This window comes from Empedobacter brevis (genome assembly GCF_965118635.1).
GTDB classification, from domain to species: domain Bacteria; phylum Bacteroidota; class Bacteroidia; order Flavobacteriales; family Weeksellaceae; genus Empedobacter; species Empedobacter brevis_A.
The window spans coordinates 1-57671 of sequence record NZ_CBCPHV010000006.1 but is presented as its reverse complement, the minus strand read 5'-3'; the positions used below and the strand labels follow the sequence as shown (position 1 = coordinate 57671).

58 protein-coding genes and 1 pseudogene (1 of these 59 running past the window's edge) are annotated in these 57671 nt (G+C 30.6%); 17 read left to right on the top strand and 42 right to left on the bottom strand.

Features of this window, described 5'->3' with window-relative positions:
- Positions 1-537, top strand: the end of a protein-coding gene (locus tag ACMHJW_RS09495; protein WP_413533176.1) for a TonB-dependent receptor domain-containing protein. 1845 nt of this gene lie to the left of the window's left edge; only the last 537 of its 2382 coding nucleotides appear in the window; the start codon falls outside the window, past its left edge; the stop codon is at positions 535-537.
- A gap of 71 nt (positions 538-608) precedes the next feature.
- Here the strand turns inward: ACMHJW_RS09495 and ACMHJW_RS09490 are convergent, their stop codons facing one another.
- The 7 genes from ACMHJW_RS09490 to ACMHJW_RS09460 form a co-directional block, all read right to left on the bottom strand.
- Entirely contained in the window at positions 609-1268 is a 660-nt protein-coding gene (locus tag ACMHJW_RS09490) for a YggS family pyridoxal phosphate-dependent enzyme (RefSeq protein ID WP_413533175.1), read from the bottom strand.
- Between the two features lie 5 nt (positions 1269-1273).
- Positions 1274-2521 carry a DUF1015 domain-containing protein gene (locus ACMHJW_RS09485; protein WP_413533174.1) on the bottom strand — a complete coding sequence of 416 codons (1248 nt, stop codon included), beginning with the start codon at positions 2519-2521 and terminating at the stop codon, positions 1274-1276.
- A gap of 34 nt (positions 2522-2555) precedes the next feature.
- Positions 2556-3506 carry a D-2-hydroxyacid dehydrogenase gene (locus ACMHJW_RS09480; RefSeq protein ID WP_413533173.1) on the bottom strand — a complete coding sequence of 317 codons (951 nt, stop codon included), beginning with the start codon at positions 3504-3506 and terminating at the stop codon, positions 2556-2558.
- An 84-nt stretch (positions 3507-3590) separates the two neighbouring features.
- Positions 3591-4661 carry a 3-phosphoserine/phosphohydroxythreonine transaminase gene (serC, locus tag ACMHJW_RS09475; protein WP_413533172.1) on the bottom strand — a complete coding sequence of 357 codons (1071 nt, stop codon included), beginning with the start codon at positions 4659-4661 and terminating at the stop codon, positions 3591-3593.
- 158 nt (positions 4662-4819) lie between these two features.
- Positions 4820-6079, bottom strand: a complete 1260-nt coding sequence (locus tag ACMHJW_RS09470) for an aminotransferase class I/II-fold pyridoxal phosphate-dependent enzyme (RefSeq protein ID WP_413533171.1) — start codon at positions 6077-6079, stop codon at positions 4820-4822.
- Between the two features lie 92 nt (positions 6080-6171).
- Complete coding sequence (locus tag ACMHJW_RS09465) at positions 6172-7209, bottom strand: PLP-dependent cysteine synthase family protein (protein ID WP_413533170.1); 1038 nt, start codon at positions 7207-7209, stop codon at positions 6172-6174.
- A gap of 132 nt (positions 7210-7341) precedes the next feature.
- Positions 7342-8493, bottom strand: coding sequence for a GlmU family protein (locus ACMHJW_RS09460; RefSeq protein ID WP_413533169.1), 1152 nt, complete (start codon positions 8491-8493; stop codon positions 7342-7344).
- A gap of 161 nt (positions 8494-8654) precedes the next feature.
- Between ACMHJW_RS09460 and aroB the strand changes: the two genes are divergently transcribed.
- From aroB to ACMHJW_RS09440, 4 genes are read left to right on the top strand one after another with little or no spacing between them, the layout of a single operon-like run.
- Positions 8655-9707, top strand: a complete 1053-nt coding sequence (gene aroB, locus ACMHJW_RS09455; protein ID WP_413533168.1) for a 3-dehydroquinate synthase — start codon at positions 8655-8657, stop codon at positions 9705-9707.
- Positions 9695-10225 (top strand): peptide-methionine (R)-S-oxide reductase MsrB, encoded by a 531-nt coding sequence (gene msrB, locus ACMHJW_RS09450; protein ID WP_413533167.1) that lies wholly within the window; start codon positions 9695-9697, stop codon positions 10223-10225. The genes aroB and msrB overlap by 13 nt, the downstream gene beginning before the upstream one ends.
- A 47-nt stretch (positions 10226-10272) precedes the next feature.
- Positions 10273-10659, top strand: coding sequence for a hypothetical protein (locus tag ACMHJW_RS09445; RefSeq protein ID WP_413533166.1), 387 nt, complete (start codon positions 10273-10275; stop codon positions 10657-10659).
- Positions 10660-10668: 9 nt separating this feature from the next.
- Positions 10669-12009: an MATE family efflux transporter gene (locus tag ACMHJW_RS09440; protein ID WP_413533165.1), complete on the top strand. Its 1341-nt coding sequence runs from the start codon at positions 10669-10671 to the stop codon at positions 12007-12009.
- Positions 12010-12118: 109 nt separating this feature from the next.
- Here ACMHJW_RS09440 and ACMHJW_RS09435 read toward each other — a convergent pair whose 3' ends face one another.
- Genes ACMHJW_RS09435 through ACMHJW_RS09425 form a run of 3 tightly spaced genes read right to left on the bottom strand, consistent with a single transcriptional unit; the run spans position 12119 to position 14767 of the window.
- On the bottom strand, positions 12119-12808 hold the full coding sequence (locus ACMHJW_RS09435; protein ID WP_413533164.1) for an SDR family NAD(P)-dependent oxidoreductase: 690 nt from the start codon (positions 12806-12808) through the stop codon (positions 12119-12121).
- Positions 12780-13766 (bottom strand): ABC transporter ATP-binding protein, encoded by a 987-nt coding sequence (locus ACMHJW_RS09430; RefSeq protein ID WP_413533163.1) that lies wholly within the window; start codon positions 13764-13766, stop codon positions 12780-12782. The genes ACMHJW_RS09435 and ACMHJW_RS09430 overlap by 29 nt, the downstream gene beginning before the upstream one ends.
- Positions 13763-14767, bottom strand: coding sequence for a FecCD family ABC transporter permease (locus ACMHJW_RS09425; protein WP_413533162.1), 1005 nt, complete (start codon positions 14765-14767; stop codon positions 13763-13765). The genes ACMHJW_RS09430 and ACMHJW_RS09425 overlap by 4 nt, the downstream gene beginning before the upstream one ends.
- A gap of 84 nt (positions 14768-14851) precedes the next feature.
- On the opposite strand from ACMHJW_RS09425, the gene ACMHJW_RS09420 reads away from it, so the two are divergent.
- The 3 genes from ACMHJW_RS09420 to ACMHJW_RS09410 are packed head-to-tail and all read left to right on the top strand — an operon-like array spanning position 14852 to position 16821.
- Positions 14852-15214, top strand: coding sequence for a hypothetical protein (locus ACMHJW_RS09420; protein WP_413533161.1), 363 nt, complete (start codon positions 14852-14854; stop codon positions 15212-15214).
- 51 nt (positions 15215-15265) lie between these two features.
- On the top strand, positions 15266-16240 hold the full coding sequence (locus ACMHJW_RS09415) for a TQO small subunit DoxD (protein ID WP_413533160.1): 975 nt from the start codon (positions 15266-15268) through the stop codon (positions 16238-16240).
- Between the two features lie 2 nt (positions 16241-16242).
- On the top strand, positions 16243-16821 hold the full coding sequence (locus ACMHJW_RS09410) for a TlpA family protein disulfide reductase (protein ID WP_413533159.1): 579 nt from the start codon (positions 16243-16245) through the stop codon (positions 16819-16821).
- A gap of 91 nt (positions 16822-16912) precedes the next feature.
- Here ACMHJW_RS09410 and ACMHJW_RS09405 read toward each other — a convergent pair whose 3' ends face one another.
- The 3 genes and pseudogenes from ACMHJW_RS09405 to ACMHJW_RS09395 form a co-directional block, all read right to left on the bottom strand.
- Positions 16913-19177 (bottom strand): multicopper oxidase domain-containing protein, encoded by a 2265-nt coding sequence (locus ACMHJW_RS09405; protein WP_413533158.1) that lies wholly within the window; start codon positions 19175-19177, stop codon positions 16913-16915.
- 4 nt (positions 19178-19181) lie between these two features.
- Positions 19182-20006 carry a DUF3347 domain-containing protein gene (locus tag ACMHJW_RS09400; RefSeq protein ID WP_413533157.1) on the bottom strand — a complete coding sequence of 275 codons (825 nt, stop codon included), beginning with the start codon at positions 20004-20006 and terminating at the stop codon, positions 19182-19184.
- A gap of 10 nt (positions 20007-20016) precedes the next feature.
- Positions 20017-20590, bottom strand: a pseudogene (locus ACMHJW_RS09395) (helix-turn-helix domain-containing protein).
- A 252-nt stretch (positions 20591-20842) separates the two neighbouring features.
- Here ACMHJW_RS09395 and ACMHJW_RS09390 point away from each other — a divergent pair.
- From ACMHJW_RS09390 to ACMHJW_RS09375, 4 genes are read left to right on the top strand one after another with little or no spacing between them, the layout of a single operon-like run.
- Entirely contained in the window at positions 20843-21712 is an 870-nt protein-coding gene (locus ACMHJW_RS09390; protein WP_413533156.1) for a heme/hemin ABC transporter substrate-binding protein, read from the top strand.
- A gap of 18 nt (positions 21713-21730) precedes the next feature.
- Positions 21731-22762: a FecCD family ABC transporter permease gene (locus ACMHJW_RS09385; RefSeq protein ID WP_413533155.1), complete on the top strand. Its 1032-nt coding sequence runs from the start codon at positions 21731-21733 to the stop codon at positions 22760-22762.
- Positions 22762-23550, top strand: a complete 789-nt coding sequence (locus ACMHJW_RS09380) for a heme ABC transporter ATP-binding protein (RefSeq protein WP_413533154.1) — start codon at positions 22762-22764, stop codon at positions 23548-23550. Before ACMHJW_RS09385 ends, ACMHJW_RS09380 begins: the two co-directional genes overlap by 1 nt.
- Positions 23547-24584, top strand: a complete 1038-nt coding sequence (locus ACMHJW_RS09375; RefSeq protein ID WP_413533153.1) for a hemin-degrading factor — start codon at positions 23547-23549, stop codon at positions 24582-24584. Before ACMHJW_RS09380 ends, ACMHJW_RS09375 begins: the two co-directional genes overlap by 4 nt.
- 218 nt (positions 24585-24802) lie before the next feature.
- Here ACMHJW_RS09375 and ACMHJW_RS09370 read toward each other — a convergent pair whose 3' ends face one another.
- The 4 genes from ACMHJW_RS09370 to ACMHJW_RS09355 form a co-directional block, all read right to left on the bottom strand.
- Positions 24803-26056 (bottom strand): T9SS type A sorting domain-containing protein, encoded by a 1254-nt coding sequence (locus tag ACMHJW_RS09370; protein WP_413533152.1) that lies wholly within the window; start codon positions 26054-26056, stop codon positions 24803-24805.
- A gap of 111 nt (positions 26057-26167) precedes the next feature.
- Positions 26168-27562, bottom strand: coding sequence for an HmuY family protein (locus ACMHJW_RS09365; RefSeq protein WP_413533151.1), 1395 nt, complete (start codon positions 27560-27562; stop codon positions 26168-26170).
- 10 nt (positions 27563-27572) lie between these two features.
- Entirely contained in the window at positions 27573-29711 is a 2139-nt protein-coding gene (locus ACMHJW_RS09360) for a TonB-dependent receptor plug domain-containing protein (RefSeq protein WP_413533150.1), read from the bottom strand.
- 169 nt (positions 29712-29880) lie between these two features.
- Entirely contained in the window at positions 29881-30657 is a 777-nt protein-coding gene (locus tag ACMHJW_RS09355; RefSeq protein ID WP_413533149.1) for a helix-turn-helix domain-containing protein, read from the bottom strand.
- A 96-nt stretch (positions 30658-30753) separates the two neighbouring features.
- Here ACMHJW_RS09355 and ACMHJW_RS09350 point away from each other — a divergent pair, with 96 nt between their 5' ends.
- Together ACMHJW_RS09350 and murI are read left to right on the top strand one after the other, a co-directional pair.
- Positions 30754-31935, top strand: a complete 1182-nt coding sequence (locus tag ACMHJW_RS09350) for a CynX/NimT family MFS transporter (RefSeq protein ID WP_413533148.1) — start codon at positions 30754-30756, stop codon at positions 31933-31935.
- Positions 31936-32077: 142 nt separating this feature from the next.
- Positions 32078-32887, top strand: a complete 810-nt coding sequence (murI, locus tag ACMHJW_RS09345; protein WP_413533147.1) for a glutamate racemase — start codon at positions 32078-32080, stop codon at positions 32885-32887.
- A 23-nt stretch (positions 32888-32910) separates the two neighbouring features.
- Here murI and ACMHJW_RS09340 read toward each other — a convergent pair whose 3' ends face one another.
- The 23 genes from ACMHJW_RS09340 to ACMHJW_RS09230 form a co-directional block, all read right to left on the bottom strand.
- Positions 32911-33810, bottom strand: coding sequence for a helix-turn-helix domain-containing protein (locus ACMHJW_RS09340; RefSeq protein ID WP_413533146.1), 900 nt, complete (start codon positions 33808-33810; stop codon positions 32911-32913).
- Positions 33811-33866: 56 nt separating this feature from the next.
- A complete protein-coding gene (locus ACMHJW_RS09335; RefSeq protein WP_413533145.1) occupies positions 33867-34754 on the bottom strand; it encodes an urea transporter in 888 nt (295 codons plus the stop codon).
- A 16-nt stretch (positions 34755-34770) separates the two neighbouring features.
- Complete coding sequence (locus ACMHJW_RS09330; protein ID WP_413533144.1) at positions 34771-35553, bottom strand: urease accessory protein UreD; 783 nt, start codon at positions 35551-35553, stop codon at positions 34771-34773.
- Positions 35553-36191, bottom strand: coding sequence for an urease accessory protein UreG (gene ureG, locus ACMHJW_RS09325; RefSeq protein ID WP_413533143.1), 639 nt, complete (start codon positions 36189-36191; stop codon positions 35553-35555). Before ureG ends, ACMHJW_RS09330 begins: the two co-directional genes overlap by 1 nt.
- Positions 36192-36212: 21 nt before the next feature.
- Positions 36213-36902: an urease accessory protein UreF gene (locus tag ACMHJW_RS09320; RefSeq protein WP_413533142.1), complete on the bottom strand. Its 690-nt coding sequence runs from the start codon at positions 36900-36902 to the stop codon at positions 36213-36215.
- 8 nt (positions 36903-36910) lie between these two features.
- On the bottom strand, positions 36911-37414 hold the full coding sequence (locus ACMHJW_RS09315; RefSeq protein ID WP_413533141.1) for an urease accessory protein UreE: 504 nt from the start codon (positions 37412-37414) through the stop codon (positions 36911-36913).
- On the bottom strand, positions 37404-38051 hold the full coding sequence (locus tag ACMHJW_RS09310; RefSeq protein WP_413533140.1) for a hypothetical protein: 648 nt from the start codon (positions 38049-38051) through the stop codon (positions 37404-37406). Before ACMHJW_RS09310 ends, ACMHJW_RS09315 begins: the two co-directional genes overlap by 11 nt.
- Positions 38052-38139: 88 nt before the next feature.
- Positions 38140-39861 (bottom strand): urease subunit alpha, encoded by a 1722-nt coding sequence (ureC, locus tag ACMHJW_RS09305; protein ID WP_413533139.1) that lies wholly within the window; start codon positions 39859-39861, stop codon positions 38140-38142.
- Position 39862: 1 nt separating this feature from the next.
- Complete coding sequence (ureB, locus tag ACMHJW_RS09300) at positions 39863-40231, bottom strand: urease subunit beta (RefSeq protein ID WP_413533138.1); 369 nt, start codon at positions 40229-40231, stop codon at positions 39863-39865.
- A gap of 18 nt (positions 40232-40249) precedes the next feature.
- On the bottom strand, positions 40250-40552 hold the full coding sequence (ureA, locus tag ACMHJW_RS09295; RefSeq protein WP_413533137.1) for an urease subunit gamma: 303 nt from the start codon (positions 40550-40552) through the stop codon (positions 40250-40252).
- 713 nt (positions 40553-41265) lie between these two features.
- Entirely contained in the window at positions 41266-42048 is a 783-nt protein-coding gene (locus tag ACMHJW_RS09290; protein ID WP_413533136.1) for a DUF2490 domain-containing protein, read from the bottom strand.
- Positions 42049-42061: 13 nt separating this feature from the next.
- Positions 42062-44491, bottom strand: coding sequence for a TonB-dependent siderophore receptor (locus ACMHJW_RS09285; protein WP_413533135.1), 2430 nt, complete (start codon positions 44489-44491; stop codon positions 42062-42064).
- Between the two features lie 23 nt (positions 44492-44514).
- Positions 44515-45027, bottom strand: a complete 513-nt coding sequence (locus ACMHJW_RS09280; RefSeq protein ID WP_413533134.1) for a GNAT family N-acetyltransferase — start codon at positions 45025-45027, stop codon at positions 44515-44517.
- A gap of 7 nt (positions 45028-45034) precedes the next feature.
- A complete protein-coding gene (locus ACMHJW_RS09275) occupies positions 45035-45802 on the bottom strand; it encodes an ABC transporter ATP-binding protein (RefSeq protein ID WP_413533133.1) in 768 nt (255 codons plus the stop codon).
- Positions 45802-46815, bottom strand: a complete 1014-nt coding sequence (locus tag ACMHJW_RS09270) for a FecCD family ABC transporter permease (protein ID WP_413533132.1) — start codon at positions 46813-46815, stop codon at positions 45802-45804. The genes ACMHJW_RS09275 and ACMHJW_RS09270 overlap by 1 nt, the downstream gene beginning before the upstream one ends.
- Positions 46805-47827: an ABC transporter substrate-binding protein gene (locus ACMHJW_RS09265; RefSeq protein WP_413533131.1), complete on the bottom strand. Its 1023-nt coding sequence runs from the start codon at positions 47825-47827 to the stop codon at positions 46805-46807. The genes ACMHJW_RS09270 and ACMHJW_RS09265 overlap by 11 nt, the downstream gene beginning before the upstream one ends.
- A 4-nt stretch (positions 47828-47831) precedes the next feature.
- Entirely contained in the window at positions 47832-48296 is a 465-nt protein-coding gene (locus ACMHJW_RS09260; RefSeq protein WP_413533130.1) for an urease accessory protein UreE, read from the bottom strand.
- Positions 48297-48308: 12 nt separating this feature from the next.
- Positions 48309-49028 (bottom strand): hydrogenase nickel incorporation protein HypB, encoded by a 720-nt coding sequence (hypB, locus tag ACMHJW_RS09255; protein WP_413533129.1) that lies wholly within the window; start codon positions 49026-49028, stop codon positions 48309-48311.
- Between the two features lie 20 nt (positions 49029-49048).
- Positions 49049-49396: a hydrogenase maturation nickel metallochaperone HypA gene (locus tag ACMHJW_RS09250; RefSeq protein WP_413533128.1), complete on the bottom strand. Its 348-nt coding sequence runs from the start codon at positions 49394-49396 to the stop codon at positions 49049-49051.
- A 562-nt stretch (positions 49397-49958) separates the two neighbouring features.
- Positions 49959-50942 (bottom strand): hypothetical protein, encoded by a 984-nt coding sequence (locus ACMHJW_RS09245; RefSeq protein WP_413533127.1) that lies wholly within the window; start codon positions 50940-50942, stop codon positions 49959-49961.
- Between the two features lie 100 nt (positions 50943-51042).
- Positions 51043-51672: a Crp/Fnr family transcriptional regulator gene (locus tag ACMHJW_RS09240; protein WP_413533126.1), complete on the bottom strand. Its 630-nt coding sequence runs from the start codon at positions 51670-51672 to the stop codon at positions 51043-51045.
- A gap of 2 nt (positions 51673-51674) precedes the next feature.
- Positions 51675-52088 (bottom strand): DUF6691 family protein, encoded by a 414-nt coding sequence (locus tag ACMHJW_RS09235; RefSeq protein WP_413533125.1) that lies wholly within the window; start codon positions 52086-52088, stop codon positions 51675-51677.
- A gap of 4 nt (positions 52089-52092) precedes the next feature.
- Positions 52093-52641, bottom strand: coding sequence for a YeeE/YedE family protein (locus tag ACMHJW_RS09230; protein ID WP_413533124.1), 549 nt, complete (start codon positions 52639-52641; stop codon positions 52093-52095).
- 137 nt (positions 52642-52778) lie between these two features.
- Between ACMHJW_RS09230 and ACMHJW_RS09225 the strand changes: the two genes are divergently transcribed.
- The 3 genes from ACMHJW_RS09225 to ACMHJW_RS09215 all read left to right on the top strand — a co-directional run bounded on the left by ACMHJW_RS09225 (position 52779) and on the right by ACMHJW_RS09215 (position 55939).
- Positions 52779-53912, top strand: coding sequence for an MBL fold metallo-hydrolase (locus tag ACMHJW_RS09225; protein WP_413533123.1), 1134 nt, complete (start codon positions 52779-52781; stop codon positions 53910-53912).
- A gap of 161 nt (positions 53913-54073) precedes the next feature.
- A complete protein-coding gene (gene lysA, locus ACMHJW_RS09220) occupies positions 54074-55285 on the top strand; it encodes a diaminopimelate decarboxylase (protein ID WP_413533122.1) in 1212 nt (403 codons plus the stop codon).
- Between the two features lie 267 nt (positions 55286-55552).
- Positions 55553-55939, top strand: a complete 387-nt coding sequence (locus ACMHJW_RS09215) for a hypothetical protein (protein ID WP_413533121.1) — start codon at positions 55553-55555, stop codon at positions 55937-55939.
- On the opposite strand, the gene ACMHJW_RS09210 is transcribed toward ACMHJW_RS09215, so the two are convergent.
- On the bottom strand, positions 55926-57095 hold the full coding sequence (locus ACMHJW_RS09210; RefSeq protein WP_413533120.1) for an MFS transporter: 1170 nt from the start codon (positions 57093-57095) through the stop codon (positions 55926-55928). The genes ACMHJW_RS09215 and ACMHJW_RS09210 overlap by 14 nt on opposite strands.
- 40 nt (positions 57096-57135) lie before the next feature.
- Positions 57136-57558 (bottom strand): GNAT family N-acetyltransferase, encoded by a 423-nt coding sequence (locus ACMHJW_RS09205; RefSeq protein ID WP_413533119.1) that lies wholly within the window; start codon positions 57556-57558, stop codon positions 57136-57138.
- Positions 57559-57671 lie beyond the last annotated feature (113 nt).

The following is a 57671-nucleotide window of genomic DNA, read 5'->3' as shown; positions in this document are numbered from 1 at the left end:
GAAACCAAAATAAACACAGAAAAACCATTTAATATTGGAAAATCGTATAGTTTCGGATTAAGTGAAAACTTAAACATAAAACCAAAAAAATGGTGGAAATTGAACGCTTCGGCTGATGTTTTTTATAGTAAAACGAAAAGTTCGATTCCTGAAATGAAAGATGTTGATGGTTTGAATGGAGAATTTAGAATAACGAATAATTTAGATTTGAATAAAAAGAAAACATTATTCGCTAATTATTCTTTCAATTATTACGCGAAAAGTTACGATAACTTACAAACAACAGGAGATTTTATGCGCCATAACATAGGATTTCGTGCTATGATTTTTGATAAAAAATTACAATTATCATTAAATATCAGTAATCTATTTGCAAATAAAAATCCATATTATTCAACCATTTCCAATGATGTAAAAAATATAAATGAGTATTCTGCTTATAGAATGTTTCGTGTTGGAATCACTTATAATTTTGGAAAACAATTTAATATAGAAACTTCAAAATCTAACCAAGAACAAGGAGGTGGAAAAGGTTAGAATTTATTCCTGAATAAAAAACCCTTGAATTTTTATATTCAAGGGTTTTATTATTTTATGAGTTATTCTTTTTAGATCGAATAATTGCGATGTCCAAAGATTGAACTTCCAATGCGAACCATTGTACTTCCCTCTTCTATTGCAATTTTGTAATCGCCCGACATTCCCATTGATAAAATTGAAATGTTGTCATAAATCGATTGCAAAGCATCGAAATTTGATTTTAATAAACGAAACTCTTCACGAATTTGATTTTCATCTTCTGTAAATGTCGCCATTCCCATCAAGCCTACAACACGAACATTTGGTAAATGCTGAATTTCTTCTTGCATTATTTGTTGAATTTCTTCTTTATCCAAGCCAAATTTTGTTTCTTCATCTGCTATAAACTGTTGTAACAAAACATCAATTACACGATTATTTTTTTCAGCTTGTTTATTGATTTCTTTCAACAATTTCAAACTATCAACGCCATGAATTAGATGAACAAAATCTGCCATATATTTCACTTTATTGGTTTGTACATGTCCAATCATATGCCAACGAATATCTTTTGGAAGAACTTCGTATTTATCGCACATTTCTTGAATTTTATTTTCACCAAAATCACGAATTCCAGCTTCGTATGCTTCTTGCAAATCTTCAACAGGTTTTGTTTTAGAAACCGCAACAAGTGTTACATGTTCAGGAATTGTTTTTTCTATTCTTTTTAAATTTTCTTGAATACTCATTTTATTTATTCTTTCAAATCAAATACTGCAAAACCGCTCAAAGGTTTTGGTTCGATATATGTGCTTTTAGGCGGCATTTTAAGTCCTAAATCAGCTATTAATTGTAAATCTTTAACATCAACAGGATAAAAAGCAAATGCAGCAATATAATCGTGGTGATCTACTTTATTTTTCAAAGCTTCTATTCCAACCTTATCACGCGTTCCGCATTCATAGTGAACTCGTTTATCTTTTTTTGTATCCTGAATATTAAGAATTGGTTTCAGAACAGTTTCTTCAAAAATATAAGTATCCAATTCGTTTAAACCTTCTTCAAGCAAAATATGATTTCTTAAATAAAGACTATAAAATTGTTGATCTAGATACATGACCAAATGATGTTTCTTTGTCGGAATTGTTAATTCTTCTTGCTTCGGAATAATTTCGAAATATTCTTCTAAACGTTGAATAAACTCTTCTGATGATAATCCATTTAAGTCCTTGATTAATCGATTATAATCATTGATAATCAAATCTTCATTTGAAACCAAAAGTGCCAACGTAAAATTAAACGATTCGTTTCCATATACTTCATCTTCAGAAATTTCTCTTGTATGTTTTGTATAACGTTCCGAACTTTCCATACGATGATGTCCATCTGCGATGTACAAATCATCTAGCTTTTCAATAGAATCTTTTAATTGTTTTAAATTTAATCGATTATCAACTCTCCACAGCAAATGTTGAATTCCATTAGATTCTTCAATTTTCAGAATTGGTTTTCTTTTCATTTCTGTATTGATTAACAAATCTACTTTTTGCGAAGGCTTATAAGTTAATAAAACAGGTTCGGCATGAAAATGAGATCCTTTCAGATATTCTGCAAACAATTCAACGCGACGCTCCAATGTTTCTTCGTGTTTTTTAATCTTATTGTTTCGATAATCTTCGATATTCACAAGTCCTAAAAGTCCTTTTGTTTCGCGGCCATTTGGTTGTATCACTTGATAAATATAATATGAAGATTTATCTTGAACTAAGATCTTCTTTTCAATAAACTCTTCTAAATTCTTTCTGACTTTTCTGAATTTTTCTTTTGGAGTTTCAATAGATTCATCCCAAGTTGGTAAAATTATATGTAAAAAAGAGTTTTCTCTTGTATTGATATAATAGTCAACTTCTTCTTTAGAATATTGATTAACAGCAAGTGTCACAAAATCTTGAGAAGTTTCATCTGTAGGGCGAATTCCTTTGAATGGTTTAAATTGAGGCATTATGAATAATTTTTAGATAGAACGAAACTCAAAATTATTTTCCGTAAATCTCAACGATTTGCGAAGCTAATTCAGTTCCAATTCTGTCTTGTGCTTCATTTGTAGAACCTGCAATATGTGGAGATAACGATAATGATTCGTTCATCAATAATCCCATTTCTGGAGTTGGTTCATTCTCGAAAACGTCTAAAGCTGCACCTGCAACTTTTCCTTCTTCAATTGCATCAACCAATGCTTTTTCATCAATCACACCACCGCGAGCAGTATTAATTACAATTACGCCATCTTTCATTTTAGCAAATTCTTTTTCACCCAAAATATATCCATCTTGCGCTGGAACATGCAATGAAATGAAATCTGCTTTTGTAATCACTTCATCAAAATCAACAGAAGTAATGGTAAAGTTTAATTTTTGACCATCAAAAAATTCTAATTCAATGTCGCGTGTAGCTGGGAATTTATCATATACTAATATATTCATTCCTAAACCAATTGCTTCACGAATTACTTCTACTCCAATTCTTCCAAAACCAATTACACCCATTGTTTTCCCTCTCAATTCGATTGCTTTTGCATATGCTTTTTTCAATCCATTGAAGTTAGAATCACCTTCTAAAGGCATTGTACGATTGGCTTGGTGCAAATTACGAACAATAGAAAACAAATGAGCCATTACAAATTCTGCAACAGATTGAGAAGAAGATGCTGGTGTATTAATCACTTGAATCCCTTTTTCTCTTGCGTAAGCCACATCAATATTATCCATACCAACACCACCACGACCAATAATTTTAAGGTTTGTTGCATCAATTAATGGTTGACGAACTTTGGTTGCAGAACGAACTAAAAGTACTTCGATTCCGTTTTCGTTGATATAATTTTCTAATTGTTCTTGTGCTACGTGAGCTGTTATTACTTCGAAACCTTTTGCCTCCAAAGCATCTTGTCCTGCTTTAGAAATTCCGTCGTTTGCTAATATTTTCATGTTATTATTATAAAATTAAGATGTGAAATTTTAGATGTTAGATAAACTATATTTATACAATATCTAACATCTAATGTTTGATAATTAACCGAATTTTTGTTCGAACTGTTTCATTACTTCTACCAAAACTTGAACTGATTCTAATGGTAAAGCGTTGTACATAGAAGCGCGATATCCACCAACATCACGATGTCCTGCTAAAGAAACAACACCAGCTTCTTTTAACATTACGTCAAAATCAGCTTTAAAGTTTTCGTTATTTAAGACAAATGTTGCATTCATTTGAGAACGGTCTTCTTTTACAGCAGTTCCTGTAAATAATCCGTTTCGGTCGATTTCTGCATACATTGCATCAGCTTTCGCTGTATTTATTTTTGAAATAGCTTCTACTCCACCTTGTTCTTTTAACCATTGTAAATTCAACATAACGCCATAAATCGCAATTACTGGCCAAGTGTTGAATGATGATTCTTTTTTGATATGTGTTTCGTAATTCAAATAATCAGGAATATTACGTCCTGTTTTACCTAATAAATCTTTTTGAACAATTGCAACAGCAGAACCTGCTGGTCCCATATTTTTCTGAGCTCCGGCGTAGATAACTCCAAATTTAGAAACATCAATTTTACGAGATAAAATATCTGAAGACATATCACAAACCATTGGTACAGGAGAATCTGGAAACTCTTTTATTTGTGTACCAAAGATTGTATTGTTTGATGTGCAGTGAAAATAATCTACATCTGAAGGAATTGTATATCCTTTTGGAATATAATTATAATTTTGATCTTTAGAAGAAGCTATCACTTCTATTTCTCCGAAGCGTTTAGCTTCTTTAATCGCATTTTCTGCCCATTTTCCTGTTTGTGTATATGCAGCTTTTCCTCCTTCTTTCAATAAATTGTAAGCTACTGTTGGAAATTGCAATGAAGCTCCCCCTTGCATAAAAACAACGTCGTGTGTTTCAGGAATATTCATCAATTCTTTTACCAACGCTCTTGCTGTATCAATGACTTCTACGGCATCTTTTCTACGGTGAGAAATTTCTAGGATTGATGTTCCTGAATTATTGAAATCTAAGCAAGCTTGTGCCATTTTTTCGAAAACTACTTGTGGTAAAATGCATGGTCCTGCACTAAAATTGTGAATTTTCATAATTAAAATTGTTGTGTGTTTGAGTGTATAAATTATAACAAATATACTAAATCAATTGTCTAAATAAACTATAATAGCTTTTACTTTTGAACAGAAAACAAACAAAAAACCCTAAACTGAATTAGTTTAGGGTTCTTTCATTTGATTTTGAATATTATTTAGTATTGAACGAAATCTACATTCAATTCTTCTGCTTTACGTTTGTAATATCCGTCTGCTAATTTATCTTTAATCTCAGCGAATGAGTTTAAAGTATATTCGATATGCTCATCTTCGTGGGCAGCTGTTGGAATAATACGGAAAATAATCATTCCTTTTGGAATAACAGGATATACGACTACAGAAACGAAAATACCATATTCTTCGCGCATTTCTTTTGCTAATACAGTTGCTTCGATAGGAGAACCATTTAATACAATTGGTGTAACACAAGTGTTAGATCCACCAATATCAAATCCTCTTTCTTGTAATCCTTTTTGAATTTTCTCTACATTGTGCCATAACTTATCTTTAAGTTCTGGTTGAGAGCGTAATAATTCAAGACGTTTTAATCCTCCAATAACCATTGGCATTGTCAATGATTTTGCGAAGATTTGAGAACGTAAGTTATATTTTAAAATACGGATGATATCTTTGTTACCTGCGATAAAAGCTCCAAAACCTGCCATAGATTTTGCAAAAGTAGAGAAGTAAATATCAATTTTATCTTGACAACCTTGCTCTTCTCCAGCTCCAGCCCCTGTTTTACCTAAAGTACCGAAACCATGTGCATCATCTACTAATAAACGGAATTTATATTCGTCTTTTAAAGCTGCGATTTCTTTCAAAATACCTTGTTTACCAGTCATTCCAAAAACACCTTCTGTGATTACTAAAATTCCACCCCCTTGTTTGTCGGCTAATTTGCGTGCACGAGCGATTGTTTTTTCGAAACTTTCGATATTGTTGTGTTGATAAATAAAACGTTTACCAAAGTGTAAACGAACACCATCAACAATACAAGCATGACATTCAGCATCATAAACGATTACGTCATTTTTAGATACTAATGCATCAATTGTAGATAACATTCCTTGGTATCCAAAGTTCATTAAATAAGCAGATTCTTTTTGAACAAAATCAGCTAATTCTTGCTCTAATTGAGCGTGATAATCTGTTTGACCAGACATTGCACGAGCTCCCATTGGATAAGCCATTCCATATTCTGCGGCAGCATCAGCGTCTGCTTTACGAACTTCTGGGTGATTAGCTAAACCTAAGTAGTTATTGATTGACCAAGTAATTACTTTTTTACCTTGGAATTCCATTACTGGTCCAATTTCTCCTTTTAACTGAGGAAAAACATAATAACCTTCACCGTAATCAGCAAATTGTCCTAATGGTCCAGGGTTTTGTTTTAAACGCTCAAAAATATCCATTTTATTCTAGTTTAGTTTTTATTATTATTGAAAAAAGTAGAAAGTGAATTAACACTACCTACTTTATTATGAATTTTTTACAAATATACATATTATTTTATTCGCTCTACAGTTGCACGGGCTTCTAAACCGTTGAGTCTACTATTTGTGAAGCCTTCTTCTGCCATCCAATCATCACTAAAGACTTTTGTTATGTAGCGAGAACCGTGATCTGGGTATAAAATAATTACTAAAGAATTTTCGTCAAATTCTCCAGCTTCTGCCAATTGTTTGTAAGCTTGTGTTGCAGCACCTGAAGTGTAACCTGCCATAATTCCTTCTTTCAAAGCAATTTCTCTTGTACGATAAGCAGCTTCTTCGTCTGTAACTTTTACAAATTTATCGACCATGCTAAAATCTAATGCTCCAGGTACTAGATTTTTACCCATACCTTCTATTCTATAAGGATAAATTTCATTTGGATCTACTTTTCCAGTTTCATGATAACCTTTTAAGATCGAACCATATGCATCTACTCCTATAATTTTTACATTTGGATTTTGTTCTTTTATATAACGTGCACTACCTGTCAAAGTTCCTCCTGTTCCTGTACAACCAATTAGGTGTGTTATTTTACCTTCGGTTTGATTCCAGATTTCAGGACCTGTTGTTAAATAGTGAGCTTCTGTATTCCCTTGATTAAAATATTGATTAATATAAAGAGAATTTGGCGTTTCTGCAGCAATACGTTTTGCTACTTCATAATAAGATCTAGGATCATCAGCAGGGACATTCGCAGGGCACAAAAACACTTTTGCTCCCATTGCTTTTAAGAATGAAATTTTTTCTGCTTTTGTTTTATCCGATACCGCTAAGATACATTTATATCCTTTTACGATAGCAACCATAGCTACAGCAAATCCAGTATTACCTGAAGTCGTTTCTACAATAGTAGCACCAGGTTTTAATAGACCTTTATTTTCAGCCTCTTCTATAATATGTAAAGCTATTCTGTCTTTTGTTGAATGTCCAGGATTGTAACATTCTAACTTTGCATAAACTTCGCCTGGAATGTCTTGGTTAATTCTGTTTAATTGAACTAATGGAGTATTTCCAATTAACTCTAAAACGTTTTTATATTTACCAGTCATTTCACAAATATTCTTTTCTAACAAAAAGCAAAATTAAGGATTTTTTAATTAATTGTTAAAAGATTAACACGTAAAATTAATCATATAGCAATTTTTCCCTTTAATTCTTAATAGTTCTCTTTATTAAATTAGTTAGTTATTTAAATTAAAAATATGTTCTAAAATTCTTTTATCACTAGGTGTAAAAGCAATTTTTCTTCTTTTCATCATACGTTCTGCAGCTTCGCATGCACGTTCAAAATTATAAACAGGCGCATCCGAATTTCCTCCCCAACTGAAATGTTTTACAATATTTGGTGGAAAACCTGATTGAAAAATATTGGCGCAAACACCAATAACCGTACCAGTATTTATTTGGGTATTTATAGCTGCTTTCGCATGATCTCCCATAATTACGCCACAAAACTGTAAACCTGTTTTCACAAATCGTTGTTCTTTATAGCTCCAAATTTTTACAATGTCGTAATTATTTTTTAGGTTAGAATTATTTGTTCCAGCGCCTATATTACACCATTCTCCAATTACAGCATTTCCTAAAAACCCATCGTGACCTTTATTTGAATAAGCCATTAAAATTGCATTATTCAACTCCCCTCCTACTTTACAATATGGTCCTATCGTACAACCAGAATAGATTTTTGCTCCCATATTTATTTTTCCATGTTCGCACAAAGCTAATCCTCCACGAATCATAGAACCTTCCATAATTTCGGCATCTTTACCAATATAAATAGGTCCTTCTGATGCATTCAAAATAGAAAATTCAACTTTTGCACCTTCTTCAATAAATATCTTTTCAGGTACTAAAACTTGATTTGTTGTTGAGATTGGTTGAGAAGTTCTTCCTTTTGTTACCAAATCAAAATCAAATTCAATTGCTTGAAAATTGTAAGTAAACAAATCCCAAGAATGTTGTAAATGAATCAATTCATCTTCAAATTGGATAACTTCTGATGTAATTTTTGGAGTATCTTCAGTTGATTTAACTGCTACAAGTCGATTGTCAAAAAGTAGGGTTTGGTTTGGTTTTAAATTCTTTATCGCTTCAATTAATTTTTCATTTGGAAAAAAAGCAGGGTTGATAAATGTGTTTTCTGTTTGAAGTTTAGCAGGAAAATTTTCTTGCAAATAAGGTTTGGTTTTGGTTGAAACCTCTGTATTTAGTATTTTTTCCCAACGTTCTGCAAAACTTAATATTCCCATTCTAAGGGCAGATACAGGTCTTGTATATGTTAGGGGCAAAAAATTTTCCCATTCTTCGCCATCAAAAAGAACTATGTTCATCGATCTATGAATTTGTGCAAATTTAAAAATAATTATTTTATAAGTCGATAATATCAGTATAGATTATAGCTTCTGGCTTACTAAAATAAATCATTCAAAATATTTGGTTGATGTAAAAAGGTCGTCGTAATTTTAGGCACATTTTAAAAACATTTTTCATTTTGAAATCAGCTCCGATTCATTTTGGTTCAATCGCATATATATTAGACGATTACCTTGCAAATAATACTTTTTCTTCTATCTTCTTTTTGGTAGATGAAAACACGCACGTGCATTGTTTACCTCTATTATTAGCCGATTTGGACAATATTTTTGCTTACGAAATCCTTGAAATTGATGCTGGAGAAGAAAATAAAAACATTGAAACTGTAAATAATCTTTGGTTAGCACTAAACGAATTGGGAGCAGATCGCCATTCATTAGTCATCAATGTTGGTGGAGGAGTTTTGACAGATATGGGAGGTTTTATGGCTTCTACATTCAAACGTGGCATCAAATTTATTAACATTCCAACTACCTTATTGTCTCAGGTAGATGCTTCTGCAGGAGGAAAAAATGGAATTGATTTGGAAGGAATGAAAAACATGGTAGGAACATTTACGCAACCAGAAATGGTATTAATTGATCCTAAATTTTTGTTGACATTAGAACAACGTCAAGTAAAATCTGGTTTGGCTGAAATGTTGAAACATGGTTTAATTAAAAATCGTGATCATTGGGACAATTTAGTTCAACTACCAACACACGATCCTGAAGCTTTGGCTCCTTTTATCATGGATTCTATTCATATCAAAGAAAATGTCGTAGAAAATGATCCTTACGAAAAAGGTGAACGCAAGATCTTAAATTTCGGTCATACAATTGGTCACGCAATAGAAAGTGAATCATTAGAAACTGATTTTCCTCTTTTACATGGCGAAGCTATTGTAATCGGAATGATTATTGAAACGTTTCTTAGTTACGATCAAGAATTAATTTCTAAAGCTGATTTGGAAGAAGTTTGCGAAGGTTTTTCAACAATGTATGCACTAAATACAATTGATATGAAAATTTTTCCAAACTTAATTGAATGGATGAAACACGACAAAAAAAATCAAAATAATGCCATCAACTTTAGCTTGATCAATAAGATTGGAAATTGTCGTTATGATGTAGTTTGTACTGAAGATGAAATCAGACAAGCTTTTGAAAAATATAATAAATGGATTGCCTAAAAAAACACTTTTTTTTCGTTGGATTAACAATAACTCTAACAGTCGCTTGCACATCTCAACAAAAGAAAAAAGAAGCTAACATCGAACAACCTTCAAATAATTTTGCTATGAATGAAAAACCTCAATTCAAAATCAATAAATCTGATGAAGAATGGAAAAAAGAACTTTCTTCTGAAGAATATTATGTTTTAAGAGAAGCTGGTACAGAGCGTCCTTTTACTGGAAAATTTAACATGCATTTCGAAAACGGAATTTACACTTGTAATGCTTGTGGTGAAGAATTGTTTTCTTCTGAATCTAAATTTGACGGACATTGTGGTTGGCCAAGTTTTGACAAAGAAATAAAAGAAGGTAAAATTGTAGAACGTGTTGACACTTCTCATGGAATGAAAAGAATAGAAATTCTATGCGGAAATTGCGGAAGCCACTTGGGACACGTTTTTGATGATGGTCCTACAGATACAGGTTTACGTTATTGTGTCAATTCGTTATCATTAGATTTTAAACCTGCTAAATAAAAAATTCAAAAAGCTGTCTTAACAGCTTTTTTTAATGCCAAAAATTTATGAAAATACTTCGTATCATTATCGTTCTTATTTTGTTATTATTAATATATAACGGTATTTATAATTACAATTTAATGGTGAATATGAGAACAACAGATCGCCCAATTAATCCACTTCGTTATATCTTTTTCGGATTTTATTTCTTTTTGATTTTATTGAATATAATCGAATACATTCGCGGAAAATTTGTTTATGGTTCATTCAAAAAAGTTATTTATTATTTAATTTTTGCTGGCTATTTAGCTTGCATTTTTATGTTTAAATACAACGATTATCAAATTCCTGGTTTACCGCTTTTAGGCTATTTTTCATTAGTTGGAATTACATTATTTATGTTGAGTCAAATCATCAAAAACAAACCGCCCTACAAACGCGTAAAAAAATAATTGTTCAAAATGAATTCAATTTCAGATAGAATTTCATTCAAACAAATTAATCAATTAGCAATTCCAGCCATTTTTTCGGGAATTGCCGATTCTCTTATTACGTTAACCGATATTGCAATGGTTGGTAATGTAAAAGAATATTCTGTAGAAGCTCTTGCTTCAACGGGTTTAGTTGGTTCTTTTCTTACTGGTATTATTTGGGTTGTTGCGCAAACAAGAACTTCTATTTCCTCTTTGGTTTCACAAAGTTTTGGTGCAAATAAATTGGATAGTATAAAAAGTTTAGTTCCACAAGCGTTGTATTTCAATATATTTTTGAGTTTACTCATTTTATTTCCAACGTATTTTTTTGCACAAAATCTATTCGAATTATATAATGCAAAAGGCTTAGTTCTCCAATTTTCTGTTGATTATTACAGAATCAGAGCTTTTGGTTTTCCTCTAACACTTATTTCATTAACGCTTTTTGGTGCATTCAGAGGAATACAAAATACTATTTGGGCTATGAAATGTAGTATAGTAGCAGCTTTTGTTAATGTATTGCTTGATTATATTTTAATTTTTGGAATTGATGGAATAATTCCGGCTTATCACATAAAAGGTGCTGCATACGCAAGTTTGATTTCTCAATTGATCATGGTGATTATGGCGTTTTATTATTATTTTACCAAAACTCTATTTGGATTAGATATTGGAAAAGAAATTCATCCTCTTTTCAAGAAATATGTCAGCCTTAGTTTTGATTTTATTTTACGAACAGCTTCGCTAAATGTTGCATTTTTTATAGCTAATTCTTATGCGACAGATTATGGAAAAGATTATATCGCGGCACAAAGTATTTTGATGAATATTTGGTTGTTCTTTTCATTTTTTATTGATGGTTATGCAGGAGCAGGAAATGCTATGGCAGGACGATTACAAGGAGAACGCAATTATCCTAAACTTTGGATTTTGAGTAAAGATATTTCCAAATATTCGGTTTTAATTGCTTGTATTTTAATTGTTATTTGCTTGATTTTTTATACTCAAATTGGAGAAATTTTCAATCAAGATCCTAATGTTTTAACTATTTTCAATTCTGTTTTTTGGATGGTTTTATTCATGCAACCAATCAATACATTGGCTTATATTTTTGATGGATTTTTCAAAGGAATGGGCGATGCAAAATTGATACGAAACAACCTAATTGTAGCAACATTTCTTGGTTTTCTTCCAACTATTTTTCTTACTGATTATTTTGGTTTAAAAATTTATGGAATTTGGATTGCATTCGGAGTTTGGATGTTTTTACGTAGTTTTCCATTAATGTATATTTTCAGAAAACGAGTTTTTAATCAAATCGAAATGTAATTACTTTAGTTTATTTTGAATATTAAAATAGAAAGAAAAATAATCTTTCAACCAATAAAAAAGTCGCATAAATGCGACTTTTATATTTTATCTAAAATTCTATTCTTTTTTAAGGTGTAGAAATAGATGCTTGTTGAATTTTTCCGTTGAAATATTTCCAACCATTCAATCCAAAATCAACTAAATATTCAGCCATTTCCTCTGGTTGCAAAGGCGCAATATATCCAGGAAAAGCTTCTTCTAACATTTCTGTTTGCACAGCTCCCAAAGCCACAGCATTTATTCTTGGACCATGATCTTTTAATTCTTCTGCTAATAATTCTGTTAAATTAACTGTTGCAGATTTTGATGACGAATAAACAGATAATCCAGGAAATTTTACCGAACCTTGTACAGCGCCCATTGTCGAAATATTAACAACATGAGAAGAAGTATCAAATTTAGGCATCAAAACTTGAATCAATCGATATGGTGCCATAAAATTTATTTGCCAAGATGTTAGCATATCTTCTTGTTCTATTTCCAAGAATGGTTTGTTGATACAAATTCCTGCGTTGTTATATAAAATATCTACTTTATCCCAAGATTTTACAGCATTCAAAACTTCTGAAATTTCATCAAAATTAGCCAAATCAAGACCAATAAATTGATATTGATTCTCTTTTGCGTAAACCTCTAATTCCTTTAATTTATCTATATTTCGAGAAACGGTCAACACTCTATTTCCCAATTCCAAATGTTGTTTTGCCAATTCAAAGCCAATTCCTCTGCTAGCTCCTGTTACAATTATATTTTTCATAGTGTTGTATAAAATTTACAATGTCTTGTATCGATTCAAACTTTACTCCTTCAAAGATGATGTTATTTTCTGTTATTTCAATATAATTTTCCACATTATTTTCAACAGAAATTCCATTTCGAATTAATGCATTTTTCACCCAAAAAGCCAACTCCGAATCTCCTTTTACTCCAATTGTTTTTGCAAAACTTTTTTGCGTAGAAAAACGATTATTTGCTTGATCATATATCAAATTATTATTGGATAATTTTTGAATAATTTGTTGCTCAAAAGCCATTTGTTCAGGAATATTTTCGAAAAGATTTCCATTTTCAATCCACCAAATTTTATCTGCTTTTTCTAATACAAAATCAACTTCATGCGTAATCATTAGAAATGATTTATTCGTTTTCAATTTCAAATCATTCAATAAATTAAAAATACGATATTGATTTGCTAAATCTAAATTTGATGTTGGTTCGTCTAAAATCACCAATTTCGCATCTTGACACAACGCTCGTGCAATCATCACCAATTGTAATTGACCTTCGCTGATTTCATTTGCAAATTGATCGGCTAAATTCTTAATTCCGACCAATTCTAAAACCTCATTTATTAAATTTTGTTCTTCTTCAGAAATATTTTTCAAAACCTTATGATAAGGCAAACGTCCCATTGCAACCAATTCCGAAACTTTAATTTTTGGAACAATTGACAAACGCGGTAAAACAACTGCAATTTGTTGCGCTATTTCTTGAGCAGATAATTTTTTGATTGAATGATTTTCTAAATAAATTTCGCCTTTCAATATTTTTTGAAAACCTAAAATAGAATTTATTAACGTCGATTTTCCAGCTCCATTTTTTCCTAAAACAGCAACCAATTCATTCGAATTTATAGTTGCATTTATAGCGGTAACAATTTCTTTCTTACCATATCCTACCGAAACATTTTCCAATTTCAAAACTAAATTGTTCATCGAACTTCATTTTTATTGTTCAACAAAATACTAATGACAATCGGTGCTCCAAATAGTGCTGTAATGATATTAATTGGTAAAGTTCCGAATGGAAAAACTTCTGTCAAAATCGAAAATAATAACATAAAAAATATACCTGAAACAAAAATCCATCGGTACAAAATTTTCATATTTCCTGTTCGTAATAAAGTTCTACAAATATGTGGAACAGCCAATCCTATAAAGCTAATTGGTCCTGCAAATGCTGTTGCTGATGCTGTTAATAAAGCAGTTGAAATTAAAATCGTAAAACGTAATTTTTTGAGATTAATTCCTAATGATTGTGCATATTTTTCACCTAATAATAAGGCTGTAATTCCTCTTAAAGTAAACAATGAAATGATAATTCCACACAAAACAAATAAACCAAAAACGCTTAATTGTTGCCAAGATAAACCACTTAATGAACCAAATCCCCAAACTAAATATGCTTTTATTTTATCGGATGGAGCAAAATATTGCATCATTCCAATTAAAGCTCCTGCTAAACCCGCAATCATAAATCCTATAATAACCAAAGATGCAGATGATTTGACTCGAAATGATAACGAAATAACCAAAAATAATGCGACAATTGCTCCTAAAAATGAAGCAATAATTGTAATCCAAGGATTATTTAGAAATTCATCTAAACCAATCATCGAGAAAAGAAAAATTACAATTGCAACACCTAAACTTGCCATAGAAGTAATTCCTAAAACAGAAGGTTCTGCTAACGGATTTTTAAATAATTCTTGCATCAAAAAACCTGAAATTGGCAATGAAATCCCAACTAACAAAGCGGTTAATGATTTTGGCAAACGAAAATTGAGAACCAAATTGTGTAACATTTCGTCTGATTGACCAGAAAAAACATTAAAAATTTCGGTGAAAGAAATCGAAACTTTTCCAACACTTAAACTCAAAATAAAAAGTAAAAATGTTAGAATTATTAAAACAAAAAATAATGGTTTTTCTTTCATTAAGACAAAGATAGAAATTCTAATAATTTCTTAAAGTTTAATTGTGAATTGGTTTTTATTAAAATTAATGATTAGTTTCGTTCTATGAATTTTAGAAGTTTCATTTTAATTATTTCTTCTATTTTTATGCTACTTACACCTTGTAGCATCAAGGCTTCTATTCATAAAATTTTAGAAATAGAAAATGTTCATCAATCAAAAAATTCTCAGGTTAAAATCAATCAAAATAATTCTAATTCCTGTTCGATTATTAAGGTAGAAACGATTAAAAAATCGATAAAAAATCTTGATATTCCGAATTTTGATTTACCAGAATCTTCTATTCTTTTCATTGGATTAGCGCATTCTTCATTAAATGAAGAAGAAATAAATTCAAATGAAATTCAACCACCAAAAATTCCTTTTTATCTTTTATATAAGCGATTAAAATATTCGTTGATTGTTTAATTTTTTTCAACATTAATTAAATCAAAATATTCAATCATTTATAAAAAAAATATGCAAAATAAATCTGTTTTATCAATGGGAAATGCTGTCTTGGCACTGCGTTTAGTCATTGGTTGGACATACTTTTCTGCTTTTTGGCGACGTTTAATTTTAGAAAATAAACTCGATCCTGAAGCTGCCGGTTATATTGGCGAAAAATTCAATCATTTTTTACCAAATGCCCTTTTCATCAAACCTCTTATTCAATATTTAGTCGAAAATCCTGAAGCTTTACTTTGGAACATGTGGATTTTTACCATTATTGAAGGAATTGTTGGTTTACTTCTAATGTTAGGTTACAAAACACGAACGATGAGCATTGGTGTTTTCTTTTTAGCAATGGGAATTTTACTTGGTTCTGGCTGGATTGGAACAACTTGTTTGGACGAATGGCAAATTGGTGTTTTAGGATTAGCTGGAGGTTTTACACTATTTCAGGCTGGTTCTGGCAAAATTTCGTTCGATTATTTCCTTCATAAAAATAAATTTGTAGAACAAGAGAATAATTGGATTTCAGTTTCGATCAAAAAATATAGCCCTTATTTCGTAGGTTTTAGTTTCTTTATTTTATTCATTACTTTATTTACAAATCAGGTTTTTCATGGTGGAGTTTATGGAACTTTGCACAATAAATCTGTTAAACCAAAAGTAGAAATATCGAACTTGAAACAACATCAGAATAAAGTTTCATTTGATGTAATGCGAATTGAAGGCGCAGATGTTTACGGTTCTTTTTTGATACAAATTGATTTTCATAATGATGAAAATGAACTAATAAAAAGTTTGGATATGAAAGATTTATCAAACTTAAAAAAAGAACAAATTTCGAATTATTATGTAGCAAAAGTTACACCGCACAAACATAGTTTGGTGTTACCTTTGGGCGCGAAAGCAACTCTAAATTTTGATATTTCAGACAAAATTCACAAAGTGACTTTAACCGATATAAGTGGATTACAATGGGAACAAACACTAACAAATTTATAACAATGTTAAAAAGAAATTATTCAACAATAATCATAGGAGCATTTGCTTTGGTTTTACTTTTTGTACCAGAAGCAAAAGCGATGATGCAACAAGGCTTAATGAAATTAGGTTTATTTGAACCAAAATTGGAAAAAGTTAATCCAAAATCTCTATCAAAATCAGAAGCGAATTATACATTCGAAATGGTTTATGCTGATGGAAAAGCAATTAATATGGAAGATTTGAAAGGTAAAGTTGTTTTTATGAATTTTTGGGCAACTTGGTGCCCGCCTTGTATTGCGGAAATGCCTTCTATCCAAAAACTATATGATAAAGTAAAAGATGATAAAGGCATTATTATTTTAACCGTTGAAATCGAAGGAAAACGTGATAAAGCTGCGAAATTTATGAAACGTAAAAATTTATCGTTGCCTGTTGTTTTTCCGAATTCGAGTATTCCGACAGATTTTTTTAACGGTTCTTTACCAACTACGATTATTTTAGATAAAAAAGGAAATATTGCACATACAACAATGGGAATGGCCGATTATTCTGGACAAGATATTATTGATTTCTTGAATGAATTAAAAGCGATGAATTAAACATTTTCGTAAGTTATAAAACTAAAAAAGCTTCGAGAAAATTTTCGAAGCTTTTTTTATCATTCCTAATATTTACGAATTATTTAATTTTCTAATAAACGAGTTTCAATCCTATTCCAAATTTCATATCACTATCATAATGTGTTCGGATGTGTATATTTCTATTTAAAATATAACTTAATTCGCCCATATATTCTTTATCTGTATTCCACATAAAACCTGCGCGAATTCTTTTTGAAACAGGAATATCTTCTCTTTTTAATTGTAATCGAAACTTTCCTGTATGATAAATTTCGGTTTGGAAATCAATTAACATTGGTAATTTATATACAAAACCAGCACTGAATAAACCTTTATTTCGATCTGTTTTTTGACCAAAAATATTCTTTTCTACATTTTCATGTTTTGTTAATTTTTTGTGTTGATTCCAGTCAAATCCTACAAAAGCTTGAAACCATTGATTACGATCAATAAAACGTCCTAAATGAGTTTCCACTTCATAACCATACTCAGATTTGTAACCTATATTCCATTCTGATGTTAATGCCCAACGTGCATTTTGTACCATAACTGTTCCATCTAAACCATTTGTTGCAAAATCATTTTCTGCCTTTACATACTTCATATTACTTTCCATTTGCAACATTTTATAAGCATGTTTCTTATTTGGAATATTTGGATTTTGATAATCACCAACTTCAAAAACACGGTTCATTCCTGCCATCATATGGTATAAAATATGACAATGAAAAAACCAATCGCCTTCTGTATTTGCTTCAAATTCGATCACATTTGTTTCCATTGGCATTATATCCAATACATTTTTCAGTGGAGAATATTCACCATTTTTATTGATAACACGAAAATCGAATCCATGTAAATGCATTGGATGACGCATCATTGAATTATTATACAATGTAATCCTTAGAATTTCGCCTTTTTTAACTGGAATTTTATCTGTTTCTGAAAATACTTTGTTATCCATACTCCAAACATAGCGACTCATATTTCCTGTTAATTCGAAACGCATTTCTTTTATTGGAGCATCTTTCGGAAGTGATGTTTTTTCAGGAGATTTCAACATTCCATAATTCAATGTTATGATATTTGAAGTAGGTTTTCCGTGTGAAGAATGATTCATATTACTCATTTCTTGATGATTCATTTCTGAATAATTCTCTGTAGAAACTTGTTTAGATTTTTTGTTTTTCTTCTTTGCCTCGCCAGAAATTTCGGGATACATTACAGCATTCATATCCATTTGCTGCAAGCTCATTTTCATTCCCATATCATTCATCGTTCCATTCATCTTCATCATGTCATTCATCATTTTCATTCCTTCGAAATACTTTAATTTAGGAAGAGGTTCCATCAATTGTTTCTTTCCTTCACCAATAAACAACGAAGCTGAACCAGTTCTATCTTCAGAAGTTGCTTGAAATTCGTATGAGAAACCTTCTTCTGGAACTGTTACAATAACGTCATATGTTTCGGAAACGCCAATTATCAAACGATTGACTTCTATAGGTTCTACATCACTTCCATCATTAGCAACAACTGTCATTTTTCCTCCACCATAACGCAACCAAAAGTAAGTAGATGCTCCACCATTTGAAATTCGTAAACGCACTTTATCTCCTGCTTTGAATTGAGTTAATTGACTTTCGTTTTCTGCATTTATTAAGAATTTTTCATAATAAACATCACTCACATCCATTGCCAACATACGTTTCCATTCATTGGTTAGTTTTGTTTTGAAATAACCTTCCTTAATCGCTTCTGCGTAACTTTGAGTAGAACCTTTTTTTATTCCTGCCCAATCATTCGCATTGTGTAACATTCGTTGAATATTTTTTGGATTAAGATCTGTCCATTCGCTCAACATTACTGGAATTGCGGGCAAATCATCAATTCCTTTTCGGAAAGTTGGATCATCTTTACGTTTCTTCAAAATCAAAGAACCATACATTCCTATTTGTTCTTGATAGCCCGAATGACTATGATACCAATGTGTTCCGTTTTGGATAATCGGAAATGAATAGGTATACGTTTCTCCTGGTTTTATTCCCATTTGTGTTAACATCGGAACTCCATCTTCCTTATTTGGCAACCATACACCGTGCCAATGCAAAGATGTATCTTCATTCAATTTATTATGTACACGAATAACAGCTGTATCGCCTTGTGTAAACTCTAAAGTTGGCATCGGAATTTGTCCATTTACAGAAATTGCTCTTTTTTCTTTTCCTGAAAAATTAACAATCGTATCACGCACAAATAAATCATATTCTACTCGTTTTTGAGCATTCAAAGTAGATGATAAATAAATAATAAGTAGTAAAATTAACTGTTTCATCCAGTTAATTTTTAATGGTTTCAATCGTACTTCCGCAAGTCAACATCATATTTCCATAAAATGGATTTTGAATACTTTCTTCTTTACTCAACCAATTTGAACCACCTTTGAACATAGGACAATTTTGATAATAAACAGTGTAACCAAGCTTTGCCTTTTGCGCTAATTTGTACATTGGTTCTGATAATTTTGCAAAAATTGAACGCTGCTTCTCAATATTTTTTTCTTGGATTAATTGATTAGACGTTGCTTCTAAATCATTCAAAACTTGCATCCAAACTAAATGAGATTCTACCGAAAGTTTCGTCATATCTATAGCTGCAATCGATTTTGAAAAAGATGAAATTTGTGTTGATATTTCATTTTCATCTCCTTTTACAAATGCATCTTTCAACGAAAAATAAGAATCAAAAAGTTGAGATAATTGATTTTTTTCTTGAGCATTTTCAATCTGATGATTAGAATGATTCATTTCATGATGATTCATGTTCATTTTTTTATCACGAGAATATTGACAATCTTTTCCCAATTTCGCATAAGCTTCATCAGGAGCCATATAAACTGTATTATCAAAACCTGCTAATGCAATTTTTTTCAAGATTTCGTTCGAATTTGTTTTGTCTTTATTGTAAGAAATTGAAGCCATTTGAGTTTCATTATCAAAATTGACTTTCGAAATTCGAGGTTGATTTCCTACTTTTTCTATTAATTCTTTTGCTTTTATACAATTTCCTTTTACTTCAAATTCTTTTGTTTCTTGATTTTTGAATTGTGCATTTACACTAAAAGCAAAGAAACTTCCGATGATTAAAACACTATATTTTTTCATGATTTTCAGTTTAGATTTTATCAATTGCTCGACGCGTATTTTTACTTAATTGCTTGAAAACAGAAGGCGTCAAACCTGTTACTTTTTTTGAATTGTGCACTAAGATGTGCGACGCTCGAATAATTCAATTGAAATGCTATTTCACTCAATGATAATTCGTCATAAATCATTAATTCTTTTACTTTTTCTATCTTTTGTTGAATAAAATATTTCTCAATTGTTTGCCCTTCCATTTCCGAAAAAAGATTCGAAATATATTTGTAATCTAATTTTGTTTTTTCGCTCAAATAATCAGATAAATTAACTTTTAGTTCGTTATTTTCTTGATGAACCAATTGAATAATCAATGTTTTTATTTGTTCTATTAATTTGCTTCTTTTATCATCAATCAATTCAAAACCGACTTCTTCCAATTCATTTCGGATCAATTGCAATTGTTCCGAATCAATTGGATTTTTCAATTCAACTTCTCCCAATTCGATATGATTTGTTTCGATGTTATTCATCTTCAAAATTCGCCCAACCACTACTTTACAGCGATGACAAACCATATTTTTTATAAATAATTTACTTGTATTTTCCATATTCTATTTCCGAATTTGAGCCATTTAATTGCACTTAAATTTACAAAATCTTCTATTACAAATTTCGTAGAACTGCATTTCAAAATACTTATACAATTTGGAAGATGATGTATATAATTTTCAGATTCATCTTTTCTAACTAAAACTGTCCTTGGTAGATGAATTATTTTATTTTTTATTTTTAAATAAGTGTTGTCTAACTGAATCTTTTTTGCAATATTTGTATTTTAATTTAGACTTAATATAAATAACATGAAAAGACTATTTATTTCTACTGCAATAATAGCTTTATTAGCTAGCTGTAATACGAAAGAAGCAAAAAATGAAGCTACAGAAAATGTAAAAACTGAAGCTACTATTTCGAACGAAAAAATTGTTTCTTTGAATGGTGCTATTACTGAAATTTTAGCTGATTTAGGCGAAGAAAATAATCTTGTTGGCGTGGATGTGACAAGTACTTATCCTACATCTGTAAAAGAAAAAGCAAAAGATTTGGGACATACTCGTTCATTATCTATTGAATCTCTTTTGGCATTGAAACCTACAAAAGTATATGCAACTGATAAAGATTTGACGCCTGAACAGATTTCTCAATTAAATAATGCAGGAATTAAAACTGAAATTATTAAACAAGAATATTCTGTAGATGGAACAAAAGAATTAATTAAAACTATTGCAACATCTCTAAATAAAAAAGATTTTGACGCGCTTACAACTAAAATTGATAACGATTTAAAAGCTGTAAAACCTTTAGCTTCAAAACCAAAAGTTCTTTTTATTTATGCGCGTGGAGCAGGAAACTTAATGGTTGCTGGAACAAATACACCAATGGAAAAAATAATTGGAATTGCTGGAGGGCAAAATGCAATTACAGAATTTGAAGATTTTAAACCATTAACGCCAGAAGCTGTTGTTAAAGCAAATCCTGATTATATCTTAATGTTTGATAAAGGATTAGAAAGCATTGGAGGAATTGATGGAGTTACAAAGTTGGAAGGTGTTGCTTCGACAAATGCTGGAAAAAATAAAAAAATCATCGCAATGGATGGGCAATTAATTTCTGGTTTTGGACCTCGTGTTGGACAAGCTACAGCAGAATTAAATCAATTACTTCAAAAATAAAAAAAAGACTAAAACAATATGTATCCGCAAATTAGAATACATCTTTCTTTGTTAAGTTTAGGCATCTTTGGTCTTGCAGTTCTTGCATTATTTTTGGGTGTTTATCAATTTAACGAATCTATCCTATCTATTATCAATAAGGCGATTACCAATAGAACAGCAATTAATGACAGCGATTATTATGTACTTTTCGACTTGAGATTACCACGAATTATCATGTCTATTTTAGTTGGTGCTGGTTTGGCAGTGGCAGGAACATGCTTACAAGGAATTTTTAAAAACCCTTTGGCATCTCCAGATTTAATTGGAATAACATCAGGAAGTATTCTATTTGCAGCAATTACAATTGTTTTAGGAGGATATATTAAAGATTTTGTTCCAGAGATTATTCATTACTCATTACTTAGTTTAATGGCATTTGTAGGTGCTATATGCTCAACTGTTTTTGTTTATAGAATTTCTTCTCATCATCAAAAAACAAATATTACCATTCTTTTATTAGCTGGAGTTGCCATTTCTGCTCTTTGCGGATCTGCAACAGGTCTTTTGACATATCTATCTACAGAAGAAGAATTACGTAATTTAACATTTTGGACATTAGGTAGTATTGCAAGTGCTAACTGGAGCAAAATCTTAATTTTAGTAACCGTTGTTAGCGTAAGTTTTTTCTTTTTAATCGGAAAAGGAAAAACATTAAACGCAATGATGTTAGGTGAAAGAGACGCCGAGCATTTGGGAATTAATGTGGAAAAAACAAAAAGACAAATCATTGTTTTTTCAGCTTTATTAGTTGGTACGATTGTTTCATTTACAGGAACAATTGGTTTTGTAGGATTAATCGTTCCCTATATTTTACGCTTAATCTTTAAATCAAACTATGTTATCATTCTTCCATTATCTGCTTTTTTAGGCGCAATATTAGTTATTGTTGCAGACACAATAAGCCGTACATTAGTTGCTCCTTCGGAAATTCCTATCGGAATTTTAACCTCATTAATGGGAGCTCCTGTGTTTATTTCGATTTTAATGAGTTATAAAAAATCTTTGTAATGTTAACGGTAAAAGATATCAATTATCAACACAAATCATTCAAGATTTTAGATATGATTTCATTTGATGCAGAAGCAGGTAAAATGATTGCAATTGTTGGTCCAAACGGAGCAGGAAAATCATCATTACTAAGTTATATTGCAAATGAAATTGATCCTAATACAAATCTTATTCGATTAAAAGATATTGCACTTAAAAATTGGAAAAAAGAAGATTTACCTCATCATAAAGCTAAATTTTCGCAACATCAACCAACAGATATTCCACTTTCGGTAAAGGAAGTTGTTTTGATGGGACGTTATCCATATTTCCAAAATTCACCTCAACAAAAAGACAATGATTCGGTTGATTATTGGATGACCAAAACCGATATCAATCATTTAAAAGACAGGGATTACATTCATCTTTCTGGTGGAGAAAAACAACGTGTACATTTGGCACGTATTTTTACTCAATTAGAAAATGAGGTCAATCAAAAACTACTATTATTAGACGAACCTTTGAATAATTTAGACGTTTCTCATCAATTTAATTTGTTAGAAATTCTAAATGATTTTAAACAAAAAGGAAACTTAGTTATTATGGTGATGCACGACCTTAATTTGGCTTCTCAGTTTGCTGATGAAGTGATCTTAATGAACAAAGGAAAAATTGTTTATCAAGATAGTCCAGAAAAGGTTTTCCAACCAGAAATCATCTCTAAAATATATAAATTTCCTTGTACAATTTGTAAAAATCCAATCGATCAAAAACCACTTATTTTATTTGGTAAAAAAAAATTACAATGAACACAATCACAGACTTAAAAAAACAATGGGAAGATTTGAAAGCAAATCAACCTAAAATTAGAATACGTAATGCTGCAAAAGAATTGGGCGTTAGCGAGATGGAACTTTTGGCAACACAATTAGGTGATAATGTTACAAAACTAAAACCTGAATTTGCTGATATCCTACAAGAAATAGAATCTCTTGGAAAAGTAATGGCATTGACGCGTAACAACGAATGTGTGCACGAACGTAAAGGAGTTTACCAGAATGGAGATTTTTCTTCGCCATTTGCTCAGCTTTTTGTTGGAGAAGATATTGACATGCGAATTTTCTTGAATCATTGGAAAACTGCTTTTGCTGTTGTCGAAAAATCTGAACACGGAGAACGAAAAAGTTTACAATTTTTCGGGAAAGATGGTGAAGCAATTCATAAAATATATTTAGTCCCACAAAGTAATGTTGAAGCATTTGATACTTTAGTCGAGAAATACAAAGACGAAGATCAACAAACAATTCCTGCTACAGAAATCATCGAAAATAATGTAGTTGAGAAAACTGATGAAGAAATTGATGTAGATGGATTTCATCAAGCTTGGATTGATCTGAAAGATACGCACAACTTCTTTACCATGTTAAGAAAATTTGGTGTTACACGCACACAAGCGTTACGTTTAGCTCCAACAGATTATCATGCAAAACAAATTTCTAATGAAGCGATTGTTCAACTTTTAGAAAAATCTGCTGAAAAAGAAACGCCTATTATGGTATTTACTGGGAACAAAGGAAATATTCAGATTCATACAGGAGAAATAAAACGTACAATGTGGCATGAAAACTGGTTCAATATTTTGGATCCTGATTTCAATATGCATTTGGATATGAATAAAATAGATTCTACTTGGATTGTTCGTAAGCCAACTGAAGATGGAATTGTAACAGCTATCGAGGTTTTTAACGACAAAGGAGAAATCATTGTTCAGTTCTTCGGAAAAAGAAAACCTGGTATTCCAGAATTGCAAGAATGGCGAGATATCATTGCTGAATTAAAATAATCTTTTTATCTAATTTTATATTTCACTAAATTATTGTCCCGATTAATATTTTGTTAATCGGGATTTTTTGTGTGATTAGTTTAAGAATATTAATTGTAAAACATTTCTTTGTAATCAGATTTTTAGTTAGGATTTAACGGATTGTTATTTTGTTTGCAATAAAAAAGGTCGTCAATTAAGACGACCTACCACAAAAGACAAATAAAGTACTCAAAACTTTATTTCAAAACTATTTTTTTCGATTCCACTTTATCAGCATTTTGTACTCTTACGATATAAATTCCTGCTGAAAGTTTAGATAATTGAATTGTTTTATTCGAGAAAGATGATGTTGGTTGATACGTTTCTTGATGTACCAATTGTCCATTCATTGAAAAAACTTGAATATTTAGTGGAGATGATTTTGCTTCTTGTGAATTATAAGCTAACGTAATTGTCTTTGGTTGAGAAGGATTTGTATAAATATCAAACTTCGTTTTAGACAATTCTGTTGTTCCTAAACTCGCTGTTACATTTTCGTAATCAAATGTTATTTTTCCAGTTGAAGAACCTTCAAATGTTTTGAAAACTAATTTATAAATTTGTTTTGTTGATGTATTTTTAATGAAATAATTTGTAGGGTTTACAACATAAGACCAACCTGATAAACTTTTCCAAGTATAACCAATTGCATTAATATCTTCTATATAAGCTTTATCATCTGTAGGATTTCCTGATTCTGTTTTAGCTACTTTTATCAAATCACTCTGTAAAACTCCTGTTACTGGATACATAACAGCTGGAGATCCATCATTTGGTGTTACTGGTGTAATATATTTTGTAAATTTCAAATCCCATTTACTTTGTTCAGGTTCTGGAGTTGTAGCTTTATCGTTTAATAAACTATAGTAATTGAATAAATTATTTGGGTTGGTTTTATGTGGAAGATTCACTTTTTTATCTTCTGTCCAAGATCCATTCACCAATTTAGAATATGTAAAATTATATTCTCCTAAAGGTGCAGCCAAATTGTCTATTTTTATTTTAACATATTCTTCCGTTGCATATTTTAATACAAAAATAATTTTACCTAGAACATAGTGATTTGCCATATTATAATCTCCCCAACCATAAGTTGCAGAACCTTTGTTAAAAGCCCCATCTTGCCAATTTATATCAGAATTATATAATATTTTCCAAGAATCAATATTTGCAACATCTATTGAATTCCATGTAGAAAAATCGTTTGATGCTTCATACAATTCAATTCCTGCTCCATCGTTTATTCTAATTCCAGTAGCATAATTTGATTTGCGGTAAAATGCTATATCCCAATCTGCACGATTTGTAACTTGAGTAGACTGATCTGCTAATCCATAATATACATCATTTGCGTAAGCAGCGCCCATTGTAACTTCTCCTTTTATAGTTTGCGCATTTATAGCTACAGAAGTTAATAAAATTGTTGTTAAAAGTGTAAATTTGTTTTTCATGATTTTAATAATTTTTTAATTGTTAATCTAATTAGAACAGTCAATCCGAGAAATTACACTCTGACCCGTATGCCTCGGATTGACGAATTCTAATCACTAATAATGAGTATGTTATTTTATAAGTTTATATTCAAATTTTGGATAACCTCTTACACCAGAAGCACTAAGAAATGCTAACATTTTTATTTTATAATAATTATCCTCTGCATCCCTGATGATATAGAATCTATCTGTAAATAATTTTTGAGGAGCAGTTACTTGTCTCCAAGAGTCGCCAATTGCACGCTGATCATTTAAAAACTTCGTTTCATCAATCATTGTTTTATTAAAATTATCATACGTAATTTCGTTTGAAACATCAACGCGATATCCTTTTACTCCTGCTTTTAAATTATTAATTACAAAATCAGAATAACCATAAGAACCATTTCCTTCGATAAGATTTGTAAAAACTGTGAAACTTATATCCCATTCTAATTTTGGTGGTTCAACATTCACTAGATCATTTGTTGTAAAACTGAAATGTTGAAAATTGTATGTCGCATTTTTAGAAATTACTTTTTCATGAAAAGTTGTATCATCTAAATTTGCATATTGCATTATATATTGTTCATCTTTTTTAATAAACTTCACCTTTTTCCATCCTCGAGATTCTCCTGCAATTAATACCGAACCATTAGCCGGAGTTCCTTTTCCTACTTCGTATCCCAAATTCAATAAATAAACGGGATTATCTGTTTCTTTAATCTCTCCAATTGCTGTTTTAGAAATCTCTCCAGCAGGATGATCAATATATTCTTTATTAGAATCTGAGAAAGTACCAACGGCTACTTCATTCATTAAATTCGCAACAGAAGCTCTTGTTACTTTAGACATATCTGTTTCGTCTAATGCTTTTGCAGCCATATAAATAGACGAATTAAGTACAACTCTAAAATTTGTACCATTATAAAATCCTAGATCCCAAGAATCTCTTTTTACTCCGCTTTGCACATCTTTGCTTAAATCCACAAAAACTTGATATTCTTCATTTGTCCCACCAATTTGTGGATTCATTGTTCCTCCTATTGAGGCTCTGAAAGAAACGATTGTTGAACTATAACCTTGAATAATTGCAGCTGGATAATCAATTTTTGTAATTTCGAATTGAATAGATTTATCAGAGCGATCAAATGGATAGATTAAATTCTTAAAAGTGAAACTTGTCGATGTTTCTCCTTTCTTTATCGGAAGTATAATCTCCTGATTTGTTGGAACAACCGAAGTAGAATAATCTACATTATAAGTTGCTTTATCTTCTATAATTCTTATATGAATTTGTCCATTTTGTTCTGCAGTTTCAGAATAAACTAAATTAATCGTTCGTTCGTTATCTATCTTGCTAAAATCAACATTGCTATCTTTAAAAGCTACTACAAATTTTTGCCCAAGAGGATGAGCATCATCATTACATGACCACAAAAAGAAAAAGCTAAACAATAAGGTATATATAAATATTTTTTTCATAATTTTTTGATTAATTAATTCCTAAGTTAAATGTTAGCTTCGCAAAATATGATCGTCCATAACCATATAAAATACTTGTAGATCCTGTAGAATGCGCTCCATCTGAAGAAGTAGCATTTAATCTTTTTACATCAAATAGATTTCTAGATCCAATTGTCAAACTGATTTTATTATCCCAAAAGTTTTGTTTAATTGAAGCATCCATCCAATGAAAACTTTCTTTCGTTCCTTTTACCAAAATCTGCTCAGTTGGATTTGAAGGATTTTTTGCTGATACAAATTGTTCTTCTTTTCCGTTGTATTTATAAAAAACTGAGAAAATTGTTTTTGTTTTTGGTAAAGTATACGATATGTTCGAATTGACTTGTGGTGTGTAGAAATACTTATTTTTAACTGTATTTACTCGCGCTATTTGATCAATATCTTGTTTGATTCCTGTTAATGTAAAACCAAAACCTCCGTAAAATGGACCGATATTAAATTGATTCATATATGTTATTCCTTGTACATCATATTGATCGATATTTCTAAATTGATATCTTAATGGAATATTTTCTACAATAACCAAATCAATCTTATCTTTCAGATTAATTTTCCATAACGAAACTTTTTGTTCTATCGAAAAATTATCATTGAATTTCAAGCCTTTTTTAAGATGTAAAAAAGCAGAAATACCTTTTTCAGGAGTTAATTTATCATTTCCTCTTACATCATGATTCACATCTACAAAATAAGAATACATTTCATCATAATTTGGTAAACGAGGAGCTGTTCCCACAATTGCACGCAATTCCCAATCTTTACCAAATGTATATTTCGAGCTCAAACTCATTACATATTGCGTGTTAAACTGTTCCGAAAACATTACACGTGCGCCTGGACGAAAAGAAAGTTTATTGTTTAGATTAATTTGCGAAGAAGCAAAAAAATCATAAGTTCCAAGTTTTCTTTCAATTGGTTTTTTGATAAATTCTCCCGATGCTGGTGAAGCATATCCTTTGGTTTGATCTATTTCATAACCAAATTGAAAATCAAAGAATTCATTCTTGTTTATAAAATTACTGAACATTCCTTTCGAGTAGTAAACTTTACGACTTTCATATTCGAATTTTTCAACATTATTTTCAATTCCTTTTAAAATCTCAAAATTATATGTTTTTAACTTTCTCTTTTGTTCTTGGTACGAAATTGAAATATCATAATTAATTGCATCTTTAAAACGTCCCGAAGCATTTAAGTGATTATAAATACGATCTGTTGTATAAACGCGATCATCACCGTAAGAATCAAATGTTTTTGTTGATACATTTTCTTCAACTCTAGGATTAGGATCATAAAATTTAGTTTCTTCGTTAAAATATTCGAACTTATAGAACAAGCGTAAATTATCTTCTTTGTATTGAATTAATGCTTTTGCTGTATTTTGTTCTTTTGGTAACCATTCATATCCTCTAAAACCATCGTTATTTGGATAATATTTTCCTAATCTATGATCAAAAAACCCTTGAAAATCGTTACGTGAAAAACTTAAATTACCATAGATTTTATCTGAAAATTTATGCCCGATTTTCAAGGATTGTATATGTCTCCCTTTATTTTTCCAATTATATTCATCACCAATTGTTTCTTCTTGCAAAGTAGCTGAAATGTCATACTTATTTTTCCCGCCTTTTTTGGTGATAATGTTGATAACTCCTGCAATAGAATTGACTCCGTATTCTACTCCCATAGCACCTTCTACAATTTCTATTTGCTGAATTTCATCTAAATTGATTTGTGTTAAATCTGTATTATTTCCTAAACCTTCGTCATTAATTAATGGAATATTATCCACTAAAATTTTGAAATATTGAGAATCTAAACCGAACATTTTTACTGTAGATTTTCCAGTAGATGAACTTGGAATAATATTCATATTTAATGTTTGATTCAAAACATCAGCCAATGTATTACCAGCCTGTCGTTCTATCATTTCCTGCGAAATCACTTTTACTTCGTAAATAGATTTTTTTACAGATTGCGCATTGTATTGCCCAGAAATGACTGTCTGATCCAAATCAATTGTAGGCTGAGATGAAATAGAATCTTTTTCTTGTGCGTATAGAGTAATTGTAGTAAGTAAGCTTAATAGAAAAAAGCGCCTCTTCATGTGTCTTTGTTTTATTATTTAGAATTAGTCTAATAATTGATAAAGCAAAAGTAAACGATTTTTTTTATTTATTTTTATTTGTTCTAAATTAATTTATCCGAATTAAGTTAAAATTAGATTGAACTCATCGTTTTTCTACGAAAGAAGTAATTTGATTTTCGAAAAAAAATTAAGAATGATTATATAATTTAGGTTTTGCTTTTGTAACCGCAAAATAAGAAGCTCTGAAAGCAGACAAACTTTTGTAACCAACCTTATATGCAATTTCGCTTAATGTAAATTGGTTCGTATCTATCAATTCAATACTTCTTAAAATTCGAACAAGTTGCATGTATTTCTGAAGTGTAATTCCTGTTTCTTGCTTAAAAATTCGCTGTAAATTTCGAACAGACATATTTGCTTTTTCTGCTAATTCATCTAAACTAAAATTTGTTGCATAATGAAAATGAATATATTCACTCACAGGAATTAATCGAGCATCAACAAGAACAGGTAATTCTAAATTATTATTCTCTTGGCAAAAATGAGGCAAACTATATAATAATGAGTTTAAGAAAATCTCTTGTTCTTTCTCTTCTACCAAAAATTTATTCCATTTTGATGCATATAACATCATTTCTTTCAGAATTGGAGGCGCAACAAAAACATGAATGTCATTATAGAAATCTTCTTTAAAAACCTTTTTAAATAAAATAAGCATTAGATTAACAGTTTTTGCTTCAGATGTTGTGTAATGTAATTTATTGGCCGGAATCCAAATCACGTGATTTTGAGGAACTAAATAAATCTTTTGTTCAATATGAAAGTATTGATAACCTTTTTCAACATAATTCAATTGAAAATAATCATGTGAATGTAATTCATCCGTATTTTTACGATTCTTTTCGTACCAAACATAAGTATTGGTAGTCATGTTATCGGAATATTCACCCACAATTTGTTTCATCAACTCAGTATTATTTGTCGTTTTAAATGTAATATATGGCAAAATTAATAAAAACGACATATTTAATTTTGTAAAAGAAATAGAAATATTAAATCAATGGAAAAAAATAAAAATAGTTGGATTGGAATTGCAGTTATTATTTTAGTTTCAACTAATCTAAGAGCGCCAATTACAGCGGTTAGTCCAATTTTAGATGAAATGAAATCCATCTTACATATAGATAACTTTCAGGCAAGTTTATTAACTTCTATACCACTTGTTGTCTTTGCTATTTTTTCAATTTTAGTAAGTAAAGCAACTGCTAAAATTAACATTCGACATGGATTAATTTATTCATTAATCATTTTAATCATTGGGATATATGTACGTGTTTACGGAAATATTTCGATGCTTTATATCGGTTCGTTGTTAATAGGATTGGGAATTTGTATTGGAAATGTTTTAACGCCAGCCTATATTAAAAATACTTTTCCTGCTAAAATAGGAATTATGACAGGTATTTTTTCAGTTTCGATGAGCTTAATCGCGGCATTAGCTTCAGGATTAAGCATTTCGATTGGAAAATGGACAAACTTAGGTTGGAAAGGTTCACTTGGAATTTGGATAATCGGAGCTATACTTGCGCTGATAATTGTTAGTATTGATTCTTTAAAAAATAAAACAGTAACTCAACAAAAAACTGTTCAATCAGAAAATGTAAAATTCAATATTTTCAAATCAAAACAAGCTTGGAACATTAGTGTTTTTATGGGATTACAATCTTTAATTTATTATTGTTTAGTTGCATTATTCCCAACTTTATTAATCGATTTTGGAATGACAAAAACCGATGCTGGCTGGGTATTTTCAGTATTACAACTTGCTATGTTACCAGCAATGTTCGTAAGTCCAATTTTAGCTTCGCGCATGAAAGATCCTAAAGTTATGATCTACATAACATCTTTATTGTATTTCATAGGAATTATTTCATTGATTGTTTTCAAATCTGAGTTCAGTTATTTAAGCGCAATTTTAATTGGAGTTGCAGGAGGTTTTGCCTTTAGTCTTTCTATCTTATTTTTCTCATTAAGATCGAAAACAATGGCTGGAACCATCAAAATTTCTGGAATGGCTCAATCTATTGGATATTTGATTGCGGCATTTGGTCCTCCAATTTTCGGAAAATTAAATGATTTAGATTCTACTTGGAATTCTTCTTTATACTTTTTGATTTTTTGTCTAATTATTTTAACATTTTTTGGAATAAAAGCTTCTCAACCAAAATTTATCGAAGATTAATTTGCCTAAAGCAAGGATTTTTGATCCTAATTAAAATAAAAACAAAGTTGTTCATTCTATCAATCTGTCAATTGATTTTAATTGCAGAAACAATTAGAATGAACAACTTTTTTGTAAATTTGTTCCTCATAAATAAGCTAAAATGCAAGGACCAATTGGTGTTTTTGACTCTGGTTATGGAGGATTAACTGTATTCAAAGAAATTCAAGAAAAACTTCCTCAATACGATTATATCTATTTGGGTGATAATGCTCGTGTTCCTTATGGAATTCGTTCTTTTGAAACAGTTTATGAATACACAAAAGAATGCGTTTTCAAATTATTTGATTTGGGATGTAATTTGGTTATACTTGCCTGCAATACAGCTTCTGCAAAAGCATTGAGAACAATTCAGCAGAATGATTTACCTGAAAATAAAAAAGTATTAGGCGTTATTCGCCCTACAACAGAATCGATAAATCTGTATACAAGAAATAATAAAGTTGGGATATTAGCAACGCAAGGAACTGTTTTGTCGGAATCGTATAAAATAGAAATTAACAAATTTCATCCAACGATTGATGTTTTTCAGTTAGCTTGTCCGCTTTGGGTTCCTTTGGTGGAAAACAATGAAATAGAAAGCAAAGCTGCGCACGATATAGTTGAAAAAGATTTGCAAAGATTATTTGCTCAATCATCTGATATCGATACAATTGTATTAGCTTGTACACATTATCCGCTTTTGCTTCCGGTGATTTCGAAATATGTTCCTAAAAATGTTACAATTCTTTCTCAAGGAGAATTAGTTGCAAATAAATTAGTTGATTATTTAGATCGTCATCCAGAAGTTCAAAAACAGTGTTCAGTAAATGGAAATGTAACATTTTACACAACAGATGATGTGGAAAGTTTTCAAGCCAATACAACGATTTTTTATGGTCAAAAAATCACAGCTTCGCACTTAGATATCTAAAAATATAATATTCAATCTTTTTTTTAAAAAACAGGGTCCTTGGAAGATTGAGCATTCCAAATTTGTTCTCTGTACTCTTTTGGTGTGATTCCTGCTACTTTTTTAAATAATTGTGTGAAATGTGAAGCCGTTTGAAAATTAAGTTCAAATGCGATTTCAGAAATTCTTTTACTCGAATGTAACAATGCTTTACTGTAATTGATATCTGTTTCGTTGATCCATTGTTTTGGTTTTTTCTGTGTGATATCTTTCAAGCATTTATTTAGATAATTTTCTGTTACGAATAATTTATCTGCATAAAACGTTACTTTCTTCTCTTCTATATGATGTTTGAAAAGCAAATCTTTGAATTGTAAAGAAAGTTCCATTGGGCGCGTTGTTGTGCTTGGAATCTCTTTGTAATCAATGTTAAGTAATTTTAATAAAACAACATGCAACATCGCTATGCTGATCTCGTTTATTTCAAGGCTATTCAAAAATATTTCTTGTTCCATTAGAACCAATAATTGATGAATTGTCTGAAATGTAAGTGCATCAAGTGACATATAAGGTGACATTAAGAAAATACTCGATTTATATTTTGGCAACTCTAATTCAGATAAGATATGATTTTCGTATGCTAAAAAGAAACCTTCTATATCATCAGACATTTCTACTGTTGCTGTGATTGTTCCTTGTTTTATAAAAATTATTTCATTTGCATTTACCTCATATTCTTTGTTTTCTAAATATTGTTTCATGCTTCCTTTTGTCACAAACATGATAAAATTAAAGGTTGTTCTATATGGAATAACAGGCATTAAAATACCTTTGAGATAATATTCTAATCGATACAATTGTATATCCTCATTATTTCCTAAAATTTGATTACTAAGATGTGAAAGAAATAGTTCTTTGTATTGTGAATTTGAGATCATTTCCATAGCAATGCTTTTTTAATGAAATTGTTTTTAAACTTCGAATTTTATGCCAAATTATTTTATACTCCTAAAAAACGATTGGCATATTTTTTTATTAATAATGTACACCAACTTGCAACAACAAAAGGAAAAGTAAGAACGCCGCCAAATGCTGCCAAAATATTTAATTTAACAAGAACAACATCAACCAAAACAGTGATAAATACGCTGAATAAAACCCAAAAACCATCTATTTTTTTTGTTCCTGCAAATACAATTGCTGTTAAAACTGCGTTGAAACCAAATAAGCCCATGTGAATTTGATCTACTGGTTCTCCGAATAAATTTGCTATTTCTGCACTAAAAATTGAGGCTGCCAATCCATATAAAGCGGCAACAGGCGAACCTATAAAAACAGCAATAAAAAAGATGATACCAGATATTGGACCGCCTTGAAATATAACTTCTCCAAAACCATTTGTAGATGTAAGCAAATCATCAGCACCCAATAGAGGTTGAACATCGCTAACATTCGCTGGCCCTATTGTTGTAAAATGGTGAATAAAATAAACTAAAATCCATGTTAATAAAATAAATGGAAAAGTAAAAACTGGAATATTTTTCTTGATAAAAAAATGTTGAATAATTGCGGCTAAAGCTGAAGCAATAATCAGGAAAAACCATAAAAGAAATGTAGAATCGAACATAAATGTTAGCGCAACACCAATTAAAGCAGCACTAAATCCATATAAACCAGCATTTATTTCTGCTTTATCATACTTTAACAATGTTGCTGTAAGTGTTGCTACTGCTGTTGAAACAATTGCTCCTATTCCTCCTTCTATACTTCCTAAGAAAATACCAATTAAAAACAATAATCCTGTGAACCTGTTTTCTTGTAACATAATTTGTCCTAAACCTTTTAGAACTTGATCTATAAATGGAACTTTCGTTAAAATTTTCTCCATGATTTTTTATTTGTTTCTATAATTCCCAAAGTAAATCTTGGGCAGCCAAAAAATAATTATACATTGCTTCTCCTCCTTGACTTAAAGCTCTTATGACAAAACCATTTCCATCTAAAGTAGAAATACCAATTTCTACATTTGTATGTTGTTTTGCCTTTTCTAATAATGTTTCTACCAATACAACTTTATCCGTTTCTGGTTTTGTACTAAAGAAAATAAAACTTCCTTGATGAGTATAATTTTCTAAAATACCAATGCTATTAATCGGAATTAAATCGGGCTGAATTAAGACATTATCTTTTACAACTAATTTGTTCTGATGATAGATTTCAGTTAAATTCTGAAAACGTTTTAGCTTAAAAACTTCTCCCGAATGTTTACGTCCACATGTAATAATTTCACTAATAATAATTTGACTATTATCTTCAATAGTTATTTCAGCACTACTTTTGAAATTAGAATTTTCATGCGGAACAACTGGATGTGGAACATAAGCAAACGATGCATTTTTCTGAATATTAATCCTCAATTTTTGAGTGGCTTCATCATCCATATTAAACAATCTTTGATACGATTGCGATTGCAATTGTAATGCTGCATTGTCTTCTACATCAATATTCAGAATATAATCGTCTCCATTCAAAATTCCTGGAGAAGAAGTCATCGTCATTTGATAAAGTTTATTATCTGTTTTTCGTTGTCCAACAGATACAACACGGAAGGGTTTACCGACGTACAAATTTTTTACGTACGATTTCCCTTCCTTGTATCCTGCAACAATATCTAATCTACATTCCATTATCTCAAAAGATTTGGTTCTTCGATATCTTCTAAAAGTGCATATTTTTTAATCCAACCAATAACGCTGTCTAGACCTTCTTCTGTTTTTAGATTTGTAAAAACAAAAGGAGTTCCATTTCTCATACGTTTTGTATCATTCTCCATTACTTCTAAACTCGCTCCTACGTATGGTGCTAAATCTATTTTATTGATAATTAATAGATCTGAACGTTGAATTCCAGGTCCTCCTTTTCGTGGAATTTTTTCCCCTTCTGCTACATCGATAATAAAAATTGTAACATCTGCTAAATCTGGGCTATAAGTTGCAGCTAGATTATCTCCTCCACTTTCTATTAAAATTAATTCAATATTTGGAAAGCGATCTGCTAATTCATCAACAGCTTCCAAGTTCATACTTGCATCTTCACGAATCGCTGTGTGAGGACAACCTCCTGTTTCTACACCAATGATTCTTTCTTCTGGTAAAAGACTATTTTTTGCCATGAATTTGGCATCTTCTGAGCAGAAAATATCATTTGTAATAACTCCTAAATCGTAGTCAGCAAACATTTTTCTACTTAATTTTTCTAGTAAAGCTGTTTTTCCTGAACCTACAGGTCCGCAAACTCCAACTTTTATATATTTTCTATTTTCCATTTTGAATATTGTTTATAAAATTTATGACATATACAAGCGAGAATACAAACGTTCGTGCTGCATACATCTGATATCGAAAGATGTATTACACACCCCAACATATTCTCTATCTAATGCGATGGTTTCTTGTGCTGTTTGAGATATGGTTTCGTATAAATCGAACATTAAATCTTGTCCGTCCAATTGTCCTAAAGGCACTAATTTTACTGCATTTGTTACAATTCCAGAAGCCGAAGTATAGTAAAAAGCAAATAATGCTTCGTAAAGTGGTATTTGTAATAAACTTGTGTAAATCCCAAAAACTATTGCATAGTTAGAATATGCTTCATTTTGTTTTATTCTACGTTCGTATTCTTCTACGAATTCAGATTCTACACGACGCTTAAAAATTTTGATTAAACGCAATCCTAATTTCTGGCTTGCTTGTCTGATTTCTTTTGGCGCTTTTAGAGCCGAACATTCTTCATCTAATTTCAGAATTTCATTAAAATCTGAATTTTGAGTTGCTTCGTAAGCTAATTTTACAAATGCTCCATCATTGTATTTCAGATTATATTTTATCATATTTTCTACAAACTCTTGCGCTGTTTGTTTATTATTGACAATTCCATTCTGAATATACGTTTCTAATCCATTCGAGTGTGTATAAGCACCAATCGGTAATGTAGGATCAGAGATATGTAATAAACTTGCTAAAAATTCTTGTTTCATTATTTATCTTATTTAGATAATTTTATTTTCAGATCTTTTGTAGACAATGAAGCTCCTATTTTATTTTCGCGATGATGATCTACATTTGCATTCAATAAATGCAGGAGTTTTAATTCTTGAATTTCTGGATGATAACCAGCCGATTCTAACCAACGAAAAATCGTCATTTCGAAAGGCATAAGTAATAAATCATTTTGACTATAAAGTGGCAAATGTTTATTTCCTATTTCATGGCATATTGCGCTCATTTCGAGAATAGATTGAGGAGAAAGTACAATTGTTTTTGTTTCTAAAACATTGACAACAATTGTACTTTCATCATCTATAAAAAGTATGTCGCCATCATACAAACGTTGTTTTTCTTTTAGAAATTTAATGGCAACATCTTTTCCTGATCTTGTTCTCTTACGTTGAATTCTTTTGGACGTTTCGTACCAATTTAAATCCAAATAATCGACTGAATTTATGATTAAATTTTGAGCGATATTTCCTATTCGTTCATTAATTATCATCTTGTTTTGATTTTTTTCTAAAATCAAAATTTTTAGAAATACCTACTCCAAACGTAGAACCGCTAATTCCTGCCACATGGCTTTTTGTCCATCCTTCATTTGCTTTTGTTTGTAACATTGAAAGTTCTGCAAATTTGAATTTCAATGCCCAACCTCCACCTACAACAATTCCTATCATTGGATATGCACGTAAACGAAATCCGTTGAAATCTTCCATCGATGTTGAGTTTGTTGCAAGTTGTTGTCCCCAAACATAATGTGCGTCAAACTGTGCTATTAACAAGAAATATTTACCAAGAGACAATGACGGACTATACCATATTCCAGCTTCATTAAGTTTGTTTACAACATTATGGTCGACAACATTTTGTGTATAAGCATAATTTACCCCAATAAGATCATTATTGTTGATAAAATATCCCAATCCAATTGGTGAACTAGAAACTGTACTGCTACTATTTGTAGGAGTTGATAGTTTTGAATAATCCAATGAACCGTACAACATAAATTGTCCTTTCGGTCCGTCTTCATCACTTTTTAGTCTCGTTCCACCCAATATTTGTGCGTTCATACTTCCTGATAACATCGACATTCCGACAACTGCAATGGAAAAAACTATTTTATTAAAGTTTATCATTTTTTACTTTAAAAACCTGAATTAATATTTCTTTAAATTCTTTTTGGAAAGGCTCAGAATTTCTCTGAGCCTTTATATAAACTAAGATTTAGAACAAGTGGTATAATTGTGCTAACGGAACAGTTTCCGAAGGTTCACATGTAATATATTCACCGTCTACATATACTTTGTAGTTTTCTGCATTCACATCGATTTGTGGTGTTTTATCGTTGTGAATCAAATCTTTTTTACCAATATTTCTACAATTTTTAACAGGTAAGAAAATTCTGTTTAAGTTATAGCTTTCAATAGTTCCATTATCGATAGAAGCTTGAGAAACGAATGTTACATTTGTTTTTTGAACAGCTTTACCGAAAGATCCGAACATGTTTCTGTAGATAACTGGTTGTGGAGTTGGAATAGATCCGTTTGGATCTCCCATTTTGCTTCCTGCAACAAAACCTCCTTTTACAATCATTTCTGGTTTTACACCAAACATTGCAGGTTTCCAGATTACTAAATCGGCAATTTTACCAACTTCTAGCGATCCTACATATTCAGAAATACCATGAGCGATTGCGGGGTTTATTGTATACTTAGAAATGTAGCGTTTTGCACGGAAGTTGTCATTATCGTGACCTTTATCTTCTGCGATTTCTCCACGCTGATCTTTCATTTTACTTGCAGTTTGCCAAGTTCTAGAAATTACCTCACCTGGACGTCCCATTGCTTGTGAATCTGAACTCATAATACTAAAAACTCCCATATCATGCAAAATATCTTCTGCAGCAATAGTTTCTGGACGAATACGAGAATCAGCAAATGCAACATCTTCTGGAATGTTTTTACTTAAGTGGTGACAAACCATTAACATATCCAAATGCTCATCTATTGTGTTTACTGAATAAGGACGTGTTGGATTTGTAGATGCTGGTAATACATTTGGATACATTGCTGCTTTGATAATATCTGGCGCGTGACCTCCACCAGCTCCTTCTGTATGGAAAGTATGGATAACACGACCATTAATAGCTTCCATTGTATCTTCTAAGAAACCACTTTCGTTTAATGTATCTGTATGGATTGCAACTTGCACATCATATTCATCAGCAACTTTTAAAGAAGCATCAATAGTAGATGGTGTAGCTCCCCAATCTTCATGAATTTTTATTCCTAATGCTCCTGCTTCAATTTGTTCTTGAATTGGTTCAACTGTTGCACAGTTTCCTTTTCCAAAAAATCCAAAATTCATTGGGAAAGACTCTGTTGCTTCCATCATTTTTTGAATGTTGAATTTTCCTGGTGTTACTGTAGTTGCATTTGTACCATCATTAGGACCAGTTCCTCCACCGATCATTGTTGTAATACCACTGAATAAAGAAGTATTAATTTGTTGTGGAGAAATATAATGAATATGTGTATCGATACCACCAGCAGTTACAATCATTCCTGCTCCGTTGTGTACTTCTGTAGAAGCTCCGATAATCATTCCTTCAGTAATTCCGTCCATTGTATCTGGATTACCAGCTTTACCTATTCCTACGATTTTACCGTCTTTGATTCCGATATCTGCTTTTACAATTCCCCAGTGATCAATAATAATTGCACGTGTAATACAAAGATCTAATACACCTTCTTCACGTAATTTTGTAGAGTTTTGTCCCATACCATCACGTACAGTTTTTCCTCCTCCAAAAATTGACTCATCACCATAATCTCCAAAATCTTTTTCGATCTCGATGATAAGATTTGTATCTCCTAAACGTATTTTATCTCCCGTTGTAGGTCCTAAAATATTTGCGTATTGTTTTCTATCTACTTGTAAACTCATTTTAAAGACTTTTAAAATTATGAGATTTTATATTCTCTAATGCTTTTTCTTTTTGCTCTGCTGATTCTATAGAACCTTGAACTAAATTGCTGAATCCGTACATTTTTTTATCTCCAGCGATTTCTACTAATTCAACCTCTTTTTCTTCACCTGGCTCAAAACGAATAGCTGTACTTGAAATAATGTTTAATCTTTTTCCTAAAGCTAATTCACGATCAAAAAGCATTGCTTTATTAACTTCGAAAAAATGAAAATGAGAACCAACTTGTATTGGTCTATCTCCTGTATTAATTACATTAATTTTCACTGTATTTCTACCCTCGTTACAAACGATTGTCCCTTCTTTTATAAAAATTTCTCCTGGTATCATTTCTTATTTTTTTTAGAATTAACGAATAGGATTATGAACCGTTACCAACTTAGTTCCATCAGGAAAAGTAGCTTCTACTTGTACATCGTGAATCATTTCAGCAACTCCTGGCATTACGTCATCTGTTGTTAAGATGTTTGCACCTTCTTGCATCAAATCTGCAACTCGTTTTCCGTCTCTTGCTCCTTCCAAAATAAAGTGACTAATAAGTGCAATAGATTCTGGATAATTTAATTTTACGCCTCTAGCTTTACGTTTCAACGCAAGCTCCCCAGCAGTATGTAACATTAGCTTTTCTAATTCGCGTGGTGTTAAATGCATTTTTATGTTTTTTAAAAAAAATTAGATAATCTCCATACACATAGATGTAGAAAATTTGTGTATGAATTGTTAAATTTTGACAATAAGAATCCTTCATTGCTTCGCTAAAAACAATGAAATTTCTTGTTTAATGAATAAAAATCAATTAGATGTAATCAATTTGTAAAGAATGAAATAAGATATATTTCGGTATTTTTTTAAATGTCTTAACTTCAACTATTTCAGACATTTTATTAGAAAAAGTTTCATGAAAATAGCTTATCAAAAGATGAACACATAGATCACAATCAAAAATAAAAATTTCGGATTCTGTTTTATTTTCATCAATTGATAATAGATTGAAATTATCAAATTGTGTTGATAATTTTTTGCTACAATCCATTTGTTTCGTGTGTTCTCTATGCGTCTCGAAATTGTTTATCGTTTGAGAAAACTTCGAGATACTTATTACGCCAGTAATAAATAACATTAAAAATACTATAGAGAAAACCTTTTTCATTATTGTTGTAAAATTAGACGTTTTACGTTTTCGTTTCTTATTAAAAAAATCAGATAAATATTCAAAAACGTGATAATTTCATTATTTCTTACTATTCTAAAAGCTTTTATGAATGAAATTTATTATTAATTTTAAATAACTAAATTACTGATAAATAGATATTTAAATATTCATAAAAATCGATCATTTTGAAACTAAATCACTTACATAATTTCTAAGGAATTTTCCAAATCAAATCTACTGCAAGGTAATGTACACCCGATTTAGCTTCTGAATAATTACTAATCAAGTTGTTAACATAACCAATATCCATCGTTAAAGGAGAATTCGGAATTTGGAACATATAATAAAGCCCCAAACGAGTTTCTTTGTAGGCATATTTTGTCCAATGTTTTTCCTCATCATTCATATAACTTGTCGCAAATAAACCTTCGGCACTAAGTGCCAAAGATTGATTATTTTTTTCTGAAATAGGATATGTTATTTGTGTTTTCACACGTGTTCTTAACTGAAAATTTTCGTCTACGTTATTAAAATCTGTGTCAAAAAATTTTCTGAATTCTTGTCTTATTGTATTCTTCCATTTCAACTTTCCTAGATTTGCTGTGTACGCATAACGTCCATAAACTCTGAATTCCTGCTCTACTCCATCTTTATGAAAAGGGATTTGAGCATCAAATTCATTTTGACGACGATAACTTAATGCATAGCTATATTGCTGATTTGGTTTGAATTTTTTATAAATTTCATAATTCAAGACTAAAATTGCAGGTTTATCCACTAGATTATAATTATCAGGAGAACTTTTTCGCCCGATTCCTACATAAGCAACTGCATATGTATTTCCTGTAGAATCTAATTTATGTTGCAATCCAAAAGCAGCCCAAGAAGCTGTTTTAGCTTTTCCTAAACCTGGAGGACTTAATTGTCCAAAACTATTTGTAAGCGTAAATAGAAAAGCTGTAACTAGACTTAATTTATTTGAAATTAAAGACATTTTGTTGTTTTGTTTAGAATGAATAACTTAATGTAGCCATCATATTGCTTGGAGATCCTGGGAAAACTCTCGTGTAATCAATTCCTCCTTGAAAATAATATTTGTTGAAAATATTATTAAACTGAACTGATAATTTTAATGGTTGCAAATCATAATAAATTGCAGCATTCACAATTCTATAATCTGGTAAAAATCCCCATTCTGCATTACCTTGTGCATCTTTCCCAATAGAATTTTCCATACGTCGATCGCTTACATAAGAAGCTCCTAAACTAACTCCTAAACCTTTGAATGTATCATGTAAAACTGAATATTTCAGCCAGATATTCGCCATATTTTTTGGAGCATTTGGTAAAGGCATTCCAACTTCTGAAGCTACAGAAGATGCTTTTACATCTGTATCTGTGTAGCTATAATTTAAGCTCATTTGTAAATTACGGTGCAATTGTCCTCTTATATCAAGTTCCAAACCTTTTGAAGAAACTTTACCAGATTGACGATAAACAGGAAAACCTGCATCGCTTAATTGTCCTGTTGGAAGCATCATATCATTACGTTGAATTTGATAAAGTGCTAAATCAACTTGCAATTTTTTCTTAAAAAAATCTGTTTTCAATCCAGTTTCAACCTGAAAACTTCTTTCTGATTTGAAAGGTTTATCAGCTCCATAATTTTTGTAATTCGCCACATAATCTGCTGCAATTGGAACATAACCTTGCGAATAATTAGCAAAATAATTAATTGTAGATGTTACTTTATAAGTTAATCCAACACGAGGCAACCATGTATTTTGAGTTGCTGAATAAGGTGTTTTTGGATCTGCACTTTCTGATGTATAATTTTCGTAACGTAAACCGAATAACATTTCTAATCGATTAAACTTTACTTGATCTTGTACATAAACACCGGTTGTTTTATAAGAACTCAAGAAAGGAAAAGTTGCTTGTTTCAACCATTTATAAGAAGATAAATCTTTTGTTTCGTAAATCGGATTATTCAAATCAAATGTTAGCGGAACAATTTCTCCATTCACTTCTTTGCTTCTTGCTTCTTTTTGTTGATTATCAGCATCTGGCTTGTATTGTGCATAATCCACTCCAAAAATAATATTTTGCTTTACTTGTCCTTTTTGCAATTTATAATTCAAAAAAGCAACAGCATTGTCTGTATAATCAGTTGCTTCACGAGATAAGAAACGCATGTTTACAATTGTGTTATAAGGTGCATCTGCAAAACTATTTAACGTTCTATGTTCGTTTAATTTTTCTTTGTAAATCGATTTTGAATAGTTTAATGTTAAAGATAAATTATCCAATATATTTTGTGTCAACTTTGTACGAAAAGCAAGCGTTTCAGTTTTTAAAAAATCTGATGGTTGTGATAATGTAAAAGAGCGATTGATTGCATATAAATCTGTCTGTTTCACTCCCATTCCACGATCCAAATAACCGTCAAAATTATCATACGTTAAATCGACATCTATTTGAGTTCCTTTTCTTGGTTTGAACGTAAAAGATGGAGCAACAGAAACAATTTTTTGATTGTTATTATTTCTAAACGTTTTACTTGTTTGATAACCAGCATTAAATCTGTAAAATAAATTATTGCTCAATGGTCCTCCAATATCCAATGTAGAACGCAAGGTTTCGAAACTACCAGAAGAGAAACTTACATTTCCTCTAAAATCTTCAAGCGGCTTTTTTGTGACTAAATTTATTGTTCCTCCTGGCGCAATATCTCCAAATAAAGTTCCTCCAGAACCTTTTAAAACTTCAATTCGTTCCAAATTAATTGTTAAAGGAGAATTGAAATAACTTGTTCCATAACCAAAACCAGAACGCAAACCATTTACCAAACGTAAACCATTTCCGTAACCACTACTAAAACCTCTCAATGTATAATCGTCATAAGAAGAAGCTTGATTAACACCCGACAAATCATGTACCATATCCGAAACCTTGAAAGCTTGTTTATCGTCCATCAATTCGCGATTAGCAATACTAATTGTTTGTGGTAAATCTTTTAAATTTCCATTCAATTTTCCATCAAAAGTTACAGTATGTTGGTAATATGAATTCTTTTTATCCGAACTAATTAAAACCTCTCCTAATTGCGTAGATTCTTTTGATAAATAAATTTTAAGTCCAGTTTGCTCGTTCCAATTTTGCTTTGTAATGATGTAATTAGTCGAGTTTAAACGATCTGCCATAATCGAAATCGTTAACGGAAGTTGAACTTCCTTTAGAAATTTAAACTCTCCATTCTCAGCAGTTTTTACATTATATGTATCATTTTCTATTGAAACGATTGCGTTAGAAATTGGTTGATCTTCTTGATTTAGGATTTTACCATAAATCATTTTTGCTTCTTGTGCTGTAGCCGTTATTCCAAGAAAAACGAAAAAACTAAAGATGATAATTTTAGACATGAAAGTTGTTTTCATTGTGAGAAATATTATATTTTTTTTTATTGAAGTAAACCAATCTCTTTTTGCATGTGATAAGTCGGAAAATTTGATTCTTCGCAAAACAGCATCAAATCAAAACCTTGTTTCAACCAAAATTCATATGCTCCTGGCAAACTTGGATGTGTATGCAAATACAAACGATGAATATTTTTTTGGTATGCTTGTTTTTCCAATTCCTGAAACAATTGTGTTCCCAAACCAAATCTGCGATAAGCTGGCTCCACAAACAAGCGAGCAACTTCTACCGTTTTTTCTTCTCCAACAGAAAGATGAGGAAAACGATAATCAAAAGGCATCATTCCGATAACACCAATTATTTGATTACTTTCATCACGAGCTTGAAGAAAAATTCCTGTTTCACTTTCGATATAATTTAACATAAAATGCAACAAATCTTTCGGAACAATTGTAGGATCTAATGTTGGGAATAATTCTCGTCGAAATGCGATAACATAAGGCAATATTTCTTCGACCTGATGAATTTCAACAGGTGTAATTTTTATATTTTTCATTCAGATTTTATTTTAATTGTGGTACAAACAATTGTTTTCCTTGATGCGATAAATGAAGCAAAGGCAACTTATAAGTTTCTTGCAGAATATTTTTGATTCCTTCCTGATTATAATCTTTTAAATCAACCAATTGATGATTTTTCATCATATAAAATTGATCGCCGTACATGAATGCTAAATTTGGATCGTGCATGACACAAAACACTGTTTTTCCTTGTTTAACAAGATCTTGTAAAGTTTCTAAAACCAATACTTGATAATGTAAATCCAAATGATTTGTTGGTTCATCTAACATCAAAACATCTGGATTTTGAACCAAAACACGGCACAACAAAACCAATTGTCTTTCTCCACCTGAAAGAGATGTATATGCTTTGTCTTTTAAATGCCACAAATTAAACTTCAATAACATTTCTTCGACAATTTGATAATCTTCGTTTTTAGGAGAAAATCTCGAAAAAGAAGAGCGGCCTGTCATGACAACATCAAAAACTTTGAAAGGAAAAGTTGTTTGATGAAACTGTGTCATAAATCCCAAACGAAGTGAAGAAGATCCTACTTTTATCTTTTTACGTTCTTCATTTCCTATAAAAACATTTCCATCATATTTCTTCTCCAAACCAGCAATGATATTAAACAAAGTTGATTTTCCACTTCCGTTTTTTCCCATTACAACAGATAGTTTAGCTTCAGAAAAGTTGACATTTACATCGTTCAGAATTTTTTCTTTTCCGTATGTAAATGATAAATTTTGTATGTTAACAATTGTTTTCATTAGTTCCAATTTGCTGCATTTTTTCTCATCAGATAAATAAAAATTGGTGCGCCAATTAACATCGTAAAAACACCAACAGGAATTTCGAAAGGCATGACCGTTCTCGAAAAATCATCGATAATTAGAAGAAGAGTTCCTCCAATACTAATATTTGCCCAAACTGTTTTTTCGTTATTTGGACCAAAAAACATTCTACTAATATGTGGAACAATCAATCCGAATAAACTAATAACACCAACTGCAGCTACACAAGCAGCTGTAATTAAAGTTGCAACACCAATCAAAATCACTTTCAAAAGTCCTGGTTTCACGCCAACTGCAAGAGCTTCTTCGTCGCCTAAAGACAATAAATTCAATTTCCAACGCAAAAGAATGATAATGATTAACCCAATTAAAATTGGATAAAAAGCCATTTCTACTTTTTCCCAAGAAGCTGTATGTAAATTTCCCATCGTCCATTGCACAATCATTTGTAATTTATATGGATCACTGATATACTGCAAAAGCGTAAGAAAAGCTGTGAAAACTCCTGAAATTATCATTCCTGATAAAACCATATTGATTAGGGAACTTTTTATGCTTGTTTTTGAAATTAAATACGTTAATAAAACAGCACAAACTCCAAAAATAAAAGCAGATAAGTTGATTGATAAAATAGGCACAACCATTGCTAAAGCTGCTCCTACTGCTGATCCTGATGAAATACCTAATGTAAATGGATCGACAATTGGATTTCTAAAAATTGCTTGTAAAACATTTCCTGAAGATGCCAAAGCTGCTCCCACAATAAATGTCAAGACAATTCGAGGTAAGCGAACTTGCCACAAAATAGTTTCTATACTTGATTGAGGTAAATTGTTTGATCCTAAAATGAATTTGTTAATTGCTGTTGAGCTATAACGAATCAATTCAGAAATACCAACAAAATTAGTTGCTCCCATTGTCATAGAAAGTATTACAACCGCTACTGGTATAATAAAAAGTAGGCTATAAGATTTCAATTTAGCTTGCATTTTTGTTGTATAAATCTGGTTTTTGATACAATTGCATAATATCATTTTGCACTTCTTTGTTCAACTGTTCCGTAGAATATGCAGAAGGATAGCACCAATTGCGAAGTTGTTTTGCAAACAACAAAAACTTAACTGTGTGAGGATCGTAATAAAAAGCAGGATTCATCGCAAAAACTTGTTTAGATTTCACAGCTGGTAAAGCATCTAATTCTCTTAATTGATAAACCTCATCGAGACTAGAATTCCAAAGCACAATCAAATCTGGATTCCATTTGTAAATAGATTCTGCACCAACATTTGGTGATTCCATCTCCAAAGGACAAGCATTTTCTGCTCCCGATAATTTTATGGCTAAATCTAACAATGTTCCTTTTCCTGATGTTGAAAAAATACGACCTCTCGACCAAGCATAATAGACTTTTTTAGGTTTTTCATTTACAGGAGTTTTTAGCTTCTCAGCTTCTGCTTTTACATAAGAAACCACTTCTTCTGCACGTTGTTTTTTTCCTAATAAAGTTCCCATCCCAAGCAATTCTTTGTAAATTTTATCTTGGCTTAAACTTGAAACCGTAAAAACTGGAATATGTAATTCTTCTAATTGTTGAATTGTTTCAATATTTTGATCATAAACAATTGCTAAATCAGGTTGCAAACCTACTATAGTTTCCATATTACTTGATCCACCTCCGAAAGTTGGTGTGGCAATTGTTTTATTTTTGATTCGTTCATCCAATTTTGCATAAAATTTATATTTGTCTTCATTCTGAAAAACTTGTTGCGGAATTCCTACAACTTTATCTTCTGCATGTAACATATAAATTTCATCTAAAGAAGGTTCGAAAAGTACAATAACTCGTTTAGCTTCTTTTGGCAATGAAACTATTTTTCCTCGGCTATCTTCTGCTTTTATTTCTGCGTATTCTTCTTTCTTCTGAGAAGTTGAATGACAACTTTGTAAGAAAGTAAGAAACAATAAAATAAATGTTATGCGATAAAATATTTTGCAATTCATGGTTTTAATTTTTTACCAAATTTTTTAATAAAAACTTACTTGTTAATTGTTCTTCAACAAGTTGTATTTTGTCTTGATAGCGAACCAAAAGCTGGTCGTACATTCGTCCATCATAAGGAAGTAAAAGTTGATTGTTGTTATCTTTTCCCCAATAAATAGGAAGATGACGGTTACCTACGAAGTAACAAAAATCAGCGGCATCGGACGCAGAAATTGCAGAAAACTGAATACACAAACAAGGTTTAATGTATACCGAAGCTATTAATTTGTTTCCTTGAAATAATCTATCGCCGTTCTGCCACTCATTTTTATGTTGTAATCGAAGTTCTAATGTTAAACCAGCCGTTGTTTTTCGAGTAATTTTTTGTTTTCGAATCTCAAACCATTCAATAGCTAATTGATCAGAAATTTGTTCAACTTCTTCAGATTTTGACTGAATATTATCTATAATTACCAACTGATTTTCCATTTCTTCGAGGTATTATTTTTGTTGTGCTGCTTCTTTTTTCAACTGAACTTTTTCTTTCAACCATTGACACCATTCGTCAATTCCTTCTCCATTTAGTGTACTAATAGTTTGTACTTCCAAATTTGGATTAACTTCTCTTGCATCTTTTGTTACTGCTTCTATAGAAAAAGGAACATATGGTAATAAATCTGATTTAGAAACCAACATCAATTCACTTGTTAAAAACATACGAGGATATTTTTTTGGTTTATCATCTCCTTCAGTTGTAGCGATAAGTGTTACACGATAATCTTCACCTAAATCAAAAGCTGATGGACAAAGAAGATTTCCTACATTTTCGATGAATAATAAATCTGTACCTTCTAAATCGATATGATCCAAAGCTTGTAAAATCATTTGTGCTTCTATGTGGCACATTCCTCCTGTTACAATTTGTAAAGCATTAATTCCTACTTCGCGCATACGAACAGCATCACGTTCTGTTTCTGGATCTCCAACTAAAACCGAAATATTTAATTCTTTCCCCAAACGTTTCCCAACTTCTTGTAACAATGTTGTTTTTCCTGATCCTGGAGATGAACAAACATTAATAATACAAACATCTTTCAAACGTTCTCTAATTGCATTTGCTACATAATCATTTGCTTTTAATAAATGTAAAGTTGTATTGTCGCATTGAACAGAACCTACTCTGTTTCCTGCACTTTTAGGGTTTTGTGTATTTATTGACATAATTGAAATATGATTAATAATTATTTGTTTTTAAAGATAACTTGCGAGATAAAAAGCTCATTTCCTTTTACAATTGTACTTGAAGGAGTTGAACAATCTTCGCAAACGAATTTGTGATATTTGACTTCGAAATTCTTGTGGCACTTTTCGCAATACGCCACAATTTCATTCACCAAAACCTCTAATTCGATTTCATTGTAATTTTTATTTTCTGCTATAAAAGCATCAAAGGCATTTTGAATTAAAACGGGTTGAACATTTGACAAAAGTCCAGCAGTAATCTGAACTTTTTCTATATCTTCAATCTTAGAATCATAGTGTTCGTTCAACGTATCAAATATGTCTTTGACAATACTTAATTCGTGCATAATTTTTTATTTTTTGTAAATAGATTTCCTTTTCCTAAACGATCAAAATGTTCAGAAAGCAGCAATAAGTAGGTAAGGTTTGGTTATCAGATAAATGGTAAACCGTAGATATAATGCTTTAAAAGGCAAATTTTATTAGTTGATGTAGAGAATAAATCAGAAAAAATGCGAACACAAATTTGTTGATTAAAATTAAACTTAACATCTGTTTTAATAAAATTATCAAAAGAAGAATCATTGATTTTTAAATCCTCTAGAGTAAATGTAAAACTCTCGATTGTTTTATTCGTATTATCACATTTTATAGTTACTTTTTCTACTTTTTTTTGCGTAGAATATTGATTTGTTTTGCTAGAATAACTAAACAGAACAATCAAAAAAAGTACTGAAAATATGTGAAAAATCGGTTTCATTTATGGATGTAAAGTTACTTCTTGCTACAATAAAACGATTATATAAAATAACGGATAAATGTTCAAAAACGTTACAAAAGATGAAAGTTTAGATTAACCAAAAAAGGAAGCTCACGTTAAGAGCTTCCTTTTTTTATATTCAAAATAATTTAATAATAATTATAAATTAATTGATTAGCTTCTGTTTCTATAGGTCTATCTGAGTACTTATTCATAAAAGATATTAAGTAGCTTTTATCTTTTAAAGGAATATATTTTGATTCTAAAATTTCTTTTATTGTTTCAGGTTTTCTTGACATTAATGTTTTGAAATTAGTATACGTAAATCCTGTTTTATCTGCTATTCTCAGTGCTAATAAGCTTTTATATGGATTAGGATCATTTACAACCGTGTTTAATAATTCCATGTTTTTATTCCAGTCAATTTTACCATTATAATTTTCAATAAAAAAAGTTAGCAAAGATTGTGAACTTGCTTTCTTATTCAATAAAAAGGGTAAGAAATCGAGAATATCTTGTTCATTTTTCAGATAATTTGGCGCCAAAAAATTTGCCAAATGTGCAATTGTATCATTTTTCTTATAATAATTAAACCCAGCAAGAATATCTTCTTTAGTGAAAACATTAGAATATTTATTATATACTTGAAAAGATTTTGAAATTTTATTAGAATCCAAATTAATTCCATAATTTAATAAATCACTTTGCAACTCTCTAAATCTTAAATCAAATTGCTTTTTATTTGTAATAAATGGTAATAAAGCTGCTACTTGTTGTCTTTCATAAACTCCTAAACTATTATATTCAGATTTAAATTTATTCCACTTATCAAGATCAATATTTTGATATTTTTTTTTAGGATTTTTATATTCAGGAATTTTTCTTGTTGTAATAATAATTTTATCAGAATAAGGAATTGGTAATTTATTACCGTCAATATATCCCATTTTATTTAGAGATTGTTCACAAATACCTTCAGGATAAGATGTTATTTCTGTCAAAAAATCGTGGTAAGAAGAATTATTCAAACCTATAATTTCTACAAAGTTATATTTTTTTTCAATATCAGATTTTTCTTGTCCATAAGAGAAGATTGAATAAAAGAGTATAATGATTATTGCAAAGCATTTCATATTTCAATAAAATTATTATTAAATATAAGATTATTATCTATCATAAAAAAAGGAAGCTCACGTTAAGAGCTTCCTTTTTATATATTTTTAAAATGATTTCTTATTTGATTGTAATTTCATTTCGGTTTAATTGAAGAAAATTTTCTTTTTCTAACGCTTTTAGCAAACGAGAAATCACAACGCGAGAAGTATTGAGTTCATAAGCGATTTCTTGATGTGTTTTTAGCACAACTTTTCCTTTGTTGATACTTGCAACATCTAATAAATATTTTTTCAATCGCTCGTTCTGGTTATTAAAAGCTAAATTATCAATTGCACACAACATTTCTTCCATCCTATTATTATAACTATCAAAAATAAAATGTCGCCACGATGAATATTTAGCCAACCATTCGTCCATTTTTATAATCGGAATCATTACTAATTCGCCATCTGTTTCGGCAATCGCTCGTATTTTGCTTTGTTTATCTCCCAAGCAACATGCCATTGTCATTGCGCATGTATCACCTTTTTCAAGAAAATATAAGAGTAATTCTCCTTCATCAAAATCTTCGCGCATAATCTTGATTGCTCCACTTAATAAAATTGGAATTCCTTTGATAAATTGATTCAAATCAATCAATACATCATTTGTCTTGAATTTAATCAAAGCTCCTAATTCATCAATTTCATTCAACAATTCTTTTTCAAATTGATCCGGATAAGTTGCTATTACTTTCTCTTTTATCATGATTAATGTGGAATTTTGTTTCTAATTTTTCCGTAAAGAAAAGTTCCTATTAATGCGCCTACAATTGTAATTAAAATTGAATAAGTTCCCGCGCCTAATAATACAAATAATGGTCCAGGACAAGCGCCAACCAATGCCCAACCTAATCCAAATAGAATTCCTCCGATTAAATAACGTGCAATTGATTTTGTTTTAGGTTCAATTACTATTTTTTTTCCATCAATATCTTTTACATGTTTCTTTTTCATCACTTGTATTCCAATCAAACCGACAATCAAAGCCGAAAAAATAAATCCATACATATGAAAAGATTGAAAATTGAACATTTCGAAAATTCGAAACCAAGAAGCTGTTTCTGCTTTGTACATTGTTATCCCGAAAATAACTCCTAATATGATATAAACTAAACTTTTCATGTTTTTAAAAAATTAAAGGAAACAAAATATGAACCATCAAAAGTCCACCTATAAAAAAGCCGATAACAGCAATGAATGACGGAAGTTGTAAATTACTCAAACCAGAAATTGCGTGCCCAGAAGTACAACCTCCTGCATAGCGCGTTCCGAAACCAATTAATAATCCACCAATAAATAATAAAGCACTATTTTTAATAGAAATATTTTCAAAAATTTCGGTTGGAGAATAAGCTTTTCCTGCACTTTCAAATCCCATTGTTTTCAATTTTGTGATTGTCGCTTCAGAAATTTCAGGAATCTGATTGTCTGATAAAAAATGTACCGAAACAAAACCTCCTATAATAGCTCCTAATAAGAACAACAAATTCCATTTTTGATTTTTCCATTCGAATGAAAAAAAATCGCACGATTTTCCTCCTCCTAAAGCTGCACAAATCGTTCTGAAATTTGAAGAAAATCCAAAACTTTTTCCGAAGTAAATTAACAAAAGCATTACAATTCCAATAATTGGTCCGCCAATGTACCATGGCCAAGGTTGTAAGATAAATTCCATTTCGTTTACTTTTCTATTTTGTTGAACAAAGTTGATAAATCTAAATTAGTTAGAAAGTTACAAATGTTACACAATTCCTACTTTACAAATTCTATAACTTAAAAATCAACAAAATAATTTTATAAATTTGAGCATTAATGAAAAAGATAAATAAACGAAAAGTTTTTAAACGAATGCTTTACTTCCTATTAAGTTTGATTGTAATTCTTGTTATTGCAACTTTCTGTGTTTTACAAATGAATACATTTGGAGCTGAACCTTCTGGAAAAAGATTGGAACGAATGAAACAATCTAAATTATACAAAGACGGACAATTTCAAAACATACATCATACACCTGCGGTTGCCGAAGGTCATAGTATGCCAAAAGAAATGCTCTCGTTTTTATTTGGTCCTAAAGATCCAAAACTCTATCCAAAAGATTCAATTCCGCATATTCAGACGGATATCAAATCAATTGATAAATCTGAGAATATTTTTATTTGGTTAGGACATTCGTCTTATTATATTCAATTAGATGGAATTAATTTCTTAATTGATCCTGTGTTTAGTGATTATGGTTCGCCTTTTCCTATTTTTAATAAAGCATTTAAAGGTGCAAATACTTATCATGTTAAAGATTTTCCGAAGATTGATTATTTAGTTATTTCACACGATCATTACGATCATTTGGATTATGAAACCGTAAAAGAATTACGAACAAAAGTGAATAAAGTGATTCTTCCGCTTGGAGTTGGTTCACATTTTGAGAAATGGAATTATTCGCCAGATCAATTAATCGAAGAAGAATGGAATACAAGTGTAAAGTTGAAAAACAATTTGAAAATTACATTTACGCCAGCTCGTCATTTTTCTGGACGAAAATTAAAACGAAACACAACGCTTTGGAGTTCTTATGTTTTGGAAACACCAACGCAAAAAATATTTTTAGGCGGCGATAGCGGTTACGATACGCATTTCAAAGAAATTGGAGAACAATATGGTCCGTTTGATTTTGCAATTCTTGAAAATGGACAATACAATGATGCTTGGCGATATATTCACGCATTACCAACAGATTTACCTGCAATAATCAAGGATTTGAAAGCCAAACATATTATTCCTGTTCATGCTGCAAAATTTGCTTTAGCAAAACATGCTTGGGACGAACCTTTGGAGAAAATTGTAGCCAATGGAAAGCAAAATAACTTCGATATTTTAACACCAATGATTGGTGAACCTCTAAATTTGAACGATTCTGTCTTTACCTTCAAAGAATGGTGGAGAGATTAAAACATTTAAAAATGAATAATCTTCGAAATAAAATATATAATTTACAATAATATTCACAAAAATTATTTTGTAATAAGTTTATTTTGAATTTTCTTCAGAAACCCATTTGTATTCCGTAATTTTGACAACTGAAATTTAACTTTAAACAAAAAATAAACAAAATGGAACTGAATAGAGAACGTCTATTGGAATTGGTGCAAAAATATGGCGCGCCTTTGTATGTATACGATGCGAACAAAATTAGATCGCAATATGAAAAGATGACAAATGCATTTTCTACAGTCAAACGTTTAAAGTTAAATTATGCATGTAAGGCGAATACAAATCTTAATATTTTAAAGTATTTCAAATCACTTGGTTCAGGATTGGATACGGTTTCTATTCAAGAAGTAGAATTAGGATTAATGGCTGGTTTCAAACCTAAAGAAATTATTTATACACCTAATGGCGTTTCATATTCTGAAATAAAACAAGCAATTGAATTAGGCGTTCGTATTAATATTGATAATCTTTCGGTTTTAGAAACATTTGGTCAAGATTTCCCTAAATATCCTGTTTGTGTGCGTATCAATCCACATATTATGGCTGGAGGAAATTCGAATATTTCAGTTGGGCACATCGATTCGAAATTCGGAATTTCTATTCATCAATTACCACATATCAAACGTGTTGTAGAAAATACTGGATTACATTTGGATGGTGTTCATATGCATACAGGTTCTGATATTTTGGATATTGATGTTTTCTTGCAAGGAGCTGAGATTTTATTTGAAGTTGCTGCAGAATTCAAAAATTTATCTTACATCGATTTTGGTTCAGGATTCAAAGTTCCTTATTATCCAAATGGCGACGAAACGGATATTGAATATTTAGGAGAACGTTTATCTGCACGTTTCAACGAATTTGAAAAAGCTTACGGAAAACCATTAACATTAATGTTTGAACCAGGAAAATACATGGTTTCTGAAGCTGGAGTTTTCTTAGCAACAGTAAATGTTGTAAAACAAACTACTTCTACTGTTTTTGCTGGAATTGACACAGGTTTCAATCATTTAATTCGTCCGATGTTTTATAGTGCTCATCACGAAATTGAAAATATTTCGAATCCAGAAGGACGTAATCGCTATTATACGGTTGTTGGTTATATTTGTGAAACAGATACATTTGGATCTAATCGTAAAATAACAGAAATTAGCGAAGGAGATGTTTTATGTTTCCATAATGCGGGAGCTTATTGTTTCTCGATGGCTTCGAACTACAATTCGCGCTTAAAACCAGCTGAAGTTTTGTTAATTGATGATAAAGATTATTTAATTCGTCGTCGTGAAACGCTTCAAGATTTGATTACAACAACAGAGGATATAAAATTCTAAGCTCAGAATTTTTTATATATTTTATAGTATTTTAAAAGCCCAATTAACGTTGGGCTTTTTTATTTTCCTAATTGTAAAAAATTTCAAATTGACATTCGTCTTATGCAATTCAAAATGAATTAAATACTTTTGTACAAAACCTAAACATATGGAAGAAAAAAAAGATAAACGAAGTACAACTCAAAAGTTAATAGATGATGCTTTTTTCCTATTTCTAATGATTCTTGGTGCTTTTTGTATAATAATAATTCTTGTAGTTGTCTAAAGATGAAACTATTTGACACTTATTTTTGTTTCTATATCTTGAGTTGGATTTTTATAAAACTTACTCGAATTTATTCCATAGAAATTGATTATCTCAATCATTATTTAACAGATATTTTTGCTGTTCCGGCAATGACGCATTTAGGAAGTTATATTATCTCGAAAGTGAAATATAAAAATCAATTATACATTTATCCAACAAGTTATTTGATAATTACAGCTATTGTTTTGAGTGTTTTATTAGAATTTATTATGCCAAAATTTTCTTCGAAATATACAGCAGATATTATGGATGTTGGTTGTTATTTTCTTGGAATTATTTTTTATTTAAAATTCCATAAACCTTATTTAATTGAGAAATCTGCAACTTTAAAACTTATTTCGTCTTAAAAATCTTCATTCTTCCAACCATAAAAAACATAATCAATCCAAAACAAGCAAATAACGCATACGAATATCTTAAATCAAACATTTCAGCAATATAACCAATTAATGGCGGGCCCATTAAAAAACCTAGAAAAGAAATACTAGAAACTGTTGCTAAAGCAACTCCTGGATTAATATTTTTAGTTTTACCAGCAACGCTATAAACTGTCGGAACATTGCAAGCAACTCCCAATCCAACCATCATAAAAGCAAGCGTACAAACAATAAATTGAGGAAAAAATACCGAAATTATTAAACCTGAAAACATCAATAATCCACTAAGTTGCATGATATATTGTTTTCCGTATTTACTGATAAAATAATCACCTACAAAACGACCAATCGCCATCATAATCATAAAAGAAGCATAACCAACAACCACCAAATTTTGTGGTGCTTTTACAATATCCTGAAAATAAACTCCGCTCCAATCAAACATTGCTCCTTCTGTCGCCATACTCAAAAAACCTATAATTCCTAATTGAACTAAAATTGGATCTGGTTTCGAGAAAATCTTTTTCTTTTCTTTTTCAACAGTTGGAGTAGATTCAACTAAATATTTTTGATTAATAAGCCAACTCAAAATGATGATGGCATAAATAATTACAAAATGATAAAATGTATTAACATGTAAATTCATCATCAATAAACCTATCAAAGCTCCTGTAAAACCTGCAATACTCCAAGCGCCATGAAAAGAAGACATAATTGATTTACCATATATTTTTTCAACTTCTACACCTTGTGTATTCACCGAAATATTACACATATTTCCAAGAACTCCAAACAAGAACAATATTGCTCCCAATTGATAAAAATTCTGAGCTAAACCAATACAACAAAGAATAAAAGGATAAATTAATACAACAATCTTCAATACATTTTTACTTCCAAATTTGGCTACAAGTTTTCCTGAAAGAGCCATTGTGAATAATTGTCCTATTGGCATTAACAACAATAATGTTCCTAATTGCCCTTCTGAAATCCCTAAATCTGACTTAATCGTTGGAATACGACTTGCCCAAGAAGAGAACGCTAAACCTTGTGAAAAGAAGAATAATGAAACCGCTAAACGAATGCGATTTTTTTGAGATAATGATAAATCATTTAATGAATGCATGCCTAAAAAATATGCGCTAAGTTAAGCTACTCAATAGAAATTATAAACTTAAATGCAAAATAGGATAAGCTTTTCCTTCACCATCTTTTTCAGAACGAGAAATAACCTTAAAACCTTGATTCAAATAAAAATCTAATGCTTGCTGATTTTGTTCATTTACATCGACAGCTTTTACATTCAATTCTTGAATAGAATAATCCAATAAAGCCTTTCCTATTCCTTTTCGTCGAAAATCATTGTGAATAAATAACATTTCCAAATTTTGCTCTGCAACACCGACAAATCCAACTAATTTATTTTCTCGCTCAAAACCAAATAATGTAACATGTGGAAAATAATTGGGTAAATTCTCTTTATAAAATTCAAAATCTTCTTGTGCTAAAAAATCATGCGTATTTACAACTGCACTTTCCCAAATTTCACTCAATCTCGAAAAATCAACTTCTTCTACTCTTCTAATCATCGCTAAAATTCATTTCAACAAATATAATGCTACCTCATCAAAAAAAATATTCTATTGAAAATCATTTTGTTAAAATTTATTTTAAAAATAATTGTTTTCAGAGTTTGGAAAAA

Excerpts from the sequence above, each read along its gene's own strand:
- ACMHJW_RS09320 (WP_413533142.1), bottom strand. The coding sequence starts at position 36,902 with ATGAAACAAGAATTTTTAGCAAGTTTATTACATATCTCTGATCCTACA.
- ACMHJW_RS09330 (WP_413533144.1), bottom strand. The coding sequence starts at position 35,553 with ATGGAATGTAGATTAGATATTGTTGCAGGATACAAGGAAGGGAAATCG.
- ACMHJW_RS09460 (WP_413533169.1), bottom strand. The coding sequence starts at position 8,493 with ATGAACATAGTTCTTTTTGATGGCGAAGAATGGGAAAATTTTTTGCCC.
- ACMHJW_RS09360 (WP_413533150.1), bottom strand. The coding sequence starts at position 29,711 with ATGAAGAGGCGCTTTTTTCTATTAAGCTTACTTACTACAATTACTCTA.
- ACMHJW_RS09210 (WP_413533120.1), bottom strand. The coding sequence starts at position 57,095 with ATGCATTCATTAAATGATTTATCATTATCTCAAAAAAATCGCATTCGT.
- ACMHJW_RS09410 (WP_413533159.1), top strand. The coding sequence starts at position 16,243 with ATGTTAAAAAGAAATTATTCAACAATAATCATAGGAGCATTTGCTTTG.
- ACMHJW_RS09420 (WP_413533161.1), top strand. The coding sequence starts at position 14,852 with ATGAATTTTAGAAGTTTCATTTTAATTATTTCTTCTATTTTTATGCTA.
- ACMHJW_RS09340 (WP_413533146.1), bottom strand. The coding sequence starts at position 33,810 with ATGGAAATGATCTCAAATTCACAATACAAAGAACTATTTCTTTCACAT.
- ACMHJW_RS09285 (WP_413533135.1), bottom strand. The coding sequence starts at position 44,491 with ATGAAAACAACTTTCATGTCTAAAATTATCATCTTTAGTTTTTTCGTT.
- ACMHJW_RS09250 (WP_413533128.1), bottom strand. The coding sequence starts at position 49,396 with ATGCACGAATTAAGTATTGTCAAAGACATATTTGATACGTTGAACGAA.
- ACMHJW_RS09380 (WP_413533154.1), top strand. The coding sequence starts at position 22,762 with ATGTTAACGGTAAAAGATATCAATTATCAACACAAATCATTCAAGATT.
- ACMHJW_RS09245 (WP_413533127.1), bottom strand. The coding sequence starts at position 50,942 with ATGAAATGCTTTGCAATAATCATTATACTCTTTTATTCAATCTTCTCT.
- ACMHJW_RS09315 (WP_413533141.1), bottom strand. The coding sequence starts at position 37,414 with ATGATAATTAATGAACGAATAGGAAATATCGCTCAAAATTTAATCATA.
- ACMHJW_RS09485 (WP_413533174.1), bottom strand. The coding sequence starts at position 2,521 with ATGCCTCAATTTAAACCATTCAAAGGAATTCGCCCTACAGATGAAACT.
- ACMHJW_RS09310 (WP_413533140.1), bottom strand. The coding sequence starts at position 38,051 with ATGATAAACTTTAATAAAATAGTTTTTTCCATTGCAGTTGTCGGAATG.
- ACMHJW_RS09280 (WP_413533134.1), bottom strand. The coding sequence starts at position 45,027 with ATGAAAAATATAAAAATTACACCTGTTGAAATTCATCAGGTCGAAGAA.
- murI (WP_413533147.1), top strand. The coding sequence starts at position 32,078 with ATGCAAGGACCAATTGGTGTTTTTGACTCTGGTTATGGAGGATTAACT.
- ACMHJW_RS09400 (WP_413533157.1), bottom strand. The coding sequence starts at position 20,006 with ATGAAAAAATATAGTGTTTTAATCATCGGAAGTTTCTTTGCTTTTAGT.
- hypB (WP_413533129.1), bottom strand. The coding sequence starts at position 49,028 with ATGTCAATAAATACACAAAACCCTAAAAGTGCAGGAAACAGAGTAGGT.
- ACMHJW_RS09275 (WP_413533133.1), bottom strand. The coding sequence starts at position 45,802 with ATGAAAACAATTGTTAACATACAAAATTTATCATTTACATACGGAAAA.
- ACMHJW_RS09445 (WP_413533166.1), top strand. The coding sequence starts at position 10,273 with ATGAAAATACTTCGTATCATTATCGTTCTTATTTTGTTATTATTAATA.
- ACMHJW_RS09355 (WP_413533149.1), bottom strand. The coding sequence starts at position 30,657 with ATGAAACAAATTGTGGGTGAATATTCCGATAACATGACTACCAATACT.
- ACMHJW_RS09265 (WP_413533131.1), bottom strand. The coding sequence starts at position 47,827 with ATGAATTGCAAAATATTTTATCGCATAACATTTATTTTATTGTTTCTT.
- ACMHJW_RS09470 (WP_413533171.1), bottom strand. The coding sequence starts at position 6,079 with ATGGATATTTTTGAGCGTTTAAAACAAAACCCTGGACCATTAGGACAA.
- serC (WP_413533172.1), bottom strand. The coding sequence starts at position 4,661 with ATGAAAATTCACAATTTTAGTGCAGGACCATGCATTTTACCACAAGTA.
- lysA (WP_413533122.1), top strand. The coding sequence starts at position 54,074 with ATGGAACTGAATAGAGAACGTCTATTGGAATTGGTGCAAAAATATGGC.
- ACMHJW_RS09370 (WP_413533152.1), bottom strand. The coding sequence starts at position 26,056 with ATGAAAAACAAATTTACACTTTTAACAACAATTTTATTAACTTCTGTA.
- msrB (WP_413533167.1), top strand. The coding sequence starts at position 9,695 with ATGGATTGCCTAAAAAAACACTTTTTTTTCGTTGGATTAACAATAACT.
- ACMHJW_RS09350 (WP_413533148.1), top strand. The coding sequence starts at position 30,754 with ATGGAAAAAAATAAAAATAGTTGGATTGGAATTGCAGTTATTATTTTA.
- ACMHJW_RS09235 (WP_413533125.1), bottom strand. The coding sequence starts at position 52,088 with ATGAAAAGTTTAGTTTATATCATATTAGGAGTTATTTTCGGGATAACA.
- ureC (WP_413533139.1), bottom strand. The coding sequence starts at position 39,861 with ATGAGTTTACAAGTAGATAGAAAACAATACGCAAATATTTTAGGACCT.
- ACMHJW_RS09240 (WP_413533126.1), bottom strand. The coding sequence starts at position 51,672 with ATGATAAAAGAGAAAGTAATAGCAACTTATCCGGATCAATTTGAAAAA.
- ACMHJW_RS09480 (WP_413533173.1), bottom strand. The coding sequence starts at position 3,506 with ATGAAAATATTAGCAAACGACGGAATTTCTAAAGCAGGACAAGATGCT.
- ACMHJW_RS09375 (WP_413533153.1), top strand. The coding sequence starts at position 23,547 with ATGAACACAATCACAGACTTAAAAAAACAATGGGAAGATTTGAAAGCA.
- ACMHJW_RS09390 (WP_413533156.1), top strand. The coding sequence starts at position 20,843 with ATGAAAAGACTATTTATTTCTACTGCAATAATAGCTTTATTAGCTAGC.
- ACMHJW_RS09490 (WP_413533175.1), bottom strand. The coding sequence starts at position 1,268 with ATGAGTATTCAAGAAAATTTAAAAAGAATAGAAAAAACAATTCCTGAA.
- ureA (WP_413533137.1), bottom strand. The coding sequence starts at position 40,552 with ATGCATTTAACACCACGCGAATTAGAAAAGCTAATGTTACATACTGCT.
- ACMHJW_RS09415 (WP_413533160.1), top strand. The coding sequence starts at position 15,266 with ATGCAAAATAAATCTGTTTTATCAATGGGAAATGCTGTCTTGGCACTG.
- ACMHJW_RS09215 (WP_413533121.1), top strand. The coding sequence starts at position 55,553 with ATGAAACTATTTGACACTTATTTTTGTTTCTATATCTTGAGTTGGATT.
- ACMHJW_RS09425 (WP_413533162.1), bottom strand. The coding sequence starts at position 14,767 with ATGAAAGAAAAACCATTATTTTTTGTTTTAATAATTCTAACATTTTTA.
- ureG (WP_413533143.1), bottom strand. The coding sequence starts at position 36,191 with ATGGAAAATAGAAAATATATAAAAGTTGGAGTTTGCGGACCTGTAGGT.
- ACMHJW_RS09230 (WP_413533124.1), bottom strand. The coding sequence starts at position 52,641 with ATGGAATTTATCTTACAACCTTGGCCATGGTACATTGGCGGACCAATT.
- ACMHJW_RS09335 (WP_413533145.1), bottom strand. The coding sequence starts at position 34,754 with ATGGAGAAAATTTTAACGAAAGTTCCATTTATAGATCAAGTTCTAAAA.
- ACMHJW_RS09405 (WP_413533158.1), bottom strand. The coding sequence starts at position 19,177 with ATGAAACAGTTAATTTTACTACTTATTATTTATTTATCATCTACTTTG.
- ACMHJW_RS09440 (WP_413533165.1), top strand. The coding sequence starts at position 10,669 with ATGAATTCAATTTCAGATAGAATTTCATTCAAACAAATTAATCAATTA.
- ACMHJW_RS09290 (WP_413533136.1), bottom strand. The coding sequence starts at position 42,048 with ATGTCTTTAATTTCAAATAAATTAAGTCTAGTTACAGCTTTTCTATTT.
- ureB (WP_413533138.1), bottom strand. The coding sequence starts at position 40,231 with ATGATACCAGGAGAAATTTTTATAAAAGAAGGGACAATCGTTTGTAAC.
- ACMHJW_RS09365 (WP_413533151.1), bottom strand. The coding sequence starts at position 27,562 with ATGAAAAAAATATTTATATATACCTTATTGTTTAGCTTTTTCTTTTTG.
- ACMHJW_RS09435 (WP_413533164.1), bottom strand. The coding sequence starts at position 12,808 with ATGAAAAATATAATTGTAACAGGAGCTAGCAGAGGAATTGGCTTTGAA.
- ACMHJW_RS09430 (WP_413533163.1), bottom strand. The coding sequence starts at position 13,766 with ATGAACAATTTAGTTTTGAAATTGGAAAATGTTTCGGTAGGATATGGT.
- ACMHJW_RS09205 (WP_413533119.1), bottom strand. The coding sequence starts at position 57,558 with ATGATTAGAAGAGTAGAAGAAGTTGATTTTTCGAGATTGAGTGAAATT.
- ACMHJW_RS09260 (WP_413533130.1), bottom strand. The coding sequence starts at position 48,296 with ATGGAAAATCAGTTGGTAATTATAGATAATATTCAGTCAAAATCTGAA.
- ACMHJW_RS09270 (WP_413533132.1), bottom strand. The coding sequence starts at position 46,815 with ATGCAAGCTAAATTGAAATCTTATAGCCTACTTTTTATTATACCAGTA.
- ACMHJW_RS09465 (WP_413533170.1), bottom strand. The coding sequence starts at position 7,209 with ATGACTGGTAAATATAAAAACGTTTTAGAGTTAATTGGAAATACTCCA.
- ACMHJW_RS09385 (WP_413533155.1), top strand. The coding sequence starts at position 21,731 with ATGTATCCGCAAATTAGAATACATCTTTCTTTGTTAAGTTTAGGCATC.
- ACMHJW_RS09225 (WP_413533123.1), top strand. The coding sequence starts at position 52,779 with ATGAAAAAGATAAATAAACGAAAAGTTTTTAAACGAATGCTTTACTTC.